The following is a 56721-nucleotide window of genomic DNA, read 5'->3' as shown; positions in this document are numbered from 1 at the left end:
GATAGCACGCGCTCGCCGGCGCCGGCACGATCCTGCAGGGAGCGTCGGCCGCGGACGTCAGGATCGCGGCATCGCCGCGCGTGAGCGTCACCACGCCTTGCGGCGCGAGGAGACTGACCTCGCTAATCGCCGCCACGATCGCGCCAATTTGATGGTCGCCGAAATCGCAGGTCGTGACGGCGCTGACGCGCTGCAGCCGGTGCTCGAACCGGCCGCGCCGCGTCATCACGTTGAGATCAGTAATCGGGCCGGCCAAGAGGCGCGCCGAAGTCGGCGTGTCGCCGGCAAACTGGACGGGCTCAGAGGCTCCATCGAGCACGACGTCGGCGGCATCGCCGATCGTCAGCGCCAGTCCGCTGCCGGTCGTCACGGCAAGGCTTCGGTCGATGCCGACGAATTCGGAAAACGGTCCGTCGGAGGCAACGCGGGCCATGCTGATGCGCCAGTCGAAATCGTCGAGCGAAGCGCTGCCGGGGGAAACCGCGATCTCGGTCGTTTCGCCGCCGCCATTCTTCCAAGGGGTGGTACGACAATCAGCGGCGCGAATGATCTTCACGGCAAATTCATCCTCAGCCGAGGCTCGGAAGGTCGAGATGATTGGCGCGCGCGCAGTCGATCGCGAGCTCGTAGCCGGCGTCGGCATGGCGCATCACTCCACTGGCGGGATCGTTCCATAGCACGCGCGAAACGCGCTGGGCGGCCTCTGGCGTGCCATCGCAAACGATCACCATGCCCGCGTGCTGGGAATAGCCGATCCCGACGCCCCCGCCATGATGCAGTGAAACCCAAGTTGCCCCTCCGGCGCAGTTCAGCAGCGCATTGAGCATCGGCCAGTCCGACACGGCGTCGGAGCCGTCGCGCATCGCCTCAGTCTCGCGATTGGGCGAAGCGACCGATCCTGAGTCGAGATGGTCCCGGCCGATCACGATCGGCGCCTTCAATTCGCCGCGCGCAACCATTTCGTTGAAGGCGAGGCCGAGCCGGTGGCGATCGCCGAGGCCCACCCAGCATATGCGGGCCGGCAGGCCCTGGAACGCAATTCGCTCGCGCGCCATGTCGAGCCAATGATGCAGCGAGGCGTCATCGGGCATTAGCTCCTTTACCTTGGCATCGGTGCGATAGATGTCCTCCGGGTCTCCCGACAGCGCCGCCCAGCGGAATGGGCCGATGCCGCGGCAGAACAGCGGGCGGATATAGGCCGGAACGAATCCGGGGAAGTCGAAGGCGTCCTTGACGCCTTCCTCGAGCGCCATCTGGCGGATGTTGTTGCCGTAGTCGACGACAGGGATGCCCATGCGATGAAAATCGAGCATGGCGCGGACGTGCTCGGCCATCGAGGCGCGCGCGGCGCGATCGACCGCTTTCGGATCACTTTCGCGGCGCGATTGCCAATCGTTGATGGTCCAGCCTTTCGGCAGGTAACCGTTGACGGGATCGTGGGCGGAGGTCTGATCGGTGACGGCGTCGGGCTGCACCCCGCGCCGGACCAACTCGGGGAATATCTCCGCCGCGTTGCCAAGCAGCCCGACCGAGACCGGCTTTCGCGTTCTTCTCGCTTCCTCGATGATGGCGAGCGCCTCGTCGAGATCCTTTGCCTGCCGGTCCAGATACCTCGTGCGCAGCCGCATCTCGATGCGCGAGGGCTGGCATTCGACGGCAAGGCATGACGCACCTGCCATGACCGCCGCGAGCGGCTGCGCGCCCCCCATGCCGCCGAGCCCCGCGGTGAGAATCCATTTGCCAGCAAGGCTGCCGCCGTAATGCCGGCGCCCGAGTTCGGCAAAGGTCTCATACGTGCCCTGAACGATGCCTTGGCTGCCGATATAGATCCAGGAGCCGGCCGTCATCTGGCCGTACATCATCAGCCCCTTGCGGTCGAGCAGGTTGAAATGCTCCCACGTCGCCCAATGCGGCACCAGGTTGGAATTGGCGATCAGGACGCGCGGCGCATCGGCATGAGTGCGGAACACGCCGACCGGCTTGCCGGACTGCACGGCCAGCGTCTGGTCGCCATCGAGGCGGCGCAGCGTCGCGACGATCCGGTCGAAGCTTTCCCAGTCGCGCGCGGCGCGTCCGATGCCGCCATAGACGACAAGCTCGCCCGGCCGTTCCGCTACATCGGGATCGAGATTGTTCATCAGCATCCGCAGCGGCGCCTCGGTCAGCCAGCTCTTAGCCGAAAGCTCGGTGCCGCGCGGTGCACGGATGATGCGGGCATTGTCGATGCGTGTCATGGCAGTACGTCCGGTAAGAGAGGAAACGCGGTGATCATGTCTGGCCTCGCCAGACCCGCGCGTGCAACGGGTTGAAGCCCATCCTGTAGACCAGCTCGGCTGGGCGCTCGATGTTCCAGATCGCAAGATCGCAGCGCTTGCCGGCATCGAGGCTGCCGGTCTCGTTCAACAGCCCGAGTGCACGGGCGGCTTCGCGGGTGACCGCCGCGAGGCATTCCTCGACCGTGAGGCGGAACAGCGTCGCTCCCATGTTCATGGTCAGTAGCAGCGAGGTCAGCGGCGACGAGCCGGGATTGCTGTCGGTCGCAAGCGCAATCGGGACGCCGTGCCTGCGCATCAGCTCAATCGGTGGCGCCTGCCGCTCGCGCAGAAAGTAAAAGGCGCCAGGAAGCACGACCGCGACCGTGCCCGCGCGCGCCATTGCTGCGACACCATCCTCATCGGCATATTCCAGATGGTCCGCCGACAGCGCGCCTGACCGCGCGGCAAGCGCGGCGCCCCCGAGATTGGACAATTGATCGGCATGCAGCTTGACCGGAAGATTGTGCCGGCGCGCACAAGAAAAGACCTGCGCGGTCTCCTCGACCGAGAAGGCGATCGTCTCACAGAAGGCGTCAACGGCGTCGACCAGGCCTTCGGCCGCGAGTAGCGGAATCATCTCGCAGACCTCGGCGATGTAATCCGCGGAATGGCCGGTCCGTTCCGGCGGCAGCGCATGGGCGCCGAGGAACGTGGTTCGCACCGTGACCGGATTGGTTTGTGCCAAGCTGCGGACGGCGCGGAGCTGCCTCCGCTCGGTTGCAAGCTCCAGTCCGTAGCCCGATTTGATCTCGATGGTGGTGACGCCCTCGGCGAGCAGGGTATCGAGGCGGCGTTGCGCGCTGGAGACGAGATCATCCTCGCCGGCAGCGCGCGTCGCCTTCACCGTCGACACGATCCCGCCGCCCCGCCGGGCAATCTCCTCATAGCCGGCGCCCGCGAGTCTCAACTCGAATTCCTCGGCGCGAGTGCCGCCATAAACGAGATGGGTGTGGCAATCGATCAGGCCCGGCGTGATCCACCGGCCGTCGCAGTCGATGCTCTCGGCGGCCATGAGGCCGCTCGGCGCGTCTGCCCTCGAACCGGCGTAGACAATGATCCCGTCCCTTGCGGCGATCACGCCGTCCTCAACAATACCGAGGCCCGCGCGCCTGGGAGAAAGCGTGGCAAGCCGGCAGTGATGCCAGATCCGATCAGCTATTGTCATGATGCTGGAAGCCCGTCATCGCTTCGTCGGCCGCTTGGCAGGGAGGTGTTATTTGTCTATACATATTACACCGAGACGGGTGTTGTCCAGCGGCGCCGACAACGGAGGGTCAATTGCCCAAGCTGCATTTCAAGCAGGCCCTATTGCCTGACGGATGGTCGCGCGACGTGCTGGTGTCGATCGAAGGCGGGAAGATCGCCCGTGTCATGGCCGGTGTCGCGCCCGACGACGCCGATGAGCGCCACTCGGTCGGATTGCCGGGGTTGCCTAATCTGCACAGTCACGGCTTTCAGCGAGGCATGGCCGGGCTCACCGAGTTCCGCGGGGCCTCGTCTGACAGTTTCTGGACCTGGCGCGAACTGATGTACCGGTTCGTCGACCGCATGACGCCCGACGACGTCGAGGCGATCACGACGCAGGCCTATGCTGAGATGCTCGAGGCCGGCTTCACGCGGGTCGGCGAGTTTCATTATGTCCATCACGATCGCTCCGGCACGCCCTATGATGACATCGCCGAGCTGGCCGGGCGCATCGCCGCGGCCGCTCAAACGAGTGGCATCGGCCTGACTTTGCTGCCGGTTTTCTATGCCCATGGCGGATTTGGCGGCCGCTCGGCCGATCCGGGGCAGCGGCGCTTCCTCAACAACGTCGATCGGTTCGCCCGGCTGGTGGAGGGCGCTCGCCGCGCCGTTGGCGGATGCGACTCCGCCAATATCGGCATCGCGCCGCACTCGCTGCGTGCGATCACGCCCGACCAGCTGGCTGCGCTGGTGCCGCTTGGCGCCGGAGGACCGATTCATATCCACATCGCGGAGCAGACCAAAGAGGTGGACGATTGCGTCGCCTGGAGCGGGGCGCGACCTGTCGAGTGGTTGCTCGATCACGCCCCGGTCGACGGCAGCTGGTGCCTGGTCCACGCCACGCACATCACGGACCAGGAGAGCCGCGCCATGGCCAAGACGGGCGCGGTCGCCGGGCTTTGTCCGGTTACCGAAGCCAATCTCGGCGATGGCATCTTCGACGGGCCCGGGTTTTGCGCAGCCGGCGGCCGGTTCGGCGTCGGATCGGACTGCAACGTCCTGATCGACGCGGCCGACGAGCTGCGCCAGCTGGAATACTCGCAGCGCCTGGCGCGGCGCGCGCGCAACGTGATGGCCACGCCGCAAACCGCGTCGAGCGGCCGCGCGCTGTTCGATGGCGCCCTAACGGGTGGAGCTCAGGCGCTCGGCATCGGCGGCGGCATTGCGCCCGGACTTGCCGCCGATATCGTCAGCCTCGACGCAGCGAGCCTCTTGCTGGCCGGCCGGTCCGGCGATGCGATCCTCGATGGCTGGATCTTCGCCAGCGCGCGGCCGGTTGTGGACTGTGTCTGGACATCGGGCCGCAAGGTTGTGACAAAGGGCAGGCATCATCAGGCGGAATCGGTCGCGGCCGCCTTCCGCCGGCGGCTTGAGGGCTTGCTCAAACAATGACATCGCCATCGAAACTGAGAGCGTCCACAGCCGGCACGCTCCATCAACGCATCCGAAATGACATAGAGGGCCGCATTCTCTCAGGCGAATGGCCGCCTGGCTACCGTCTGCCGTTTGAACACGAGCTGATGAACACATATTCCTGCGCGCGGATGACCGCAAACAAGGTCCTTTCGGCGCTGGCGGCCTCCGGCCTCGTCGAACGCCGGCGCCGCGCCGGCAGCTTCGTCGCGCGCCCGAAGGTGCATTCCGCCGTGCTGCAGATTCCCGATCTCAAGGCGGAGGTCGAGAACCGCGGCGAGCAATACGGCTACGAACTGCTGGAACGCCAGCAGCGTGGCGCAACGCGGGACGACAGGAGCCGGCTCGAGGTTCACCTCCGCGAACCCGTCATCGCGTTGCGGTGCCGTCACGATGCTGCGGGCCAACCGTTTGCGCTGGAGGACAGGCTGCTGAATCTCAGCGCGGTGCCGGATGCCGCGACGCAGGATTTTTCGCAGGTTTCGCCGAGCACCTGGCTGGTCGACCATGTGCCGTGGACCGAAGCCGAGCACCGCATTTCGGCGCGCAATGCCGACGAGACGATTGCCGCCGAACTCTCCGTCGAGGTCGGGGCAGCTTGCCTCGTCATCGAGCGATGGACCTGGCGCAGCGGCGAGCCGATCACGGCGGTGCGCTTCACGCATCCCGCCGATCTCTACGATCTGGTCGCGCGATTCACGCCGAGTGGTCGGGCTTAGGCGCGCTATATCCTTCGATTACTTCGCCTTAGCGGCATCGACGTAACGATTGGTCCACAGATCGTCCTCGGACGCCTTGGCATCGAATTCCTTGCCAAAATTGGTGCCGACTTCCTTCGCGAAAGTCAGCGCGTTCTGCATGCCCTTAACGTCGATCCTGCCGCCGTCGGCGACGCCGCTGCTCATGGCTTTCACCGCGGCCGCAATCGCCTGCGGATCTGCCTTGGCGAAGAATTGCTTGTGGATCGCCTCGGCGGTCTCGTCCGGCTTGCTGACCGTCGCGGCGCTGGCCTGCTGCAGGGCCTTGGCCGTTTTGGTGATGAGGTCGGCGGTCGCAGCGCTGATCGGCTTCTTGGCGACGAGCACGAGATAGGGCTGGTTGGCGAGCAGCGGAAAGTCGTCGCCGAGCGACACCAGCACGATGCCGGTGCCTGCCTTTTCGGCCAGAAAACCTTCAGGCGGCGATAGCAGGAACGCGTCGATCCGCTTTGCTTCCATTGCGGCCTGGATGGCGGTCGGATTTCCAACCTGTGCGACCTTGAGATCCGCCTTCGGGTCCAGTCCGCCTTTGCCGGCCAGCCAGCGCGCTGCGATCTCCTGCACGCCGGCCAGCGCGGTAGCGCCCACCAGGCCGCCTTTGAGAGCCGCGATCCGCTTCTCGAGCGGATCGGTCGGCTTCACGCCGGTGCGTTCCACCAGGCCCTTCGAGACGGTTAGCTGAAGCGTGACTTTCGACATCAGCGAATAGACCATCTCGAACGGCTGGCCCTTCGCCACGGCGCGCAGCGTCGCGTCGGGGCCGACCGCGGCAAGCTCGATGTCGCCGGCATCGAGCGCCGCCAGCGCCGACGGATCGCCGCCGGGAAGCGCAACCACGGTGGCGTTCAGCCCTTGCGACTTGAAAGTATCGAGCGCCCGCGCCGACCAGATCGGCAGGAAGCTCAAGGTTGGCGCGCGAGACCGATCCGCACGGCCTGCTGCGCCGACGCCGCCCCCGGGGTCAGCGCCAATGCGGCGCCGATGACTGCCAGCCTCGCCAAATTCATGGTCTTGCGCATGATGGTCTCCCGTAGTGTTCAGATGTCGGCGGGACCGGCGCCCGACAGCGCGCGCCAACGCAGCAGCCGACGCTCCAGGCGGCCCGCAAGAATGTTAGCGATCGTGACGAAAGCAAGCAGGATGACGATGCCCGCGAACACGCCGGCCGGATCATAGGTCGACGAGGCCTCGTGGATGAACAAGCCGAGACCCTGCGCGGACGAGGTGAACTCGCCGACGATCACGCCGATCACGCTGTACGGGATGGCAAGCCGCATGCCGAGCATCACATACGGCGCGGCGGCCGGCAGGAACACGTGCCAGGTGAGCTGACGCTGGTTCGCGCCCATGATTAGCGTGAGGTTGACGAGCTCGCGATCGACGCTGCGCACGCCGGCGAAAACGTTGTAGAAGACCAAGAAGAACACCATGATCGCGGCGAGCGCGATCTTCGATCCCATCCCGATGCCGAACCAGATGATGAAGAGCGGCGCCAGCGCTATCTTGGGAATGCCGTAGAACGCCATCACATAGGGTTCGAAGATGCGCGAAAGGCGCGGCGAGCGGCCGAGCGCGTAGCCGCCGATGACCCCGCCGGCCACGCCGATGACGTACCCGAACACGAGCTCCTGACCGGTCGTCCATAGATGCGGATAGATCTCGCCGGATGCAAACAGCTCATAAAGACGCTCAGCGACGGCTGTCGGCTTGCTGACGTAGATCTCCTTGATCAGCCGGCCGGATGCCCACTGCCAGAACAGCAGCAACGCAATCCCCGGTAAAAGCTTCAGCAGCCATTGCAGCGGTCTTGCTACGATCTCGGCAAGGCCTCGGCGCGCAGGAGTGTCGCCGGCAGGGGCGCCATACGCCGTGTCGGTCATCGGCTTACCCTCCTTCAATGAACTCGTCCGGTATCGAGCTGCGAGCGGAACTCGGTCCAGACTGCGTCGTAGGCGGCCTCGAAGCCTGAATTGCGGAATGGTTCGAACATGTTGCGCGGCCGCGGCAGATCGATCGGGATATTGGCGAGCAGGCGCGACGGCCGTTGGCTCAGCACCACGACATGGTCGGCCAGTAGAACCGCCTCGGTGATGTCGTGGGTCACGAAAATCACGGTTGCGCCAGCCTCCATCGACAGCGTCTGCAAATCGCTCTGCATCACCATGCGAGTTTGCGCGTCGAGCGCTCCGAACGGCTCGTCCATCAGAATAATGTCCGGACGATAAACCAGCGTGCGCGCGATCGAGCCGCGCTTCTGCATGCCGCCCGAGAGCTGGCTCGGGTAATGTTGCTCAAAACCCTTGAGGCCGACCGAGTTGAGCGCGCCGGCGACGCGCTCGCGCCGTTCGTCGGCCGCGACGCCGCGCAGCAGCAGCGGCAGTTCGATGTTCTCGGCAAGGGTCTTCCAAGGAAACAGCTGAGCCTGTTGCGGCACGAAGCCGACTTCGGTGTTGATCGATCCGATCTTGCGGCCGCGGTGACGAACCGCGCCGCGGGTCGGCATCAAGAGACCGGCGGCCATCTGCAGCAGCGTGCTCTTGCCGCAGCCGCTAGGACCGATCACGGCGACGAACTTGCCGCGGTCGACGTCGAAACTGATGCCGTCGAGCACGCGGACCTTGTTCCGCTGCCCTGGCGATGGAAAGTCCTGTCCGATCCCATCGAAGACGAGTGCCCGGTCATTCATGCAGACGATCCTCCTCCGAACATGTCTATACATAATTGAAGCCGCCAGGATGGGCAAGCCGGGATCGCTGCCGAGATTTTCACCTCGCCTGCCCAGCGCCGCGGCAGGAAACACCCGCACCCCATTGCCGCGATTTGCGGGGCTGGCAGCGTTTGGTTCTTCTTCGAGGGTTCGGCTGATCCAGATTGGTCGCGGCCGCGTTCGACTAACGTCGTTAGAGCCGAGATTCCGATCAAAGACGATGACTAGGCGCGACTGTCTCGGTGGCCTTCATTTCGATGCGAAGCAGGGAGCGGTGTCGCGTGTGCGCACAATCCGTTGAGACATCGTTTGGCCGTTCGGATTTTGGGCCAATGGCTGGATATTACGTTGATCTTCGTAATGGGAACGCCGTGATGCGCAACGACGATGACCTGGATTGGCCATCGACGCGATGCAGGTGGAAGCCGCGCGGTCCTTGAGCGATCGTTCGTTGCCGATATTGAGTACCGCGACATTACGTCTGATGGGCCGCTGCGGGCCAGCCCGTTCACGGGGCTGTCCAAGGAATAGGAACGCTGGAAGTCGCTATCCGTTGAATTATCAGGAGAAGTCCGATGAATGAGCGGATTGATGAAGCAGTCGCGGCGCGCGCCTATCTACTCTGGGAGAAGGCTGGCAAGCCGGAAGGGCGGGACGAGGAGTTCTGGCACCTGGCCGAGCAGGAACTGATCAACGAAGATAAGGGCTCACCTTTGCGTACCCCCGACACCCTGTGACTAAACTCAACTGTCCCGTCTGTCACGGACTCGGCTGGGTCTGCGAAAACCACCCAAACCTCGCCTGGACTGAAGATCCGCGCGGCTGCACGTGCGGCGCCGGTATGCCCTGTGAATGCAATAGGTCAGGTGATAGCGATGCAGGCATCGACGAGCCTGATGTGAGCGGCGTGCTCAGTGAGACGCCGCCCATAAAGTATAAGCATCCATGGCATGGCAACGCTACACTTTTGAACAGCTCTACACTCAATGTCGTGCGCTAGTCAGTGATCGCCGACTATCAGTTTCGCATCGGTTGAAGAAGAGTTCGCGCTTGACCTTGCTTCGACAAAATTCGCAAGGGCTAAACCAGAACCGCGATCTTCCGGGTGGAAAATTCGAGAAAGATCACCTCGATGCGCCGTCGAGGTTGGCGGTCTTCGCTCCGGCGGCGCCCATCGCGCTATATCCCTTGATAGTTTCCGGTGTCAGTCTGGCAAGACTTCCCACCCCGGCGACAACCTGATGGCGGTACTTATTCCAATCCATCATGTACATGGCGTTCTCCTTTCCTTTCTCTAGTGAGCGCCACTTGCTGTAGCGCCGGCCTTCAATTTCCTAGTCAGGAGTATCGCGACGGCGGACAGCAGTAATACTACGCCGAGCACCATGAAAGTGTCGCCATATCCCAGGACCAGCGCCTGGCGCTTGACGGTATTGCCAAGCGCGACGATCGCCTGATGTTGCGCCGCAGCCTGATCGGTCACGCCGTGGCTAAGAAAGTAACTAGTTAAGTCGGCGATCCGGTTGCGTACTTCTCCGCGGCCGAGGTCGACCCACTGGCCGATGATGTTGGAATGAAACTGCTCACGCTTGGTGACGATAGTCGCAAGCACCGCGGTGCCGACCGCTCCGCCAAGATTGCGCATCATGTTGGAGATGCCGGAAGCGGCCGCAGCGTCCTGCGGCCCGATGCTGCCGAGCGACACGTTGCTGAGCGGTACCAACGTCAGTGCTTGGCCGATGGCGCGCACGATATTGGGAATCCAGAACTGGTCGCCGGAGTAGTCTAGTGACATTGCTGTGTTCATGAAGGAACTGTAGGCAAACAGCAGGAGGCCGAATGCGGCAAGATAGCGCGCATCGATCCGTTGCATCAGCTTCGGTACCAGCGGGATCAGGATGAGCTGCGGGAGGCCGGTCCAGGCCAGCACGTTTCCGATCTGCTCGGCATTGTAGTGTTGCACCTGACCGAGATAGGCGGGCAGGAGATAGATCGAGCCGAACAAGCCGAAGCCTAGGAACACCGCGGCGATCGTTCCCAATCCAAAGTTTCGGCTGGTCAACAGGCGCAGCCGAAGCAGCGGCTTCTCCACGATCAGTTCATTGACGATGAAGAGCGACAGGCTGATCGTGGCAGTGACGGCGAGCTTGACGATGAAGGGAGAGCCAAACCAGTCGTCCTTGTTGCCTTCTTCCAGCACAGCCTGCAGCGCGGAGAGGCCGATCGCCATGGTGGCGATGCCGAACCAGTCGCCCTCGCGCAACAGGCCGAGCTGCATTGGGTGCCGCTCCAGCGTGAAGAACAGTGTCGTGACCATGACCGTGGTCGGGATCACGTTGACGAAGAAAATGGTTTGCCAGCCGTAATTTTCGGTGAGATAGCCGCCGATGGTCGGGCCGATCGCGGGCGCAAAGGTCACCGCAAGCGAGAACATGGCAAGCCCGATCGGCTGTTGGCCCTTCGGCAGCTTGGTGAAAACCAGCGTGAACGCCATCGGGATCAGGACGCCTCCGAAGAAACCCTGCAGGCCGCGCATCGCGATCATCGAGGGCAGATCGTGGGTGAAGGCACAGGCGACTGAGAACACCGCGAACAGGGTAGCATGCACCAGCATGATCTTGCGAAACGAGAACACCCGGCTGAGATAGTCGGTGAGCGGAATGACGACGATCTCGCCGATCAGATAGGAGGTCGAGATCCAGGAACCGTTGTCAACGCCGGTGCCGATACCGCCTTCGATGTTGAGCAGGGACGCATTGGTGATCTGAATATTCAGGATTGCCATGAAGGCGCCGATCATCGCAGCGACAAGGGAAACCCAAACGATCGGGGCGGCGCGGTCGGGGCTTTGCGAAGCGGACTGAGTCGGAAGTGTTGAGGATGAACGAAGGGACATGGCCATGGCATCACCGTTGAGTTGCACCGATTGCCTTCACGGCGTCCTGTCCTCTCGCTGATCGAGCTTCAGCCTGCGTCTGGATCGTCGGGATGACCGACATGCCGGCCCGCAGGTCGATCGGTGCCTCACCGTCGAGCTCGATCCTGACAGGGATACGTTGCACCACCTTGGTGAAGTTGCCCGTAGCGTTGTCCGGAGGCAGCAACGCGAATTCCTGCCCGCTGGCAGGTGCAATGCTGTCGACGTGTCCGTGAACAACCTTGCCGGGGAATGTATCGACTGCGATCGTGACAGCCTGGCCTTCGCGCACATCGGTAAGCTGGGTTTCCGTGAAGTTCGCGACGATGTAGGTGGCTTGTAGCGGCACCAGCGACATCAGTTGCGTGCCTGCCTGTACGTACTGACCAACGCGTAGACTCCGATTTCCGACGACGCCATCGATCGGCGCGATAATCGTGATGTAGCTGAGGTTGAGGCCGGCCTGTTCCCCCGCGGCGACCGCGTGGGCGTGCAGAGCGTTTGCCTGCGCGATATCGGCCTTCAGCAGATCGATTTGCTTGAGGGCGGACGCCAGATTTGCGGTATCGCGCTGCGTCGCCGCCCGTGCCGCGGCGAAGCGTGCTTGAGCCTGTCGCGCGTTTTGTACGTTGCCGTAGCCGGAGACGGCGAGATCCGTGTAGCGTTTATTTTCCTGGGCGGCGAACATGACGCTCGCATTATCGACCTCGATAGTTGCCTTTGAAGCGTCGACAATGGCTTGCTGTACGTCCAACTGCGCCTGCTTGCTGGCGATGGCGGCATTCGCGGCGACGACGTCGGCCTCAGCCTGATCTAGCGCAACCTTGAAATCGCGATCATCGATCCGTGCCAGGACCTGGTTGGTCTTGACGTGCTGATTGTCACCAACGAGTACATCTTGAAGATATCCCGAAATCCGTGGTGCAACCGTGGTATTGTCGGCTCGCACATAAGCGTCGTCGGTCGATACCAGATATCTGCCGACAGTCCAGTAATCCCAGCCGTACCATCCGGCTGCGCCCAGCGCTCCGAGCGCGGCTCCGGTGATGACTAGCTTTCGAGGACTGAGGGGCGTCCGCGAAAGCGTAGCCGAAACGATCTCCGTAGGGAGGGGCGAGCTCGGGAGTAGATCGTTCACTTCGCTCACCGAAACGCGGCGTTCTACCTCGATCGTCTGGGGATGCTGGGTCATTGCGCTCGCTCCTGTTGGCCGCATCCTGAATCGGGTAAGGCTACCCGCGATACGGCGTCGTCTGCAGAACGCATACTGCGGCCTTCCGGCGTTACTTGGCTTGTTAGGTATTGTTAGATGGTGGGAGAGTGCGTTCGGACGAGGTCGTAGTCGATGGCTCTAGTCGAAAGTGGCGTCGAAGATTTCCACTTCCAGAAGCGCGGGGCTCCTGACCACCGTTCCGTCAGTTTTGAGCGCGAGCGACCTTCGGAGCGTCGGAATAACGACGCGGCCGAACGCCTGATGCGCCCACGAATAATGGGCGACCTGGGTGTCCAGGAGGGCGTGATCTACGCGCCGCTGCAGGCCGGACGCGTCGAAATAGAACGTTTGGACGGGCGAATGCGTAGTGACACCAGGGGGAAACGTGACCTTGAGGCGTCGCCAGAGTTGGTTTGCCTCCTGCCATGGGGGCAATTCTTCGACTGTCGTGTCCGGATGCGACAGGATGAACGGCGTCATCAGATAGTTCCAGACGGAGAAGCCGCAAAGAAAGATGAAATGTAGTTCGTCCCAGGTCGTACTTTCAGCTTGATCCCTCAGCGCCCTGTGCGGCTCGCGCCAAGTCCGCAGGACATTCCCGCTCGCGTCTTCGATGGTGACGCTATCGGGTTGATACAGGCCGCTTTCGCCTGGTTCCGCGAATCCGCTGAACCGAACCAATTGGCTGCGGGTCGATCCTTCCGCGACGATATTTTTGAAACGCTTCGCGTGTCCCGCACGGGAAAGCAGCGCCCCCTGGATCGAAAGCTGCAGGGAGAAGCGTTTCAGGCCCGTCCAATGCGCCAAGCCGCCACTGGCTTCGATTGCTTCGTCCAGGAGTGCCATGCTGTGCCCGCTCCGCCATGAGGTGGGATCAACATGGCGGCGTCTCGTGGGCTTGGCTTGTTAGGAGTTGTTAGTCATTGCGAGTCTTGCACCCTAGCGACGAAGATCCCGTCAATTCAAGGCGTTGAGAAAATGTCTCGCGGCCACGAGGTCGGCGCTGTCGAGGCCCTCCTTGTACCTACCGTAGAGCGGCTCGACGAGCGCTCGCGCGTCTTCCGGGCGCCCGCTTCCGTGCCAAAGTCGGCCAAGAGTAACCGCAGCGCGCAATTCCCAGCCGAGGGCTTGCTGCTTCCGTGCCAGTTCAAGAGACTGGCGGAGGCAGGACTCGGCCTCCGCTAGTCGGCCAGAAGATGCGAAAGCGTGTCCCTTGATCCTCAGTATCTCCGGCATATCGAAGGATTCGCCGTGGTCTCCGATCTGGGCCATGGCTTCTTCGACCAAGCGTAACGCTTCTTCTGGTTGTCCCTGTTGCGCCCGGGCTTCGGCCAACACGGTTGCGAACACGGTCGTCATCAATCGATATCGGATTGCGTAGAGCTTGGCCTGACTCCGCTCCAGATGTTCGATGCCACCGGCGGTGTCCCCGCGGCGAATCAGCAACTCGCCTCTAAAGCCGTTTGCGACGGCAAGATGTGGGACGAGAGAGTGCCTCGATGTATGATCAATGAACCTGTGGATCATGCTTTCGGCTTCCTCCCAATCGCCCGTCCAGAGAAAGACCGGGATTGTAAAGAGTAACGCGAGACTCAGGCTCAGCGGCTGTTCGAGCCGCTCGGCTTCGCCGATCGTATACCTCGCCGCCTCGAGTGCACGGTCTGGCCGCCCCGTGAGCCACAGCCCTCGCGCCAACGCGACCAAAGCGAGGATCCGGTCATCGAATCCAAGATGAAGTATCTTTGGCCGTTGAGAGATTGGATTCCGCGCCATTGCGCTCTCGCAAAGGTCGACGGCCTTTCGTTGATTACCGATCAGATGGTGTGCGCCGCCGAGCATCCATTCGACGTTTAACGTGCTAGACGGGTCGGCCAGCACCTTGGCAACGGCTTCTCCTTGCTGGCTGGCGCGCTGCGTGCCCTGAAAATCTCCGATCCGGGTGTAGTAGATGTGCAGAACCCGCAGCAGCCAAAACTGCCAATTCCGATCTCCAAGCTGTTCGGCCAGGTGCAGGCTGCGTGTAAAGGCAGTCCGGACAGCTTCCGTGTTGCCTTGCGTGAACATCGCAGACGTGCCGAGCGCCGCCTGGAGCTCCATTTCCTGACGACCGCCTTTCGACGCCCCTTGCAGGGCCTGTATCGCTTTCTGGGTCCAGTCGTAGCACTCTGTCAGCAACGAGAGTTCCAGAAAGAACTGCGCAGCCGTAGCAGCAAGGTCTATGCCCGTGGCTCGATCGCCACGGTCGGAGAAACTCCAATTCAGCGCGGCTCGCACGTTGGGCACTTGGTCGGCATGGGCGAGAAAGCCGCCGTCGCTTTGCTGTCCAGTCGACTTGGCAGAGATCTCGTTGAGAAGGTTACGGAAGTACTCGGCGTGGGCGCGCGCCGCTCTATCTGCGCCGCCACTTTCCGCCAGCTTCTCCACGACAAAGGCCCGGGTCGTATCGAGTAGGCGGAATTTTGAAGGCCGCTCCGAAAGCGTCGCCAGGAGGGACTTGGACAGCAGGCTTGCGATCGCCTCGACCACCTCCGATTCGTTGAGTTCGTCGGTCGGAACGACCGCTCGGGCGGCCGCAAGCGTGAACGGTCCGACGAAGACCGATAACCCACGCAACGTGGCGCTCTCGGCGGGAGACAGAAGGTCGTAGCTCCAGCCGAGCGCGGCGCTGAGGGTCTGATGTCTCGGGATTGCCGTCCGCCGCCCGCGCCACAAAAGCGAAAAGCGGCTGTTGAGGAGGGAGGCGGTGCCCATGATGCCGTAGGTTTGCACTCGTCCTGCGGCAAGTTCGATCGCAAGGGCAATGCCTTCCAGACGCTGGCAGATTTCGGCGACGAGGGGAGCTTCCTCTTCGGCAAGCCGGAATTCCCCGAGAGTCGCGGCGACGCGTTCGACGAAAAGCTGGGCGGCGGGATAGGCAAGCAAGTCAGCGACCCTGATGCTGTCTTGCGGCGGCGGACAGACCAATGGAAAAAGCCGGTAAATCCGTTCGTTTTCGGCCCGAAAGGACTCCCGGGTGGTGGCAAGAACATGGAGATCCGGCAATTCTCCAATCATGCGTTCTGCCAAGGGCGTCAACGTGTCGACGACGTGCTCGCAGCTGTCGAAGATCAGAAGGATGCGGCGACCCTGCAGGAATGCGAGCAAGCCCGGCAGCGGATCCTCCGAGCTTACCTTCAGTCCGAGCGTTGATGCGATGGCGCTGGGGACAAGACTGGCGTCCCGAAGTGCACCGAAGTCGATGAAAAAGACTTGCCCTTTGAACGCTTGGAGTTGGCCATGGGCGACGGCGATGGCGACAGAAGTCTTGCCGATTCCGCCGGGACCAACGATGCTCACGAAACGATGAAGAGAAAGGTCTGCCGAAATTTTTTCGATCGCATCGGTCCGTCCCACCATCTTGGCGGGCGGAGCCGGTAAGGGATGGACTGGCTTCACAACGTCGACAGGAAGCGCGTGCGAAGACTTGACGTGTGAAAGGGATGGCGTGAAGCAGTAACCGCGCCCTGGAACGTTCACGACATATCTCGTACCGTCGGCACCGTCGCCGATTGCCTTCCGCAGCGTGGTTATATGGAAGCGAAGGCTACCCTCGTCGACGTTCACATCGGCCCAGACCTGCTTGAGCAACTCCCGCTTGTCCACGACGACACCCGGACGCTCCGCCAGGTAAGTCAGAATATCGAGCGCCCGGCCACCGATCGAAATGGGAGTGCCGTCCTTTTCCAATCGCCGTGCGTTCGGAAAGAGCCGAAACTGACCGAAGGAGATAGCCGGGTGATGAGCGTCGTCGTCTGGCACGCGTCGTTGCCCCTTGGGAGCAGGATGTCTGGAGCTGCTTCCAGCTTACCAGAACGACACTTCGGCGACACAGCCGTCATGAGGTCGCCTGCGCTTGCCTCCCTGCACGATGCTATTTCGTCGTAAGATCAAAGCGTTATGAGCGCTGGGCCGCAAGGGGGAAGCCCTGAATGGTCCGGACGCGTGCGGGGCGCTGCGGCAGCGCGAGATAGCAGAAACTCGCAATGTCTAACGGGCGGTACGGGCGCGCCTGGTCCAATATGCTGTGGTTGGCCGGCACGATCTCATTCAATGTGGAAGTCAAGATGCTCGACGTTGGCTCAAGACCGGGTGACGGCGTCCCGCAATCGCTCCAAGCGAAGGACGCCGGAGCACGGGCGGATGACTGGAACCTCATGGTACGAGAGACCCATCACCGGATGCAGAATACTCTGAGTTGGGAGCATCCGTTCGCCGGGTCTTGATGAGGTCCGGGATGGATGGGCTCGAGCTCGCGCTCGACAGGTTCGAACGGCGTATCGTCACTTCGGACGCCTCTACCAATTGTTGTCGGACGGCGAGGGTGCGGAGACGGTCTCGGTCGGACCGTTCTTCGAAGCCTTGAGCGCAGCGTTGTCGGAAGCAATCCTCGAGCCCGCCGGAATACGCTGCGAAGCGGTGATCGAGGACGGAGTGTTCTCTGCGGTGCATCGTCATCGGCGCGGCCTTATGGTGGCAGAACTGATGACCATCGCGGCAAAGCACGCCTTCCCGGACGACGCCGCGGGTCTGATCCGGATCGAGGCCCGGCCTCGCAGCGGCCGTGGCTGTTACGTCGTGGCGGACAACGGCATCGGGACGGTCGGGCCCCTGCGGGGCACGGGAGGACGAATTCTCGAGGGTCTCGCCCGAAGCATCGGCGCACAGATCTGCGGAGAAGCAGGTCGAAAGGGCACCACGGTCACAGTCCCCTCCGGATACTAGCGGGCGGCAAGTCCTCGAGGGGTCGGCCCGAAGGCGACGGTCTCGGATTCGCTTTCCCAGTAATTTTCCGTGTAAAATGCCCCCTTGGAAGGCCGGGATGTGTGACAGATGACGACACGCAACGGATTGGGCCCGACCATGGACGCCGAGCCGGTTTCTGAAGAGCTTTCCTTCGGGCCATTCCGCATTTTTCCGAGAGCGCGCCTTTTGGAACGCGATGGCGCGCCGCTCTCTCTCGGAAGTCGCGCTTTCGATCTTCTCCATATCCTCGTTAGCCGCGCCGGCGAAGTCGTCAGCAAAGGCGAACTCATAGCGGGTGCCTGGCCCGGTCTGACCGTCGACGAGACCAACCTGCGCTTCCATATCACTCAGTTGAGGCGTGCCTTGGGCGAAAGCCGGGACGGCGAGCCCTATATCGCGAACGTCACCGGGCGCGGCTACAGCTTCGTGGCGCCGGTCGGGCGCGGTGTCTCGCCATCGAAGCAGGTGCAGTCGAGCGAGACGCCTCCAAGCTCTCATCTTCCGCCCCGCCCCCTCCGCATCATCGGACGGGAAGCGGATATCGTCGCACTCGCGGAACTCTTGGCCGCGCGCAGGTTCGTGACCCTTCGCGGGCCAGGAGGAATCGGCAAGACGACGCTTGCGACCGCCTCGGCACACGCGCTCCGCGGCCGGTTCACGGACGGCGTCCGATTCCTCGACCTCGGCAGCCTGAGAGATCCGCAGCACGTGGTGATCGCCCTTGCATCCGCCCTGGGCATGCTCGTTCCGGTGGGAGATCCCAGCCCTCGGTTGATGGACTCCCTGCGCGACCGGGAGATGCTGCTTGTGTTCGATAGCTGCGAACACGTGGTCGACGCGGTCGCACGTCTTGCCGAGCAAATCTACCAGCAAGCCCCGGGCGTTTCACTCCTGACCACCAGCAGAGAGTCCCTCGAGGTCGCCGGCGAAGTCGTGTTCGCGCTCGCGCCGCTGGAAAATCCGCCCGAGAGCCTGAGCGGTGAAACGGATCTCGGCAAATACTCCTCTACGCGCCTCTTCATGGAGTGCGCCGTAGCGGCCGGTTGCAGTCCGTCTCTGTCCGGCGCCGAGTCGGAAATGGTGGCCCGAATCTGTCGCAAGCTCGATGGGGTGCCGCTTGCGATCGAATTGGTCGCCAGCCGACTTTCCGCACATGCGTTGATCGAGATCGACGAACTGATCGAGGGACGGCTCCGCTTGGCATGGCGTGGACGCCGGACCGCTCCGCTGCGCCACCAGTCGTTGAGTGCGGCCCTGGACTGGAGCTACGAACTCATCTCTCCGGCCGAGCGCATCCTGCTCGAATATCTCAGCGTATTTCCCGGACCGTTCACGATCGAGGGGGCTGTGGCGGTTGCGTGCGAGTCCGGAGAGCCTGGGGTGTCGACCGATGGGTTCGAGCAGTTGATCGCCAAGTCGCTGGTCTCGAGCCGCCCGGAGGCCGGTCGGTTGCGCTTTCGTTTGTTGGACACGACGCGGGCGTACGCGACGGAAAAGCTGGCGGCCTCGGGATCGGCGAACGCGGCGGGCCTGAGGCACGCCCGATACGTGCTGCAGGCGTTGAGGCCCCGCAGCTACGAGCCGGGAGGAGAATCTCCGGGCGGATGGAACTGTCGCGCCGAATTGCTCTCCGATGCCCGGGTCGCGCTGGCCTGGGCATTTTCCGGCGAGGCAGACCGGGAACTTCGAACCTCCCTCGCGGCCGTGTGCACGCGACTGTTCGTGGAATTGAATCTGCTCGAGGAATGCAGGGGCTGGGCGGCCCGCGCGCTTGCTGGTCCGGACGACGCCGACGGGGATCCGGCCGCCAAAGTTGAACTGCTTTGGGCCTTCGGACATGCGGCAATGTTCACCGAGCGGACTGGCCAGGAGTGCGAGGCGGCTTTCTGGCAAGGACTGAAGCTGGCGCAGCAACTCGGCGATCTTCAGAACCAGTTCCGGCTGCTCAGCCGATTGCACGCCTTGTATCGCCGCACCGATCAAAGAAAACTTCTGCTTCAGGTCGCTTCCCTGGCGCAAGGAGTCGCGGACAGGGCAGCCGACCCTGCTGCGCTGGCACGCGCGCATACTTTCGTGGGTATCGCGCTTCATCTAACCGGTGACCAACGCCTCGCCCGGGAGCGGCTTCAAGCCGGGGAGGACGGAGACGCAGCGATCCCTAATCTGCCGGTCGATCACTTTGCGAGCCCTCGCGGTACCCACATCCTGTCGTGCACCAATCTTTGGCTTCTCGGTCTGCCGGACCAAGCTGTGGGAATCGCAGAACGCCTGATGCGGCCAAACGCAAATCCAGACCTGGTCATGTATTGCGCAGGTGTCTGCTACGCCGCCCGGGTGTACCGCTGGACCGGTGATTTGGGCGCGCTCGAAGCCGCAATTGATCTATTGGAAGGCTACTCGCGCAAGCACGGTTTTGGACCGATGCTTACGGTCTCGTTCGCGCTGAGAGGTGAACTGCATATAGCGCGTGGCGACGTAGAGGAAGGCGTGAAGCTGCTGCAGTCGGCCTTACCCCGGATGATTGCGGACCGCTTCGAGACCCACAGCGGCGCGTTAACCATCGCGTTGGTCCAGGGGTTGGCGGCTTTGGGAAGACTCGAGGAAGCGCTCGCCTCGATGGATGCGCGGATAGACGCCGTCGCGGCGAGGGGCGACAGTTGGGACACGCCAGAGCTTCTGCGCGTCCGGGCGGAATTGCGGTCGCGCAGCGGTGACCATTCCGGAGCGGATCACGAACTACTCGCTGCGATGGATTTGGCCGAACGGCAATCCGCATTGTCCTGGCTGCTGCGGGCCGCTTCCAGCAGGGTCCGCCTTTCAGGTTCTGGCGATGGCGTCGCCCTCGCTCAGCTTCGCGAGATCCATGGACGATTCAGCGAAGGGTTTGACACCGCGGATCTACGCGCGGCCCGCGACATTCTGCAGCGCGCCTCTTCGTAGAAGAAACAGCATCCGAGATCGGCTTGACGCACTTTACCGGCATTTAGCGTAGGACGAGATGGCACCCGCTCGATATCTGACGGCTTCGGTGATGGTCCTCGTCGGTTTGATCGCGAATGTGGTCAAGGCCGAGGAGAAGCATTTCCCCGGCGTGACGAAGGATGAGATCAAGATCGGCAATATCATGCCGTATAGCGGCCCTGCTTCCTCGTGGGGCGTCATCGGAGAGGCCGAAGCGGCTTATTTCGAGAAGATCAACGCAGAGGGCGGGATACACGGACGCAAGATCAAGTTCATTTCCTACGACGACGGCTACAGCCCGCCGAAAACGGTGGAGCAGGCGCGTAGGCTCGTCGAAGACGACGAGGTTCTGCTCATCTTTAGCAGTCTCGGAACGGCGACCAACGGCGCGATCCAAAGATACATGAACACGAGGAAGGTCCCGCTGCTTTTCGTCGTGTCCGGCGCAACCCGTTTCAACGATCCCGCAAATTCCCCTTGGGTGATGCCGATCCTGCCGAGTTATGAGGGCGAGGGACGGATCTACGCCAGATATCTATTGCAGAATCAGCGAAGCAGCAAGATTGCGATCCTGTACCAGAACGACGATTTCGGAAAGGATGTCGTCAAGGGCTTCAAGGACGGGCTGAACGGCAAGATCCCCATCGTCGCTGAAAAGTCCTTCGATATTTCGGACACGACCGTCGATTCCCAGATTGTCGCGCTAAAGTCATCCGGCGCCGACGTCCTGTTGAATATCGCCTCGCCGAAGTTCGCCGCGCAGACGATCAGGAAAGTGAACGAGATCGGCTGGAAGCCGGTGTATTTGCTGAATAGCTCGGCATCTTCCATCGGGGGCGTCTTGCAACCCGCTGGGTTGGAGAACTCGATCGGGATACTATCCGCGGCTTACATGAAGGACCAAACCGATCCGATCTGGCATAACGATGCGGATTACCGGGAATGGCTTGCATTCGTGCAAGGTTTCTATCCGGACGGCGATCGAGCCAACGTCTCGACGGTCTCGGCTCAGATCTTCGCACAGACTTTGGTACACGTGCTGCAGCAATGCGGCGACGACCTGTCGCGCGAAAATGTCATGAGGCAGGCAACAAATCTCAGAAATCTGCAATTGGGAATGCTGCTGCCCGGAATCACCATCAATACAGAACCTGGGGACTTCGCGGCATTGAACCAGATGCGAATGCGGCGCTTCACCGGACAGCACTGGCAGCCGTTCGGCCCGGTGATCAGTGGCGCCGCGGGAAAGAGCTAAGGGTCTCGACCTCGCCCACACGATCCGAACGGTCAACAGAACTGACCGTAGTTCGATTGCTGTCGAGCGGCACTCGCACCGTCTAACGGCGTCTCACAACCACTAACAGGCGGTTTCCCTGCTTCTGCGCGATTGTCGTCTGGGCGACGTCCCAGCGAGCCCGCGCGGTTCGATGAAGCGAGGGAGACACAAGATGTCCAGACCAGCAGGTTTCGAGTTTTCCAATCCGGATCGGCGCCAGCTTTTGGGCACAGCCATGGGAATTGCTGCTGCGAGCCTGCTGTCCGTCCATCCGGCGCTGGCGGCCGCGACCGACGCCGTCCGACCATTCCGTATTCGTTTCCCGGAAGCGGAGCTGATGGATCTTCGCACGCGTCTCGCAGCGACCATTTGGCCCGACAAGGAAACCGTAGCGGACGATTCCCAAGGCGTGCCCCTCGCGGTCATGCAGGAACTCGCCCGCTACTGGCAGAAGGATTACGACTGGCGGAAGATCGAGACGCGGCTCAACGCTCTGCCGCAATTCATCACCGAGATCGACGGGCTGGACATCCACTTCATCCATGTTAGTTCGAAACACGAAAACGCATTGCCGCTCATCGTAACGCACGGATGGCCCGGCTCGATCATCGAGCAGCTCAAGATCATCGATCCGCTGACGAATCCCACCGCCCACGGCGGCAGCGCATCCGACGCTTTCCATGTCGTGATCCCGTCGATGCCGGGCTACGGCTTTTCGGCCAAGCCCACGACGACCGGCTGGGATCCGGAGCGGATCGCGCGAGCCTGGGTGGTACTGATGAAGCGCCTTGGTTACGCGCAATTCGTCGCGCAGGGGGGCGACTGGGGTGGGGTGGTCGCCAACGTGATGGCCCAACAGGCGCCGCCGGAATTGCTCGGCATTCACGTCAACTTTCCGGAGACGATCCCTCCCGAGATCGGCATGGCGCTGCAGGCCGGTGGCCCGCCGCCAGCCGGTCTCGCGCCCGACGAAAAGCGCGCGTTCGAGCAGTTGGTCGCACAGCGCACCAAGCACCTCGCCTACACGCTCGAAATGGGGACGCGCCCGCAGACGCTCTATGCCATGGCGGATTCGCCCGTGGGTCTTGCCGCGTGGCTGCTAGACCACGGAGACAACTACGCTCAGCCGGCGGCTGCGATCACGTCCGCCGTTCTGGGTCGCACCGTCAATGGTCATTCGGCCGGCGCCGTCACCAGGGACGACGTCCTGGACAACGTAACGCTCTATTGGCTGACGAATACGGCGGTCTCTTCAGCGCGTCTGTACTGGGAGAACAAACGGCGGCTCTTGAGCGCGGTCAATGTCTCGATCCCGGCGGCCGTGACGGTGTTTCCCGGCGAAATCTACCAGGCGCCGCGAAGCTGGACTGAGCGGGCCTATCACAACCTGATCTATTTCAACGAAGCCGGCCAGGGCGGCCACTTTGCCGCCTGGGAACAGCCCGAGCTTTTCAGCGCAGAGCTGCGCGCTGCGTTCAAGTCACTGCGTAGCTGAAATATTCCAACCAGCAGGAGATTTCACGATGGGCGCGTCGTCAGTTCTGAATGTTGCTGCTCCCCATCCAATGGCGGCGAGCGAGGCCATCCGCCCGTTCCGAATTCATGTCGCAGAAAAAGCTCTGGTCGACATGCGCCGACGCATCAACGAGACAAGGTGGCCTGACCGGGAAGCGGTCGCGGATGAATCGCAAGGCGTCCAGCTTGCGGCGATCCAGCAGATCGCGCGTTACTGGGGAACGGAATATGATTGGCGAAAGATCGAGGCGCGGCTCAACGCGCTTCCGCAATTTATCACCGAGATCGACGGGCTGGACATTCACTTTATCCATATTCGCTCGAAACACTCAAATGCATTGCCGCTCATCGTCACCCATGGGTGGCCCGGTTCGGTCATCGAGCAGCTGAAGATCATCGATCCGCTGACCAATCCTACCGCGCATGGTGGCACGGCGGCTGACGCGTTCCATTTGGTGATTCCGTCGATCCCGGGCTACGGGTTTTCAGCCAGGCCGACCACCGGAGGATGGGAAACGGGTCGTACCGCCCGCGCCTGGGTCGTGCTGATGAAGCGCCTTGGTTACACGCGGTTTGCCGCGCAAGGCGGCGATCTCGGCGGAGGTGTCGTCACCGCCATGGGCAAACAGGCGCCTCCGGAATTGCTTGGCATTCACACCAACTTCCCGGCGACTGTTCCGCTCGATATAGCGAAGGCGCTGCAGGCCGGCCATCCGCCGCCAGCGGACCTCGCGGCCGACGAAAAGCGGGCCTATGAGCAGCTCACCATTCTGTTCGCGAAGAAACGCGCCTACGCCGCGCTGATGGCCACGCGTCCACAAACGCTGTACGGATTGGCGGATTCGCCTGTCGGCCTCGCGAGTTGGCTGCTTGATCATGGCGACGGCTATGGCCAGCCGGCTGCGGCGATCATGTCAGCCGTTCTCGGGCGTACGATCAACGGGCACCCTGCGGATGGCCTTACCCGGGACGACGTGCTGGACGACATCACGCTCTACTGGTTGACCAATACGGCGGTCTCTTCGGCGCGTTTCTATTGGGAAAACAAGCTCAATCTCTACAACTTCGCCGACGTCTCGGTACCGGCCGCCGTGAGTGTCTTTCCCGGCGAGAACTATCCGGCCCCGCGGAGCTGGACCGAGCGCGCGTATCACAAACTCATCTATTTTAATGAGGTCATGAAAGGCGGGCACTACGCCGCCTGGGAACAGCCTCAGCTCTTCAGCGCAGAGCTACGAGCCGCCTTCAGATCGCTGCGTCAGGCGACTTGAGAGAATCACGGCGTCTAGTGTGCGCGTCGTTCCTCGCAGAGCGGTATCGCCTGCATCCGCAAACCTCACCTGAAAGTGAGCACGTGAAAGCCGCTGCCGTCCCGATTAGCCCGACGCCCCTGCGACGACTTCCAACAGCTAACGCCATCTAGCAACCACTAACGAGCCATTTGCTGAGCTTTGCGCGAATATCACGGCACATCAAGTGGACTAGCCAAACCTCATATCTGTCGTGGAAAGGAAATTACGATGAAAAGTCTTGTTCGAGTCGCCGTCGCGGCCATCGCATTGTCGACGGGCTTGGCTTGCGGGAACGCCAACGGTGCACAAAAGCCAACCATAGCTCTTGTTCACGGAGCGTGGGAAGAATCCAATGTGTGGGGCAATGTTAGGCCAAAACTCGAGGCCGATGGCTACAAGGTCGTCGTGATCTCGATGCCGGGCCGGCCGAGCGATCCTTTCCCGCTCAACAATGTCAGTCTCGACCTCTATCGCGACACCATTCTCAAGTCCATTCATAAGGAGCGGCGTCCGGTCGTGCTCCTTGGACACAGTTTCGCCGGCATGACCATTTCTGCGGTAGCCGAGGCCGCTCCGTCAAAGATCAAGACGCTCGTTTACCTGGCCGCCTACTTGCCGAAGGATGGCCAGTCTCTCCTTGATCTCGGCAATTCCGACAAGGACAGCAAGATCGGCCCATTCCTGAAGATCGTGAAGGACCAGGGTATCGCCGTTATCGATCAATCCGGTCGGGCGGATCTGTTCTGCAACATCTGTTCACCACAATTGCGTGCCGCGGTTCCAAATCTCATCGTCGACGAGCCGCTGGTACCGCTCGTGACACCCGTGCACCTGACGGCGGATCGGTTCGGTAAAGTCGATAAAGTGTACATCCACACTGCGCAGGACGTCGTTGTCAGTCCCAGTCTCCAGGCGTCGATGGTGGCGGCTACTCCCGTGCGTCTCGAACTAACACTCGACACCGGCCACACGCCGTTTCTTACTGATCCTGACGGTCTCGTTGCCGCCATCGAAAGGGCAGTCAAGCAGGTCGACGTAGGATCGAGCGCGAACTAGGGGCAGCCGACCCGCAAGGGTGATGGAGGAGGTACGCATGACATCCAGAGTCCCAAACGAGGTTCATTCGAAAAGCATGGGCGTTTCTCGCAGAGGTTTCCTCGGGAACGCTTCGGCGGGCATCGCTGGCTCTCTCGTCGTTGGACCAGCTGTGGCGGAAACACTTGCGGACGTGCCGCCCCGCGAGGACGGTGCCGATCTCAGCGGGCGCAGCGAGCGATCGAAATATGTGAAGATCGCACGGATTCCCGAAGCCGGTCCGGGCAAGCGTAACGTCGATCCCAGCGATGCCATCAATTCGAAAGCGCCGCTCGACAAGCTGTTTGGCAGCATCACGCCGGCCGACCTGCATTATGAACGCAGCCATTCGGGCGCGCCCGATCTCGATCCGGCACTGCACCGGCTCCTGATCCACGGCATGGTGCAAAACGCGCTGGTCTTCAGCGTCGCCGATCTCAAGGCGATGCCATCGATCTCGCGCTTGGCGTTCATCGAATGCACCGGCAATGGCTGGGAGAACTGGAAGAAGGCAGACGAGAATCTTACCGTTCAGAACACGCACGGCCTGGTCAGCACCAATGAGTGGACTGGCGCCCCCTTGAAATTGCTCGTCGATCTCGTCGGGAAGGACAGCGGGTCGAACTGGATGCTTGCCGAAGGCGGCGATGCCGCAGGGGTCGCCCGCAGCATTCCACTCACCGATGAGATCCTCAACGAAGCCTTTGTTGCTTATGGCCAGAATGGCGAGCCATTGCGACCCGCGCACGGCTTTCCGATGCGACTAGTGATGCCGGGCTTCGAAGGTAACCTCAACATCAAATGGCTGCGCCGGTTGAAGTTCGGTGACCAGCCCTGGATGACGCGCTGGGAAACGGCGCGATACACCCAGCTCCAGGCCAACGGAAAGGCAACGCAATTCCAGCTCCGGATGGAAACCAATTCAGTGATCACCTCGCCCTCCGGTACGATGGTGATCAAGCCCGGCTATCAGCGCATCACCGGGCTTTCATGGAGCGGCCACGGCAAAATCGCCAAGGTCGAGATCTCTACTGACGGCGCGAAAAGCTGGAAACAAGCACAGCTCAACCACCCGGTGTTGCCGAAGGCGCAGGCCCGCTTTCAGATGGATTGGACCTGGGATGGCAAGCCGACCAAGATCGTCAGCCGCTCGACCGACGAGAAGGGCAACGTTCAACCCGCCCGAAAATCCTTCATCGCCGCGATGGGGACCAACGCTCTGTTTCACTACAACGCACAACAGACCTGGGGCATCGATGAGACCGGGAGGGTTCGCAATGTCCTCGATTAGCGAGACGCTGCTCGTGGGCGCGACTGCTCTCGCCTTTGCTTCACCCGTGCTTGCGTATGATTTCGGCCGTCCGGCGACGCCCGACGAGATCGCGCTATGGGACATCGACGTTCGGCCGGATGGCAAGGGATTGCCGGCGGGCAGCGGCACGGTGGTGCAAGGCAAGCAGGTATTCGCTGACAACTGCGCCGCGTGCCATGGCGACAACGGCGTGGGAGGAATCAAGGATCGCTTGGTCGGCGCACAGGGCACGCTGGCTTCCGACGCTCCCGTGAAAACGGTCGGCAGCTACTGGCCATACGCCACAACGCTGTTCGATTACATTCACAGGGCGATGCCCTATCAGGCGCCGGGGTCGCTGAGCAACGACGACACCTACGCCGTCGCCGCCTACATCCTGGGCCTGAACGGCATATTGCCGGCGGACGGAAAGCTGGATCGCGACAGCCTGCCGAAGGTCAGGATGCCCAACCGCGACGGCTTCGTGCCCGAGCCGGAGTTCGATCCAGCCAAGCTGTTTCGAAAAAAATGAAGTTGGATTTGCAACTGCTTTAGCGCTGGTCGCAGTGATTTGGTTATGTGGAGTGCATGCAATGGCCGCCGGTGGATTGATCACGCAACGCAGTAACTTTGGACCCAAAGAGACGATGAATCGTCTCGAGGCAGAGGTCCTCGTCAGGGGCATGACCGTTTTTGCTCATGTCGACCATGCCGCCGGTGCCGCAGCCGTAGGCCTGCTGCTGCGGCCGACGGATCTCCTGATCTTCGGTGCAGCGAGGGGCGGCACGCCACTGATGCAGTCGGTGCAAACGATTGGCATCGACCTGCCGTTGAAGGCGCTGGTCTGGCAGGATGAAGCTGGTGCTACCTTTCTCTCCTACAACGATCCCGCCTTTCTCGCCCACCGGCACGGCCTCGGCGAAGAGGCTAAGTCTGTGGTCGAGGCCATGTCGGGCGCGCTCAAGGTGATCGCAGCCAAGGCAACCACGCCTCCATGAAATGGGCCCGAACAAACAATCAGCGGCTTTTCACGCGTCTGGTCTATCAGGGTGTCTGACAGGCTTGGCAACGCAACCCGATGCAAATGGCTACGATCACGACTTCACGGCAAAATGGTACCTAACCCCCGCGCATCAAGCGAGCGGCCGGCCAAGTTCAATCTGTTCACCAATGTTGCTTGGCGTCGAAATTCCGTCGGCGCTCCCTGCGACCGCCAATCAGGCGGTCGAATGAAACGGCGTCGATTCCTCGGCCGGCGGCAGCAGCGTTCGCGGGCCTTCCATTTGCGGCGCATGCGCAAGAGAGCGAGCGCGTTCGGCGCATCGCCATGCTGTCGGAATTTTCCGAACCGCAGATGCAGCCGCTGGCAGCCGCGTATCGCGATCAATTGCAGCGGATGGGCTGGAAGCCGGACGCGTTCCCGCGCAAAGATGTTCACGGCACGCTTTATAACTCCTACACACGCTCATTCCAACAGGATGCCCGTAAGCGTCATATCCACGAACTCTTTGCAGTTTCTATTTTATTTTTGTGTGACTGCGGATAGGGCGGCCTGTTGCCGATCTGACCCTAGTAGGAAGCGCTAGGATTCATGAGCAGAGCTCGCATGGACGCTGACGTTGCGGGATAGCCCTGACCTACGGTGGCGAAGCCATACTCTCGAAGCGCCTAACAGCGCTGGAAGAGGCCTAGGGGGCCGAGACGATTGGTGCGCGAGCCATGTTCGATGCAACGGGAATACAACTTCTCGCAATGGACTAACGCTTCCTAACAGCACATAACGAGCAATTTTTCTCCTCCCGTGCAAACTGGCACAATGCCAAGAGGAGGAAACAAATGACCATCTGCTCCGAAACTCTAAGACACGGCAGAGCCACGCGATGCGCAGTCTGCGACGGCAAGTTTGGTCTCGTCCGGCACTACTCGTGGCGAACCCCGCTCTGTTCCAAGAAGTGCGTCGATCGCTTCAGAGCTCGCAGGGAAAGTGACCGCGATTGGGTAGGCTGGCTCCAGATCAGCTTCAATCAACTGCAGAGAACCGTGTGAGGGCTTCATGAAATTTCAGATCTCACGGCGAGGCAAACAGCATCTGGAAACAGCAAAGACCTTGCTCCGCATTGCCAAGACCATGACTGACCAGGCAGTTGCGGATCAGCTTCAGGCCCTTGCCGACAACTACGAGCGGCGAGCGGAAAAAGCTTCGCATATCGATGCAGCCAAGGCATTGGCTCGCCCGGCTGCTAACGCCGAAAATGAAGCGGCGCTCGGGGGAGGCTGGACATGACCCACGTGTATTTCCACTGCTCCAACAGCAAGGAGATGTTGATCGATCAATGCGGCGCCGTTGTGGACGACCTCGCTGAGGCTCGTGATCACGCGGCTTGCGTGGTTCGATCCCTGATGAGGACGCGTAGCCTCGAAGATTGGCGCCGTTGGATCTTGCGCGTCAACGATGATCTCGGTGACGAGCTATTCGTCATCCCCTTCGCCTTTGTCCTCGGCAAACCCCATTAGGATCGGGCGTGTTCGCGGTTCAATTAGGCATGCCTGGTCGCGTCAGCCCGGATGCCGCACAGCGGCCGTGCATGGCGAGCACGAAAAACAGGTCAGCATGATGCCAGGTAGCTGGAGTGGTACGTCGACTACGTCTTTTCGGGAGCAGATCGGCCAGTGAATGCTGGCATCTCGGGGCCGCGCCGTCGCTGCTACCAACAGACGAGAACGTATTGTGATGGCCGGCCCGGTGATTACGGGCTCCGCACGAGCCTCTTCTCAAGAGCCTCGTGCTTCTTTTCAGCTTCGCGAGGCCTTCCGGCCGGCAAAGGCTGGAAAAGCGGATCTAGAGTTGCTCCTTTTGGAGACGTGCGGCCAGGAATTCGATGAATATCTGTGTCCGTGCCGGCAAAACTCTCGTCGCCGGCCATACCGCATGTATAGGTATGGCCGGAGGTTCGAAGCGCCTGAGCAACAGCTCGACATCGCCACGGTCGATCAGTGATCGGACTTGCCACAGTGGCCCGACAGCAATGCCGAGCCCCAGTGCGGCCGCAGCGTTCGCCGTGTCCGCTCCGGTGGTTCGAACCCGGCCAGTGACATTGATGATCTTCGTCCGTCCCCTCACCTTGAAAGGCCAGTTGTTGCCAAAGCGGGTCGTGGTGCGGACGATGCACTGGTGACGCTTGAGGTCCTCGGGACTTCGCGGCCGGCCATGTCTGGCGAGATAGCTTGGAGCGGCAAAGACAACGCGCCGGGAATCCGCCAACCGTTTGGCTTTCAGACCTGAGTCTGGCAACTCGCCAATTCTGATCGCGAGGTCAAATCCTTCACCGACGAGATCGACAAAGCCATCAGACAATTCGAGCTCTATTTCGATCCCGGGATAGCTTTCAAGAAATTCCGGTAGCGCCGGCACGATGTGAAGTGGCGCAAAGCCCCCCGAGCCGGAAATGCGCAAGAGCCCGGTTGGCTCGGTCCCGCGGTTCGAGGTCTCAAGCTTGGCAGCTTCGATTTCGGAAAGCGCCGCGCTCAGCCTTCTATAGAACAAAAGCCCGGCGTCGGTCGGATTCAATCGACGCGTCGTGCGGCGGATAAGCTCGACACCGACCTCCCGCTCCAGAGTAGCCAGGGAGCGGCTCACCGATTGCAGCGAACGCCCGAGATGACGGGCGGCGCCGGTGAGGCTCCGCTTTTCCATGATCGCTGTGAACGCCTGGTAATCCTCGATCCGGTTCATCAACATTCTCCCGTCTTCCGGAAGAGTATATCACATTTGCTGCCCATTATCACGGTGCGATGAGCTGCTATCTGAACCTTGCCGCAGCTCACAACGGCTAACGGCTCCTAACATCGCATAACTGGGATTTGTCCGATTTCTACGCGAACATCAGCCGTGGCGAGCGCCGGTCCGGTCAGTCACATCGAGCCTGAAGTCGACACGTCAAGCGAGGAAATGCCATGAGCACCATCGTCAAAGCCGCTGCCGTCCAGATCAGTCCCGTGCTGTATAGCCGCGAAGGGACCATCGAAACGGTCGTGCGGAAGATTCATGAGTTGGGCGAGAAGGGCGTCCAGTTCGCCACCTTCCCCGAGACCGTGGTGCCGTATTATCCGTACTTCTCTGCCGTCCAGACCCCGATGGCGCAACTGTTCGGCGAGGAGTATCTGAGGCTGCTTGATCAGGCCGTCACGGTGCCATCCGCCGCTACAGACGCGATCGGCGAGGCTGCCCGGAAGGCCGGCATGGTGGTGTCGATCGGCGTCAACGAGCGTGATGGCGGCACCATCTACAACACGCAGCTGCTTTTCGATGCCGATGGCACCTTGATCCAGCGTCGCCGCAAGATCACGCCTACACATTTCGAGCGCATGATCTGGGGCCAGGGCGACGGGTCCGGCCTGCGCGCCGTTGACAGCAAGGTTGGCCGCATTGGCCAGCTGGCATGCTTTGAGCATAACAACCCTCTGGCGCGCTACGCGCTGATGGCAGATGGCGAGCAGATCCATTCGGCTATGTACCCGGGCTCGGCCTTCGGCGACGGGTTTGCCATGAGGATGGAAATCAACATCCGCCAGCATGCCCTGGAGTCTGGCGCCTTCGTCGTGAACGCGACCGCCTGGCTGGACGCCGATCAGCAGGCACAGATTATGAAGGACACGGGCTGCCAGATTGGTCCGATCTCGGGTGGTTGCTTCACCGCCATCGTCGCACCCGACGGCACGCTACTAGGGGAACCACTCCGGTCGGGCGAGGGCGAGGTCATTGCCCACCTCGATTTCAAGCTGATCTACAAGCGCAAGCAGCAAATGGACTCGCGCGGCCACTACGCCCGTCCGGAGTTGCTCAGCCTCATGATCGACCGCACACCCATGGCGCATCTCCACGAGCGCGGAGCGCATCCGGCCATCGATGCCGTACGTGGCACTGAACTTCTGTAACCATGCCCGTTCCTCAAGGAGGTAACCATGAGCGTCTCGAACGAAACCCCTATCCTTGTCACTGGCGCGGCCGGCGCAATCGGCTCTATTGGCCGCCATCTTACCGCGATGCTGGTCGCCAAGGGCCACAAAGTGCGCGCAATGGTGCGCCGCGAGGACGAGCGCGCCGAGGCCCTGCGTCTGCTCGGTGCCGAAATCGTCGTTGGTGACCTCACCGACCTCCAGTCGGTGCATCGCGCAATCGAGGGATGCAAGCGCATCTACTTCAGCATGTCGCTGTCGCCGGCCTATCTGGAAGCGACCGTGAATGTTGCTGCGGTCGCGCGTCACCACGGCGTCGAAGCCTTCGTGAACATGTCGCAGATGACTGTCACGGGGATGAGCATCACCGAGACCACGGACAGTCCACAGCACAAGCTGCATTGGCTCGCTGAGCAAGCCGTGGCATGGTCAGGCCTGCCAGTCGTTACGATGCGTCCCACCGGATTTATCGAGACTTTCTTCTTGCGCATTGCCGCTAATGGCGTCCGCGAGAACGACGAACTGGTGCTGCCGCTCGGCAACGCCAAGACCTCGCCCATAGCGGCGGTGGATGTGGCTCGAGTCGTGGCGAATATCCTCGACAATCCAGCCCCGCATATCGGCCAGATCTACAACCTGACCGGCCCCGAGGCGGCCGATCTGCATCAGTACGCCCGCGCCTTCTCCGAAGTGCTCGGCCGCACAATCCGCTACCGCAGCGTGCCCATCTCGGCGTGGTCCGAAAAGCTTCGCCAAACTGGTTTGCCGGAACACGTGATCAAGCATCTTGCGGTGTTGGCTCAGCTTCATGAAGAGGGCCGATTCGACCGCATGACCGACGACGTATTCAACCTCACAGGCCAAAGGCCAATGAGCATGAGCGAGTTCGTGAAGGAGCATGCCACCGAGTTCACACGGAGCTGACGCTATGATTTAGCGGCGCTCTGACAAGAAGCCGCTAAATCACTCCATCAATCTGGCCTGGAGTTGAACCATGAAATTCACTGAGACCGCGCCAACGTTGCCGCGTCCCAATGGACCACCATTGTGGCTTGGAAAACTGACCCAAGATGCCACGCTCGAAGGTGCCGTTCTGAAACGCGCAGTGCATGGCAAGGAGAACATTCTTGCGCTCATCTCGCATGCCCGCACGTTGTACGAGTTCCAAGACTATACCTACTACGGCAACTTGGGCGACGACTTCTTCGTGGAATCTTATCGCTCAAGCGTTCAAGGCACTCCTATCGAATGCTCACTCCTTGTTCATATGGACGATTCCTGCCAAGCAGACTCGGTGTTGATCCACCACTATCCCCTTGACGCAGCGTTACTCTTCTCGCGCTTGATGTGGCAGAAATTCGGAGATCGATTTGGTGAATTGTATCTAACCGCCGCGCAAGCGAACGGCATAGCTAGGGCATCAGACAAGTAATGGCCCGGATATCCGGTCAGCCAGAATGATCGCGCTATCAGGTTAGCTAGATTGGAATGGACGATGCCAATGAAATTCGTTCCTGCCGCCGCATTGGCACTCATTGGCTGCCTTGTCGGCTTCAATTCCGCAAACGCACAAGGAGCCGCCATGAAAACGACGCCGACGACCAAAATTCTCGCCATCGGGACCATCAATCCCGGTTTTGAACAAACGCAGGTGTTTGCCGTCCTACCGGAGGAAGTTCGGGAAACCGTTGACCTCTACCTCGATGGCAAGATCGAGCAATGGTACTCGCTGCAGGGAAAGCGGGGCGTGGCGTTCATCATCAACGCCACCGATCCGGCCGTCGCTCACGAAATGCTCGAGAAGCTGCCTTTGGGTAAAGCACATATGATGAGCTTCGAACTGATACCCATCGGCCCGCTAAACCCGCTTCGTTTTTTGCAGGGCATGCAGCCGAAACCTTGAGTTCCGCAAGACGTGAGGCGCATCAGCGATGATCCAGCAAGTCGAGAGCCTCGAGATCACCGTCCTGGTGGACAACGGCACTGACAGCTTGTCGACCAATCCTGGGGTTTGTTGAAACCGAGATGGCCGGCGCTTGGCGGCGGGGGATGAAATGGCTGAGCGGACGGTGCCTTTGCTGTGCCGCCCATGGCCTGTCCTGCCTGATCACCACCCGGACCCCGTCGTCACAACACACGCTTCTGTTCGACACGGGTCCGGACGAGTCCATCTTCGAGCGCAACGTCATCAGACTCGGCGTCGATATGGACGGCGTCAACGCGATGATGCTCTCGCATGGCCACTGGGACCACGCGGGAGCGATGCCGCGCGCGCTGCAGATGATGACCCTGGCGAACGGGGGCCGGCGCGTGCCGACCTACATGCACCCCGACATGTTCGCCTCGCGTGCGGTGAAGGCCAAGGATGGCCGCCCGATGCGCATGGAGGACATTCGCAGCCAGCATGTCCTGGCAGCGAATGGGGCTGATCTCATCATCACCCGTGACGAGCAGTCGGTCCTATCGAACACCGTCTTCATCAGCGGCGAGATCCCGCGGATGACGTCCTTCGAAAAGGGCATGCCGGGCCAGCACAGGCTGGACGCCGCCGGCGAGTGGACCCACGATGAGCTCCTGGCGGATGAGCGGTTCGTCGCCGTCCACTTGGCGAACAAGGGCCTGTTCGTCTTCACGGCCTGTTCGCACGCCGGCCTGATCAATGTTCTCACGCACGGGGCGGAGCGGTTTCCCGGCATTCCCCTCTTTGGCGTCTTGGGCGGTCTCCGCCTGGCTGGCCCGACGGAGGCGATGATTCCGGAGACCGTTGATGCGCTAGAGGCCTTCGATCTTCAGGTGATCGCCGCGGCGCACTGCACCGGCTGGAGCCGGACAGCGGCACCACGAGCATCCGCAACACGAAGAGCAGCCACTGGAAGTCGTGGCTGGGTCCGGAGCATCGCTGCCTAGTGCCATTCACCAGTTTCAGCGAGTACGACACGATCGAGGGCAAGAAGGTCCCTGTCTGGTTCGCTCCGGACGAGAGCCGGCCGCTGCTCGCGTTCGGCGGCATCTGGACCAATTGGACGTCGGTGCGGAAGGCGAAGGAAGGCGAAGTCACAGCCGACGTGTTCGGCTTCCTCACCTGCGAACCGAACGCGGAAGTGAAACGCATCCACCCCAAAGTCATGCCGGTGATCCTGACGACGACGGAGGAGTACGACGCGTGGCTCCGCGCCCCTTGGCACGAAGCCAAGACGGTGCAGCGTCCGCTACCGGACGCTCAAGATCGTGGCGACCGGCGAGAAGGAAGATCCCGCGTTGGCGGCGTGAGGCAATACGGCAGGACGCTGCTGCCGAAATGGCGCAGCGCCGTTTTGCACAGGCCAGCGTTGGAAAGCTCCGAGCGTTGGAAAACTAACGTGTTTTGTGCCGCGTGTCGAATAACCATGTGCATTTACTGCAGTGCATGAGTCCGTTGTTGGCCCTCTCCGGAAGTGCCCCTCTGACTATCAAAGGTCCGGTGCCGGGGGTGAAGCGGACGTTGCGGTTGCGCGTTCCGACTTCCGAGTTTGACCCGAAGGCGACATTGCATCACTTCGCAATCACGCGCGCGCAGGGAGCGAGGTCCCATTCTCATAGGCTCGGGTACGTGCAATGATGGTGAATTGCCCTGAAAACGAGATGTTCCGAATTATCCCTTCGGACGAATGGGCAGTTGGCGAGAGAATTGCGAGGGAATCGACCATGCGCATGAAGAAAATCGTTTTCACGGCCATTGCAGCTTTTGGCCTCGTCGTTGTTTGTAGCGCGTCGCAAGCGCAGCAGGCGGATAAGGTATACCGAGTTGGCATGCTCTCCAACTGGGGGCCGGGTCCGGTCTTCGACGCACTTAAAGGCGAGCTTGCGCGGCTCGGCTATGTCGAGGGCAAGAATATCATTTTCGAAGCTCGCTTTCCTGAAGGGCAGCTCGATCGCCTACCAGGATTTGCTGTCGAACTCGTCAATCTGGGCGTCGATGTGATCGCCACCTACGGCGGGCCATCGACGAATGCCGCCTGGAAAGCCAGCAAGACGGTTCCGATTGTGGCCGCTATCGTCGCCGATCCGGTGGCTGTTGGCTTCGCTGCCACGCTGGAGCGCCCAGGTGGGAATATCACCGGAATCACCAGCGACGACCCATCACTGGGCAGTCGGCAATTAGAGATACTCAAGCAGTTGATTCCGAACCTCGCGCGTGTCGCAATCCTGAGCGATTCAGATATTCCAGGCGCCGACGCCAGCGGTTTGGCTCCTGTTGAGCGCAATAAAGTAGCCGCAGCCCGGGCTGCAGGCGTCACTCCACAAGTGCTGAAAGTACACGGTCCAACGCCAGATCTTGACGCGGCATTCAAGGCCATGGCCAGCGAGGGAGCCGAAGCGCTGATAGTTCTGGAGGTGCCCGTTACAATCCCCGTGCGCAAGCGAATCGCGGAATTGGCAGCGGCGCATCGCATGCCGGCGATTTTTTGGGGGGGCGCGTCGGACGCGGGGGGCCTCATCACATACGGCACAAGCTTCACCGATACCTTTGCCGGCGTGCCGAGTGTAGTCGATAAGATCCTCAAAGGCGCCAAGCCGGCAGATGTACCCTTCGAACTCATCACGCGTCGCGAATTTGTAGTCAACCTCAAGACTGCGCAAGCCCTCGGCTTGACAATTCCAGTCGACCTTTTGAAGCGCGCCGACCACGTCATCGAGTAACGGCTCGCAGGTAGCACGATGTCGCCTTCTGGCCCTTCGCGTCCGTTGGCGCGGTGCTGCGACATGTCCGTAGCCGGGGGTAAACCGGAAGTCCCGTGATCAGGTGCAGACGGGCGCGATTGACCCGCAGCCGACTTCCCGCAACGCAACGATCATCCTAGCCGCGGACGCCGGGCCACTGCTCTGAGCCTCGACCGAAGCTCGAAGCCTTTGCCCGTCGTCGGGCGGTAGCGCGGGTCGCCAAATGCAAGCTGTGACAGATAGGCGCTCCCGCGATTACCGCCCACGAGTGCGCAACAAAATGCTAAACTGTTCTTCGTCCCTCCGGCGTGGTTAGTCTGGCGGTTTAGAGGGTGCCGTGACCGAGCAGCGGGTTCAAAGGCGATTAGCGGCGATCTTGGCCGCTGACGTGGTTGGCTATTCCGCGCTCATGGAGCGCGATGAGGAAGCCACCTATGCCAAGTTCGAGCGGCTCAAGCGAGAATTGATCGAGCCCAGCCTCGCCCGCCACGAAGGGCGACTTATTAAGACAACGGGCGATGGCGCGCATGCGGAGTTTGCCAGTCCTTTAGCTGCCATGAGATGCGCGGTTGAGATACAGGATCATCTCGCCACGGCAGGCGGTCCCCTAAGGTTGCGCGTCGGGCTCAACCTTGGTGACGTTATCGTGGGGCCGGACGGTGACCTCTATGGCGACGGGATCAACATTGCAGTCCGCCTGGAGGGCATCGCCGATCCGGGCGGCATCCTGATTTCTGAAAAGGTGTACAGCGAAGTCGAAGGCAAGTTGGACGTAGGCTTCGAGGATCGGGGCGAGCAGCGGCTCAAGAATATCTCCAAGCCGGTCCGCGCCTACGCCGTCCGCGCGGGAACTCATAGCGGGCTGACTGAGAGGCTAACTGCGTCCCCTCCAATCCTTGGCAAGCCATCGATCGTTGTCTTGCCGTTCCAGAATATGAGCGGCGATGCCGAGCAAGAATACTTTGCCGATGGGATGGTCGAGGAGATCATCACCGCGCTGTCGCGGTTCAGATCTCTATTCGTGATCGCGCGCAATTCCAGTTTTACTTACAAGGGCAAAGCAGTCGATATCAAGCAGGTCGGACGCGAACTCGGCGTCCGCTACGTGCTTGAGGGAAGCGTGCGTAAGGCGGCCGGAAAAGTCCGCATCATCGGCCAATTGATTGATGCCACGACTGGGGTGCACCTTTGGGCTGATCGATTTGAAGGTGACTTGAGCGATATCTTCACTCTACAGGACCGGATGACCGAGAGCGTTGTCTCTGCCATTGAACCAAAAGTGTTTCAGACGGAAATCGATTTGGCCGCGCGTCGGCCGAACAGTCTAAGCGCCTACGACCTTTGCCTCCGAGCAATACCGCACCTCTATTCATTTACCCGAGGCGGATCGGCTGAGGCTCTTCGGCTCGTTTCTCGCGCATTGGAGATTGACCCTCGGTATGGCTTTGCTGCAACCCTTGCGGGGAGCTGCCACATCCAAAATGTAACTCAGGGATGGGCGGCTGATCCGAAGTCGGAATTTGCAGAAGGATTGCGGCTTCTCCAGCTAGTACTCAGTATCGATGGAAACGATCACTTAGCCTTGAGCATGCTAGGCTACGCAGCGGCCTGGTCCGGTGATTTCGACACAGCAAGGGAGATGGTGGATCGTGCGATCGCGTCTAATCCGAATGCAGCCTTCGCATGGAGCACACGAGGTTGGACCTACCAAGTAGCGGGGAACCCCAAAGAGGCAATCCGGAGCTTTGAGCGCGCCGTCCTGCTAAGCCCGTTTGACCCATTGCTATTCGTAACGTTTACAGAAATGGGGGTTGCATTCATCGGTCTTGGCCGTTTCGATGAGGCGGTTGCCGCGGCCAAGAGGGCTCTCAGCCAGAACCAGATTTTTATGCCGTCCTATTGCTGCCTCACGACGGCCTTGGCTCATCTGGGACGCGAAGCCGAAGCGAGGGACGCGGCGGCCCGCCTGCTCGAACTCAAACCCGATTTTCGCATTTCTGAATGGGTAACCCGGAGAGGCCCACGGACCCACCAAATGTTTATCGACGGTCTTCGCAAAGCTGGGCTTCCGGAATGACGCCGTCCCGTCTCGCGGTGCCAGCGACGTGATCGAGGGGGCCGCGACCGCCACTTCCAATATTGGGCCCTAAGCCGATGATGGCACTGACCATCGGCACGTCTGCTCTTCCGGGGTAGACCGGACATCGCCCAGCTCGGCTCTGATTGCCGGTTTTGACCCATTTCGGACGTCAGCTCGGTGAGTCCGCTCATCAGGTCCGACGGGAAGCCATCGCGGCAGGACTAAACCGACGCGATTGACCATAACGGTCGTTCTGACGCGATTGGTGTTTCAAGTTGTGCTTGCCCCCGAATGACCGCGTCTGTTCCTCATAATGCATTAACACGGTTGAGGATGAGAACCATGCTCAGGACCTCTGCGATCTCCTCGGCATCGATCTACTAATCTCATACTGGCAGGGAGGGGCGGGCGCCGCGTCGGCTGAGTTCGCCGCCGCCCTCGCTGGTCACGCGCGGGCTTCACGCCGTAACTCTCGCGGAGGCTGTCCGAACCGGCGTATGAAGGCCCGGCGCATCCGGTTACGGTCACCAAAGCCTACTTCCCGCGCAATGACGTCGATCGAATGCCGGCCGTCTTCCACCATCACCCTCGCTGTCTCGATGCGCATGTTCTCAACTACCTTGGCCGGCGACTGGCCCGTTGCCTCCTGAAAGGCGCGACTGAACTGACGTGGGCTGAGATGCGCGGCTTCGGCAAGCCGCTCGACCGTCAACGTGGTATGGAGATTTCGCCGGGCGTAATCCAACGCGCTCTGGATACGGTCCGACTTGGGTTCGAGCTCGAGCAGGGCGGAATATTGAGACTGGCCGCCCGCCCGCCGGTGGTAAACGACCAGATCTTTTGCCACCAATCGAGCCAGCTCCCTTCCGGCATCTTTCTCCACCATGGCCAGCGCCAGGTCGACACAGGCGGTGCACCCCGCCGAGGACCAGACCGAGTCATCAATGATGAAGATGCGATCTTCCTCGACCTTCACCGTCGGAAAGCGTTCCTGAAGATCACGGGCATAGGCCCAGTGAGTTGTGACGCGGCGGCCGTCCAGCAGACCCGCTTCCGCGAGGACCAGCGCGCCCGTGCAGATCGACGCAATCCTGCGAGCCTTTGTCGGAGCATTCCTGACGTATTCGAGTAGGCCCGGTGAAAATGTCGGCTTGGCGACGAGCGTCCCAAGCACGATCAACGTGTCGAAGTCGGTCTGGTCAAATGCCTCCGTCTCCAGGGTCACTCCACTGGAGGTTCGGATGGGCCCTCCCGTCTCGGAAAGGACATGCAAATCGTACGGCGGCTCTCGAGCAAGCATGTTCGCGCACTCGAAGACCGAAAGCGTGCTCAGGCTCAGCACTTGAAAATCTGGGAACGCGATGAAGCCGATACGACGCATGATGAATCCTCCAACGAGCCGTGCTTTTGGCCGCGAGCCAAGACGGAATGTTGCCGGAACATAAGTCGGATTCATTCGCTCAACCTCCCTTATCTTGTCGGGACAAATTGTCAATCCGACAGGACCACCGGCCGGTGTGGCAAGCCTGTCCGGTGTTCCGATGCGGACCGCGAGCACGTCGGCCGACACGTCACGAACGGGACTCGGCTGCAGGGGGGAGTGAGCAGCCATCTCCAGCGACAATGCCATGGCCGGAAACGACGCATCTACGACATTTTGGCCACAGTCCGGCGGCGTTAGTCTCGCTGCAGAGCCGACGCACCTGCCGTGATCCATCGAATCCCATCGACCCAAGGGAGGCAAAAATGATGAAATCCGGGACGGCCTTTGCGTTAAGCGCGTGCGTTTCAACCACCCTCCCGTTCGATGCAGCGGCGCAAGTAGCGCAATCCGGATATGCACTGCCGCTTACGCTCGCTGTGGATGCGGCAACCACCGCGATTGATGCCTGTGAGGCCAACGGATGGCCGGTCTCGGCGTTCGTAGTGGACAGCTCCGGCGTCGTCAGAGTGCATCTCAAAGGCGACCACAGCACCATCCACACCAAGGATTCCGCCTTCCGCAAGGCCTACACGGTGGTGACCATGGGGCCGATCTTCGGTTTCGACCGAACGAGCGTCTTTGCCGAAACCGTCAGCAAAAATCCAGCTGGCGCCAACTCGGCGCTTTTCAACCTCCCCGACATCATTGCCCTTGCTGGAGGGGTGGCGATCAAGCGCGGCAACGAGATCGTAGCCGGGCTCGGTGTCGGCGGAGCACCAGGCGGCGATCGGGACGAGGTGTGCGCGCAAGAAGGCGTGGCCAAGATCGCCCCACGGGTGAGCGCCAATCGCTAAGGTCGCCAAAATCCCCACGGAGATCGACCATGCTGTTCAAAAACATCACTATCGACGGTCTCAACATCTTCTATCGCGAGGCGGGCAACGAAGCCGCGCCGAAGCTTGTCCTCCTGCACGGCTTTCCGGCGTCGTCGCACCAGTATCGTAATCTGATCACGGCGCTCGCCGACCGGTTTCATGTGATCGCGCCGGACTATCCCGGATTTGGCAACTCAGACATGCCCAATCCGGCGACGTTTATCTACACCTTCGACAAGATATCCGAGATCATCGAAGCGCTCCTCGCCAAGGCCGGCTTTACCCGCTTCGGACTATACGCCCAGGACTATGGAGGCCCGGTCGGCTTCCGCATCGTCACAAGGCGGCCAGACTGGCTGGAATGGCTGATCATTCAGAACACCAACGCCTACGAAGCCGGCTTTACCGCCGCGTGGGATGGTATGCGCGGCGCGTATTGGAAGGGTCGCACGCCCGAGAACGAAAAGCCGCTTGAAGCCTTCCTGCAGGCCGATACGGTCAAGCTCGTCTACACCCACGGCCATCGCAGACCGGAGCTGATCAGCCCGGACAACTGGAACATGGATCTGCACTACCTCGATCGGCCGCATGCGCGGCGGGTCCAACTTGATCTCTTCTACGACTACCAAACGAACGTCGAACTCTACGCGCAGTGGCAGACGTTCCTAAGAAAACATCAGCCGAAGACCATCATTTTCTGGGGGCAGGACGACATCTTCTTCACGCGGGATGGCGGCGAGCTCTACCTCAAGGATCTTCCCAATGCCGAAATGCATCGATTGAATTCCGGTCACTTCGCCCTCGAGGATTCCTTGGCCTACATCGCCGAGAAAATGAAGGCGTTCTATGACGGAGTGAGACCGGGAGACTTCGTGAACGTTGCATGAAAAAAACAGCAGAGCGGCCATAGCGAAGCCACCCCTTGAGACCAGGGGAAAGGTCACGAAACTCTCGAACAAGATCGTCGCCCTTACCGGCGGAATCTCCGGTATCGGACTTGAAGCCGCGAAGTTGTTTCGAGAGGAAGGGTGCAACGGGTCATCATCGTCGGGCAAAATCCGACCCGGTTGCAATCCGCAGCAAGCCTGCTCGGTAATCGCGTCACCGCGCTCCGAGGCGACGTGAGGAAGCCCGCCGAGATTGAAAACAATGAATCAAGCAGATCAGCGAAAAGTTCGGCCGTATCGACGTGTTGTTCGCCAGATCCCGCTCCATCGCTTCGGCGGAGGCCGGGGAAATCGCCTAGGCAGAGCTGTTTCTCGCGAGCGACGATTCGGCGTTCATGACCGGATCGGAGTTGGCCGTCGATGGCGGCATATCGCAGCTTTGATTTTGTCGATGCGATACGCCCTGCGCCATCAGGATCGAGGGCCCGGTACTTGAAAAGATGCAAGGCGTCGTTAGCGTCTCGCACCAGAAAGCAGGAACCCGCTGTGGGTCGAGCCATCAAACCCAACATCGTTCTAGTGCACGGCGCCTGGGGCGACGCTTCACATTGGCGGCATGTCATTCCCCGCCTGCATGAAAAGGGATACCGCGTCTTCGCAGCGCAAATCCCCCTCACCTCGTTGGCCGACGATATCGACCGCACGAGCAAGCTAGTCGCAGCGCAGGATGCTCCCACTCTATTAGTCGGGCATGCCTATGGTTGCGCAGTCATCACGGGGGCCGGCCGGGCACCAAATGTCGTCGGCCTGGTTTATTTGGCAGGGCCCGCTCTCGACGAAGGCGAGAGCCTGAATGATCTCCTAGCGCGGCGAGCACTGCCTGAGGGAGCGGCCAACATCCGTCAGGACAATTATGGGTTTCTATGGATCGCGCCCGAGAAGTTTCGCGAAACCTTCTGCCACGATTTAGACGACGAAACGGAATCGCTGGTATGGGCCCTCACGCAGAAGCCGACGGCGGAGCGTTGTTTCGAAGAGAAGTCGGGACCACCGGCGTGGAAAGTGAAGCCGAGCTGGTACCAGATCTCGGCCGACGACCGGCTGATTCCCGTCGAGACCGAGAAATGGATGGCGCAACGAATCGAGGCAAGGGCGACCATTTCGTTGCAGACGAGTCACGCTTCGGTTGCAACTCGCCCCAATGAGATCGTTATGCTGATCGAGGAAGCGAGCAATGCGGCGGCTGGGAAGGCCGACCATGAAGTCGCCGGGGATTTGCAGCGCAACGATCCAGATCGTTATGGAGAACCTGGAGATCAAGCCGGCTGAGGCGTCGGCAAAATCAGCCGACACTATCGAATGGGTCAATAAGGGTGTCTTTGCCCATACTGCAACGTGCTGGACGCCACGCACCGCGCGTTGGTGGCGGCCTTCCAGATTCCCGAACGCGATCGCTACCAGATCGTGAACGAGCATCCGCCGTGCCATCTTGTCGTCGAAGACATTTGACTTGGAATCGAGCGCACGAAGAATCGCGTCGTGCTGCAGATTGTGACCCGCCCTCGGGAGAGACTGGCCAAGGAAGTTTTCTATCATTGTGCGAGAGCCTGCAGGAGGAGTGTGACATCGAGCCGTCCGACGTCGTCGAGTCGATAGTCACCAACTCGGATGAGGATTGGTCGTTCGGCAATGGGCGAGCCCAGTTTATGACGGGTGAGCTCGGGGCGACGTCGTCGGAGCGCTCCAAAGAGCGATCTGTTCCAATCAACGGGTAACCATGGGTTGCGCGTCCGAAGCGTGCGTCACTGTTCGGCAAATCTGAGGAGTTCACCATGAATCCCAGGGAAGTGACCTTGTCCAACCAGCAGATATGGCTTGAACGCTGTCTGCCGACGTACTGGCGTGTGACGTTTGATCATCCGCCACTCAACATCTTCGGGCCGGACGCCATTCCGCAATTGAACGAGGTCGTCTCAGCGTTGGAAAGCGATCCGCAAGTGAGGGTCGTCGTGTTCGACAGCGCGGTCGAGGGCTTCTTCTTGACCCACTATGATTTCTTCGCGCCGCTCGAGGCATCGACGAGCCTGCCGCCGGGAAAGACGGGCCTGCAAGCGCTTCCCGACATTCTGGCCCGTCTCAGCCGGGCTCCGGTTGCGTCCATTGCTATGATCCGGGGCCGCGCGACAGGTGTTGGAAGCGAATTGGCGCTGGCAAGCGACATGCGTTTCGCCAGCCGCGAGAAGGCCCTGCTATCGCAGTGGGAGCTTGGTGCCGGCCTGGTGCCTGGTGGCGGACCGCTTGCACGGTTGCCCCGCCTGATCGGCCGCGGTCGTGCGCTAGAGGTGCTGCTCGGAGCCGACGATATCAACGGCGACCTCGCAGAGCGCTACGGTTATGTCAATCGCGCGCTGCCTGACGCGGAGCTCGGCGGCTTTGTCGATGCTCTGGCGAGGCGAATTGCCTCATTCGACAAGCAGGGAATCGCCGACATCAAGCGGCTGGTCAATCTGGCGAGCTTGCCGGCAGATGCAGACATCGCGCCCGAATGGGACGCCTTCCTTGCATCTGTTCAACGTCCCGCCAGCCAAAACCGGATCAAGAAGCTGCTGGAGCGCGGCTTCCATCAACCGGGCGATGTTGAGAACCGGCTCGGATATCACATCGGTCACCTTGGTGGCTGACAGCCGATGGTGATGCGTGGAAACGCAGCCATCTAATCTCAATCTCGCGAGATGTCGCGGGAAGGGCAAGCGGAAGGGAGGGAGTGGCATCATGGCCTTTACCATCAAAGTCAACGGAAACTCCCACAATCTCGACGTCGACGGCGACACGCCGCTGCTATGGGTGTTGCGCGACGTCCTCGGCATGACGGGAACGAAATTCGGCTGCGGCATGGCGCTGTGCGGCGCGTGCACCGTGCATATCAACGGCGTCGCCACGCGCTCTTGTCAGACGCCGATCGACGGCATCGGCAAGTCGGAGGTGACGACCATCGAAGCAATTGGTGGGACGGTTGCCGGCGCGAAGATCCAAAAGGCCTGGCTCGACCATGAGGTCGCGCAATGCGGCTACTGCCAGTCCGGGCAGATCATGTCCGCGTCGGCGCTATTGGCAAGCAAGCCGAAGCCGACGGACGCCGATATCGATGAAGCGATGAGCGGCAACATTTGCCGCTGCGGGACCTATGTGCGTATCCGCGAGGCGATCAAGCTCGCTGCGCAAGCCAGCGGGAAGGAAGGTTAGCCATGATCCTCGGTCGCAGCACTTCCCGCATTGAAGGCGACAAGCTGTCGCGCCGGAGCTTCCTGGTCTCGAGTGCCGCCGTCGGCGGCGGCCTGATGGGGCTGAGCCTGAGCTTGCCGTTTGGGTCTGGCAAAGCCGCACAATCCGGCGGGTTCGCGCCAAATGCGTTCATCCGTATTGGCAGCGACGGTGAGATCGTCCTGACCATGCCTTACGTGGAAATGGGACAGGGCACCTATACCTCGATCTCCATGCTGATCGCCGAAGAACTCCAGGTGAGCCTGAAACAGGTTCGTCTAGAGCACGCGCCACCAGACGAAAGGCTCTATGCGAACCCGATGCTAGGCGTGCAGGCGACCGGCAATTCGAACGCAATGCGCGGCGCCTGGAAGCCGCTGCGCGAGGCCGGAGCCACAGCGAGGATGATGTTGATCGAGGCCGCTGCCAAGCGCTGGGGTGCCGATGTGACATCCTGCCGTGCTGAGGACGGAGAGGTCATTCATGCGTCGACCGGGCGGCGTCTCAAGTATGGGGAGCTGGTCGACGCGGCCGCGAACATGCCCGTCCCCGCTGGCGTTGCACTCAAGGCGCCTGACGAATTCAAACTGATCGGCAAGCCGGTCAAGCGGCTCGATGCACCTGACAAGGTCAACGGAACAGCGGCCTATGGTATCGATGCGCGCCCGCCCGGGGTGAAGATTGCGACCCTCGCGCAATCGCCCGTTTTCGGTGGCCGCTTGAAGAGTGTCGACGATGCCGCGGCGAAGGCCGTCAACGGGGTACGCCAGGTTGTTCGGCTCGCCGACGCCGTTGCAGTCGTGGCCGATCATATGGGGGCGGCGAAAAAGGGCCTGGCTGCGCTGAAGCTCGAATGGGATGAGGGGCCGCACGCCGGACTCACAACGGACGACATCGCGCGCGAACTCGAGCAGGCAACGGTCAAATCTGGCGCTGTGGCCCAGAATATCGGCGACGTCGACAAGGCCATGGCGAGCGCCGCCACTAGGGTGGAAGCAACCTATCAAGTGCCGTTCCTTGCACACGCCACGATGGAGCCTATGAACTGCACGGTGCATTTCCGCAAGAACGAGTGCGAAATCTGGATCGGTAGCCAGGCGGTTGCGCGCGTCCAGGCGATGGCCGCGAAAGCGGCTGGCCTTCCGCCGGAGAAGGTCATTGTCAATAATCATCTCATCGGCGGAGGCTTCGGCCGGCGACTGGAAGCCGATGGTGCAGTCCGCGCCGTCGAGATCGCCAAGCACGTCGACGGCCCGGTCAAGGTGGTCTGGACCCGCGAAGAGGACACCCAGCACGGCATGTATCGGCCCTATTGGTACGACCGGATCGCAGCGGGTCTCGACGCACAAGGCGCGCCTGTGGCCTGGAGCAATCGCTATGCTGGCTCCTCGGTGATCGCGCGTTGGCTGCCTCCGGCGTACAAGGGCGGCCTGGATCCCGACTCGACCGAAGGTGCGATCGATCTGGTCTACGATTTCCCGAATTTCCATGTGGAATTCGTGCGCGTCGAGCCGCCGGGCGTTCCGACCGGGTTCTGGCGCAGCGTCGGCCCCTCGCACAATGTGTTCGTGACCGAAAGCTTTATCGACGAGATGGCGGCAGCGGCAAAGCAGGACCCGGTCGCATATCGCCGGGCGCTGCTCGACAAATCACCGCGCGCCAGGGCGGTCCTCGACCTTGCCGCTGAAAAGGCCGGCTGGGGAAAAACCCTACCCAAGCGAAGCGGCCTCGGCGTCTCGCTCCAGAATGTGTTCGGCAGCTACATGGCGCTGGTGGCAGAAGTCGAGGTCTCGAAAACGGGAACGGTCCGCGTGCGGCGCGTGGTCTGCGCTGCCGACATTGGCACGGTCGTTAATCCCGACACGGTGCAGGCGCAGATCCAGGGCGGTATCACCTTCGGCGCCACAGCGGCGTTGTATGGCGAAATCACGCTCAGGAACGGACGGGTGCAACAATCGAACTTTGATAGTTACCAGATGCTTCGCATCGACGATGCGCCGGCCATCGAGGTGCACATTGTCAAGAGTTCAGAGCCACCAGGCGGCATGGGCGAGACCGGGACATCGGCAATCGTCCCCGCTATCGCCAATGCGGTCTTTGCCGCGACCGGCAAGCGCCTGCGCAAGATGCCGATCGACGCCGCCACGTTGAAGCAGCCGGTCTAGATGCAGGCACCACTCGGAGAGCGTTCACATGCGGTCTCTGATATGGTACCGGGAGCGAGCTTTCCTGACTACGAGCTTTCTGACCACACGGCGAAGCATCGGAAACTCTCAAAGCTGCAAGGCCAGGACCCGATGATTGTGGTCCTGAGCCGTGGCAGCTTCTGCCCGAAGGATCGCAGGCAGGCTGAGGGACTGCTGCAGCTTTATCGCGAGATGGAGGTTGGATACTGCCGGCTGGTCACCATCAGCACCGACAACATCACCGAGACCAGCGAATATCGCAGCGGCGTCGGCGCGCATTGGCCGTTGTCGGGTCCTGTGGGATGTCTGTGACCGGAAGAGCTCTCGATTGCGGTCATTTCTTGCAGGAAGAACGCCCTCAGAATCTCATCGCCTAACTGCGCCAGTTGTTGAGTTGAGGCCGCCCGTTGATGTCGCTTATTGGCCCATCGCTGCCGCCTACGCGGTAGCGCCACACGTCCGGTCGCAGGGACGGACCGGAAGTTTTCAGCCGGGCGCTACGCCGACGCTTTTTGGACCCAAGGCGGTCATAAGCCCGATCGAAATCTCGCACTGCAGCAGCCAGCGGTCACGTCGTGATGTGCTATCATTATTCGGGCACCGACCGCCTGGGCCATTGACTGCCTTACTTGCAGCGTTGCTTGTCGGTTTAGCCGGTCTGGCACTACCGCACGCGGGGGAAGCCATGTCGTCAGCCTTTCGCATATCAATCATCTCACATGGGGCAGCGATAGCGGTCGGCGCCGTTGCCGCGACAGCATATCTGACTGTCCATTCGGTCAGCCGGCAATCGCTCGCTGACTACTTCTCAGCGATCTGCGCGAACACATTTGGTTCCGCGTCTACCGCGGAGGCTCCGTACCTCGCCGAAAATGTCAGCGCGATGACAAAGATGATGATCGACATGGGTATTAGGCCGTCAGGCGATGTCGACGCCGATTTTGTGGCGATGATGGTGCCGCACCATCAGGGTGCCATCGAGATGGCGCAGGCTGAATTGCGTTACGGACGTAATGAACCGCTCCGGCGTATGGCTCAGGAAATCATAGTCACCCAGCTGCAGGAGATCACTGCAATGCGGCTGTCGCTTGGTCAAGCCTTGCCACCCTCCGTACCATCGCCTGATCATTTTCCGCCTGCGGCAATGAACGATTCGAAACTTGATAATGCAACCTTGGTGAAGGAGCCGTGATATGCGACGCAAGGTCATACTGGCCGTTCTGCTGGTTGCGATAGGTCTTGTCGGTGTCCGCCATGCCTTCGCAGGACAGGCTCCCGCGGCCGCATCCGACCCCGATATTCCGATCGGCCATCAAGATCGCGTCTACTCCGCCGAACAGTACTCGAACACTGTCTCGGTCACTGATCCCGTCGACAACAGGCTTGTTGGCACCATCCGCCTTGGCGATTCGTTGCCTGCCAATCTCAGTCCGCTCTACAAAGGTCAGTTGTTGGTGCACGGCATGGGGTTTTCCCCTGATCATCGCACCATCGCGGTTGTCGCAGTTGGCTCGAATGCCGTGAACTTCATCGATACGGCGACCAATAGCGTGAAGCACGTTACCTATCTTGGACGCTCCCCACACGAAGCGTTCTATACAATGGATGGCAAGGAAGTGTGGGTCACCGTCCGCGGCGAGAACTACGTTTCTGTACTCGACGGCACGACTTACGAGGAAAAGGGGAGGATCGTCGTTCCCAACGGTCCGGGTATGACGAGTTTCTCGCCCGACGGCAAATACGGCTACGTCTGCTCCTCGTTTACACCGGAGACCGAGGTCGTCACCGTCGCCGATCACAGAATTGTCGGCAGGGTTCCGCAGGCAAGCCCGTTCTGTCCCAACATCGCCGCGACGCCGGACAGCAAGCAGGTCTGGTTTACCCTGAAGGACACAGGCAAGACCCAGGTGTTCGACGCGCAACCGCCGTTCACGCTCCTGAAGACCCTCGACACCGGTCCGATCACCAACCACGTCAATATCGTGCGTAACGCCAAAGGCATGTTTGCCTACGTCACGATCGGCGGCCTCAACGAGATTAAAGTGTTTCGTACCGACGATTTCGAGCAGGTCGCGACCATTCCTGTCGGCAAGTTGCCACACGGAATCTGGCCGTCCGGGGACGGCACGCGAGTCTATGTTGGGCTTGAAAATGAGGACAAAGTAGCCGTAATTGACACACTGACGAACCAGGTCATCGCGACGAGTCCCGTCGGCCAAGCTCCGCAAGCCCTCGTCTACGTGCCGGATGCCGTACCCGCGATGAGCGGCGGCCTCAACGAAGCGATGACGAGGATGACGGTCGCGCCCGAAGGTCTTGGAACCAATAATCTGCAGCCGCTCGGCATCGCCGGTCAGTCGACGGAACTGTCGCTGGTGCCACCCGGCGCAAACAAGGAGGCAAAAGCGCCAACCAGCGTTTCGCTATCCGACCAGGGCTTGGTGCAGATCCTGGAGGCCGCCGTCACTGGTCTCGAACCGGGAAAGCCATATCTGCTTGCGCTTGCGAGTGAGCCGTCGGGCACTGGCGTTCTCGAACCACTGCAAGGCTTCATGACCAACCCTGCGGGCGCAGCCGTCGTGAATGCAATCGGACCAATCCGCCAGTTAGTGCGCAGCGAGGACAAGGCCCCGCGTCGCTACCTTGTGATCCTTCCCGGCACTCCCGGGACCCACGGAACTCCCGTTCAAATCCAAAAGGAATGAGTCGTGGCACGTCGACGTATGGCTGCAGCGCGTGAGTTTGCCCTTGGCCCCAAAGCCGATACCGTCCCAACAATGAAGGTGACCTTACATCTGGAAAACGGAGAGTAACGCTCTCTCCGCGTGGCTCGCATGGCGCTCCTTATGTTTTAGGACGAAAAACGAGCGCGTCGGCAGCTCGACCTTGACGCGATAAAGTGCCCCTGCAGCCAGCGACCGTGCTACGACCAAATCCGAAATTGCCGCCGCGCAGTCTCCGGACTCCACAGCCGAACATACAGCTTCGTTCGACGGCAACTCGAGCTGGACATTGAGATCTGATAATTTGAGCCCCAATTTCTTGAGCGCGGCCTCGAACATTGACCTGGTGCCCGAGCCTGGCTCACGCAAAATCCACCTTGCTTCTGTGAAGAGCTTTGGTGCAATGCGTGCCTTGCCGATCCACGGATGGCCCGGTCCGACGACCACGGCCAACGAGTCGCCTTTCATTTTCTGGACAGCCAGCGCGGGATCATCAACCTCGCCTTCAACAAAGCCAAGGTCCGCGTCTCCTCGATACACCGCTTGGGCAACGTTCTCGGTATTTGCCATCGTCACATGCAGATCGATGCCCGGATAAGCCTTCCGAAAAGTTTCGGCGCGTGGTGGAAGCCAATAGTTTGCAATGGTCTGGCTCGCAGCCAGGCTCAACGAGCCACGCTTGAGGCCAGCCAAATCGTCCAGGACCTGCGCAGCGGCCTTGGCGCGCGTCATGACCCCGCGTGCTTCATTGAGGAAATCCCGGCCGGTCTGGGTCAGTACGATCCCGCGGCCGACACGGTCGAACAGCTTGATTCCGTACCGCGCCTCGAGTGCTGCGATCGCGGCGCTCGTTGCTGATTGAGTCAAATTGAGTCCGCTCGCCGCTTGAGTCACGTGCTGCTTCTCCGCGACTGCGATGAAAATGCGAAGCTGTTCTAAGGTCATTGCCCGTCACCCCGGAAGTTTGATCAGCGTGACACAAGTCATTATCGATAACCGGTTTGATTAAGTGATTATATCGATTGAAACGACATAAACAATAAGTTTGATAGGTTGATTGGACGGCTCTAGCCTGGTGGCGTCGGAATCGAAAAGGAGAAGCTCAATGACTACAATCAAACTCTTGTCGGCGGGACTGATCGCGATCGCCATGCTCACGACGTCCGCCGTGGCACACGAGAATTCCATGGCCGGACGACACGTCGCACTGAAAGGCAATGCGAGTGCCTACTCCACCACTGGCCACTTGATTTACGGCCATACCCGCATCGCCTGGGAATCCAGTACAGCCCGTCAACATCAGCCCGGCGGCGTTTGCGACTACGCCGATAATCCGGCGATATGCTGAGCCAAGGACATCGGCGTCTGCCAAGGCCGCCCTCTCGATCCAGGTGCGGAGCATCGAATTTGGAGACTTTTCATGGATAAGATCAGAACATCTCAAGGCATCGACCATCGTCGCCGCCACTTTGTAGGTGCCGCTGCCTTAGCCGTCGCCGCCGCCCAGCTCGGCATGATCGGCGCGGTAGGCGCGCAGCCTGCCAAGGTAAAATTGCCCTCGGTCAAGCCTGAATCGCGCACTTCGTTCGGTCCGCTGAAGCAGGTCGATGCCGGTCTGCTCAATGTCGGCTACGCCGAAGCCGGCCCCGCCGATGGTCCGCCAGTGCTGCTTTTGCACGGCTGGCCCTACGACATTCACAGCTTTGTCGATGTCGCACCCTTGCTGGCGCAGGCCGGCTATCGGGTGATCGTACCCTATCTGCGCGGCTATGGTCCGACGCGCTTTCTTTCAAGTGAAACGCTCCGGAATGGCCAGCAAGCGGCCGTGGCGCTCGATATCATCGCGCTCATGGATTCGCTCAAGATCAAGAGGGCGACCCTCGCCGGCTTTGATTGGGGCGCGCGGACGGCCAACATCATCGGGGCGGTCTGGCCGGAGCGCTGCAAGGCCATGGTCTCCGTGAGTGGTTATTTGATCGGCAGCCCTAGCATGGCGCCATTGCCGCCAAGGGCTGAGCTCGCATGGTGGTACCAATATTACTTCGCCACGGAAAACGGCCGGGCCGGCTACGACAAATACCGACACGATTTTGCAAAGCTCATCTGGAAGCTCGCTTCGCCAAAATGGGACTTCGACGATGCCACGTTTGATCGCTCGGCAGCGTCCCTGGACAATCCGGACCAGGTCGCCATCGCGATCCACAATTATCGCTGGCGAATCGGCTTGGCCAAGGGCGAGCCGCAATACGAAGATCTGGACAAGCGACTTGCGGAATCTCCGGTCATCACGGTGCCTACCATCACCATGGAGGGCGATGCCAATGGTGCGCCACACCCGGAGCCGAGTTCCTACGCCAAGAAATTCTCGGGCAAGTATGAGCACCGGACTATCAAGGGGGGCATCGGGCACAATCTGCCGCAGGAAGCCCCGCAAGCCTTCGCCGAAGCGGTCGTGGACGTCACTTCTGAAAGCTGATCGGCGTTACGGACGTGCGGACCGGTGCAATCGCGGTCCGCAGGTTGCCTCGCATTGAGGGTCCCACTGATTCTGCTCGGCTCGCGCCGGCGAGTTGATCGAATAGGCCCATTTTGCTGTTCTTGGTGTCGTCAAAATCAGGGAGTATTTCCTCGTCTTCTCGCTGGTTTCCCTTGAGATCGTAGAAGTGCTTGAATGCGTTCCAGTACTTATTTCTGAGGCGGCGAATCTTAATTTGGTCTAGGTGTGGCTGGGTTTGCAAAATGTGGGTAGAGAAAGGCTCCCTGCCGCTCGCCTGTGCAAGCCCCTCGATCAGTTCGCCACCACCGCAAGCCAAACTGTGCACGCCGATCGGATCTTTATCTCTCAAGAATAGATCCATGGCAGTTAGCAATTGAGCTCGCGCAACGCCAATCTTGTCGATCATTTACCAGTTCCCATTCCCGCCTGCGGAAACTGCGGCCTAACATCGGCGCCCCGGCGACCGCAAGTTTTGCAGGTGAAGCGGCCCTCGAGGTCGGAGAGGCGGACGCTATCGGGCCACCAGTATTCCAAGATGCTGCAGCCGCGCTTACTTCTCCGCCTTCAGTCCGACCTGCCGGCGGATGGCCTCCGGACATGCTAGCATGCCAACAGGGACGATCAAAAACAGGAAGCCTAAAAGCGCCTTGGTCCCGATCGCCTCAGGCTTTCTACGCTGGAAGGGCATGCCTAGACCAGTCGGAGTACAAGCTGCTTCTGGTCCCGGCCCATATGGCGATCAATGAAATCCCGCAGATGTGCTGGCACATCGGTCAGCTGCAGGTCACAGCGTCGCTGGATCTCGCGTGCGACGTCCTCCGAGACGTCGTCAGACCACCGCTCTGACGTATTGAAGGCGGCGACCCTGATTGGGTTTGCATACTCGCCGGCCATCAGGTCCTGAATGACCGTCTCGAGGTCCGCAGTCTCAAGATCGGCCTCCCGCCAGGCGCGACCTATCCGGCCGAAGTCGTCTGCGACGAGGTAAACCGTTTGGTCATCACTCGGGACAATCGAAGGCGTCCAATTCGATTTACGCATAAAACAACTCCACGCAACAGAACCGGGATTTCAAGCGACCGCAGCACGATTCGTTCCGGGCGCAGTAGAGCCTGCGAGGAACCCGCGGATCGTACTTGGCGTTTGGCCTCCGTTGGAATTGGGAGACTTCAATGGCAAAGAAAGCAACGAATGGCGCCCGCGGGCGTAAGCAGGATCGAGCCCGCGTCGCCGGAGGACAAGATTACGAGGTGCGCTACGAAGCGAGTAAAAGCGGGAAGTCGGCAGCGACGGTGAAAAAGGCCATAAAAAAGGTCGGCAATAACCGGAAGCGAGTTGAGGGTCGGCTCGGGTCAGCAATCAAGAAGTCGTTGGGAACGACACCCTCGACAAAACGGTAGGCCCCGCGCTCGAGAAAGCGATCAGTTCTGCGGTCTTCGGAACGGGACCACATCCCCATCGGCCGCGCGGATCACCACCCTGGTCATCTCCATCACGTCAAAGCCTAGGTCGGCCACGGCATCCGCAACGCCCTGACGATCCAGTTCGCGGACGATTGCCTCAGCTACCTTCATGAGCCGCGCCGTTTCGGCGGTGGTATCGGTCATAGATTTATGGTCCAGCTTTCTCGACGGGGGTCTACTTCTTCGACTTGACCTAAGGAGGCATCGCGCCCGCATGAAGGCCTGAAACCACACAATTTCACCGCTCTCCTGGCCACCACGTCGACGGCGGGTTCATGGCCGAGATCTTATTGGATCGGCGTCCACTTCGGCCGCCGCACGATGTCCAGCGCGACCGTCTGGTGGGTCTCGCAGCCGAGGCACTTCACCTCGAGGTAGCGATAGCCGGCGTTGAGCGCGTCGCCGAGCGCAGGGGAGGGCTGGGCCGGTCCCTGGAAGGCGAGCATGCGGGCGTTCCAAGCTTGGCAGGCGACGGCGTCGGCCTCCAGCCGGGCTTCCTTGGCCCGCTCGGCCAGGTGCCGGACCGTCGCGCCGAACATATACTCGCGAGACTTGGATCCCATTGTCCATGATCGCGCCGATCCGCGGGGGTGGGAAGCCGCTAGAGCTATCGGGCAAGCCCGCACCCGCCTATAACGACTTGGTCAATGGTCGCCCGACTATGACGGTGGGGCGGAGAAAGAGTCCACCAGGATAATATAGCAGTAGCTGGCGGAGGGGACGGGCGATCCGCGGCGGCCCTACGCAAAGAATGGCCCCAGCGAGCGGGAAACACGCCGAGGCCGAGAGTCGTCATGAAGCATGCCCATTATATATTCCGCTCGAAAGCTCGCATCAAAATATGAAGGTCAGCCAGTTTGGCCTATTTCCGCGCTGAACCCCGTTGGGCGACAGAGTAAAGCCGTGGTTTTACGGAGCAAAAAGCAACCTGCGCGAAGGGGGCACGGGGCTCAACCCCTGCTAGATTAGATTGATTTAGGGGGCATTCCAATGCATGACGGTGGCGGCTCTGCATTTCTGGGTCTCATAATTATCGGGATGATAATCGCTGCCTATTTCATACCCAGCTTTGTGGCTTCCGGCCGAGGGCACCAAAACACCGCGGCGATAGTAGTCATGAACATTTTCTTGGGCTGGACCTTCTGGGGATGGGTTGCCGCGTTGGTCTGGGCGTTCACGGAGGTGCGGCCGAAAGCAGCAACCCGCCCCTAGCCGCTAGGGCAAAACGCACCGAGCAGCGGCCTTCAGCGAAAACTGAAAGGGGACGCTGCCTGGGCGATCTTCGAGCTAGCCCTTCGTTACGATCGGAGCAGGAGCTTTTCCAACCGGGTATTTTCCGACTGGGTACTTGCCAACCGGATATTTGCCAATTGGCATCTTGCCAATCGGAGCCTGTTCGGTGACCGGCTGCGGACGAGGGAGGTCGGCCGCACTGGCAGCAGCCACGAAACCGAAAGTAGCAACTCCAACAACCAGAAACTTCAACATCGTGATCTCCGAGATGGGTAGCTGAGCACGAACACCCTTACCCTCTGACGGCTACAGGGCAATTATCGCTGGTGCTCGTGCGGTCGTTTCTTTGCCAAATGTGACAAAAGCGACACGGGGCGATTACTTTGCGTGGTGCTGGATAAGGACGGGCGAGACCGACCTCGTACTGTCGGCTCAGAAGGTGGCACTTGAAGGACGCTCCGCCCGAGACGCCCTTGGCGAAATTGATCACCTCACCCCAGTCGAGCCGCGTGTCGACCAGCCGACCTGGCCGCACGCGGTGCATTGAGGTGTGCCGAGATATCGTACCAGGCTGCGTTGCCAACCCGTCCCAGCCGTTGCGGCATGGTAGTGAGCTAAATTGAAGGGCTCATTGATCCGCAGGTCTCTTGGGTTTTCTTGAGCGCGTGCGCACGCCAATGTTTGAACACGTACCCCTGCCCACAGTGATGGTGCTTCTGGGTATAGCTAAGCGAACCGATCACAATCAAAGCCACTACGACAAGTCCGGCGACGATGTTCTGCACCATGGTTGTCACTCCCTGGGACCGCACCGCCCCAAACGGGGATGATGGACACCGGAATTCTTCGGGGCGATGGATATTTGGGATTAGGTTTCCCTGCAGGGCATCGATAGCACCCGATACCCCATTCCGCCGATCGGTTCCTTGGCGTCCCAATTGAAGTTTGGCGGACGTCGGCGCCGCGCTTGCCCGTAAGCAAGGGGCTTGGGCGGCTCAATCCGCCTGGGGCTCCGCTGGCTTTCTACGTCGGCTGTCTCGTGGCCTGGAGCCAAGAAGGTCCGGGAGCGGTGACAATTCGGGGCGCGGCTCGGTGGCTGGTTCGTCTCGGATATCGGCCCGACGCCTGCGGCTGATCACAAGGCCAATGAGGCCGACGACTACCAGCACGGCTCCCGCGATGATGAGCCAGTGCGCCATCCCATCGCGGGCTTGATCATGTCCGCCTATTCATCACCTTCAGCCCGATCTCGACCAACCCTCGGATGGGTCTCTGGGCGGCAAGTATTAAATATTGGCGCCGCTCAATAAGTCAGCAGGAACGTTTGCGCAGGCTATCGTCGACACCGTCCGGGAACCTCTTCTCGTACTCGACAAGGACCTTCGCGTACTCGCTGCTAATCGCTCATTCTATTCGACGTTCCAGGTCATTCCGAGCATTACTCAAGGCCAGTTGCTCTATAGATTGGGCGACGGTCAATGGGACATTCCCGGACTCAGGATACTGCTGGAAAGGATCGTTCCAGAACACGGCGTGATGGACGACTACGAGGTAGAACATCAGTTTCCTGGGATCGGGAAGCGTACGATGCTGCTGAATGCCCGCAAGGTGTTCTACGAAGGCAATTCTCACACAACTCTTCTGTTGGACATTGAAGATGTCACCACGCGACGTGCG

At 60.8% G+C, this 56721-nt stretch carries 54 protein-coding genes and 5 pseudogenes (1 of these 59 only partly in view); 39 read left to right on the top strand and 20 right to left on the bottom strand.

All coding sequences use genetic code 11. From position 1 onward, the window contains the following. The 3 genes in view from H8B02_RS07370 to hutI are tightly spaced (at most 34 nt apart) and all read right to left on the bottom strand, a layout consistent with a single transcriptional unit that may run on beyond the window. Positions 1-556 carry the 5' portion of a HutD/Ves family protein gene (locus H8B02_RS07370; RefSeq protein WP_229165630.1) on the bottom strand. It extends 44 nt beyond the left edge of the window, so the window shows 556 of its 600 coding nt (coding positions 1-556); it begins with the start codon at positions 554-556; its stop codon lies off the left edge, out of view. Positions 557-569: 13 nt separating this feature from the next. Continuing rightward, positions 570-2234, bottom strand: coding sequence for a urocanate hydratase (hutU, locus tag H8B02_RS07365; RefSeq protein WP_229165629.1), 1665 nt, complete (start codon positions 2232-2234; stop codon positions 570-572). Between the two features lie 34 nt (positions 2235-2268). Then, complete coding sequence (gene hutI, locus H8B02_RS07360; RefSeq protein ID WP_229165628.1) at positions 2269-3480, bottom strand: imidazolonepropionase; 1212 nt, start codon at positions 3478-3480, stop codon at positions 2269-2271. A gap of 113 nt (positions 3481-3593) precedes the next feature. Between hutI and H8B02_RS07355 the strand changes: the two genes are divergently transcribed. Together H8B02_RS07355 and hutC are read left to right on the top strand one after the other, a co-directional pair. Further along, complete coding sequence (locus tag H8B02_RS07355; RefSeq protein ID WP_229165627.1) at positions 3594-4952, top strand: formimidoylglutamate deiminase; 1359 nt, start codon at positions 3594-3596, stop codon at positions 4950-4952. Next, a complete protein-coding gene (hutC, locus tag H8B02_RS07350) occupies positions 4949-5692 on the top strand; it encodes a histidine utilization transcriptional repressor HutC (protein ID WP_229165626.1) in 744 nt (247 codons plus the stop codon). Before H8B02_RS07355 ends, hutC begins: the two co-directional genes overlap by 4 nt. An 18-nt stretch (positions 5693-5710) precedes the next feature. On the opposite strand, the gene H8B02_RS07345 is transcribed toward hutC, so the two are convergent. From H8B02_RS07345 to H8B02_RS07335, 3 genes are all read right to left on the bottom strand, one after another. After that, positions 5711-6637, bottom strand: coding sequence for an ABC transporter substrate-binding protein (locus H8B02_RS07345; RefSeq protein WP_229165625.1), 927 nt, complete (start codon positions 6635-6637; stop codon positions 5711-5713). Positions 6638-6768: 131 nt separating this feature from the next. Next, complete coding sequence (locus tag H8B02_RS07340; protein ID WP_229165624.1) at positions 6769-7611, bottom strand: ABC transporter permease; 843 nt, start codon at positions 7609-7611, stop codon at positions 6769-6771. A 14-nt stretch (positions 7612-7625) separates the two neighbouring features. Next, positions 7626-8417 carry an ABC transporter ATP-binding protein gene (locus H8B02_RS07335; protein ID WP_229165623.1) on the bottom strand — a complete coding sequence of 264 codons (792 nt, stop codon included), beginning with the start codon at positions 8415-8417 and terminating at the stop codon, positions 7626-7628. Between the two features lie 596 nt (positions 8418-9013). Between H8B02_RS07335 and H8B02_RS07330 the strand changes: the two genes are divergently transcribed. Continuing rightward, positions 9014-9175 carry a DUF2934 domain-containing protein gene (locus tag H8B02_RS07330; protein WP_229165622.1) on the top strand — a complete coding sequence of 54 codons (162 nt, stop codon included), beginning with the start codon at positions 9014-9016 and terminating at the stop codon, positions 9173-9175. 387 nt (positions 9176-9562) lie between these two features. Here the strand turns inward: H8B02_RS07330 and H8B02_RS07325 are convergent, their stop codons facing one another. The 5 genes from H8B02_RS07325 to H8B02_RS07305 form a co-directional block, all read right to left on the bottom strand. After that, entirely contained in the window at positions 9563-9712 is a 150-nt protein-coding gene (locus H8B02_RS07325) for a hypothetical protein (RefSeq protein WP_229165621.1), read from the bottom strand. Positions 9713-9732: 20 nt separating this feature from the next. Further along, positions 9733-11334, bottom strand: a complete 1602-nt coding sequence (locus tag H8B02_RS07320) for a DHA2 family efflux MFS transporter permease subunit (RefSeq protein ID WP_376711612.1) — start codon at positions 11332-11334, stop codon at positions 9733-9735. Between the two features lie 10 nt (positions 11335-11344). Next, positions 11345-12547, bottom strand: coding sequence for an HlyD family secretion protein (locus H8B02_RS07315; protein ID WP_229165619.1), 1203 nt, complete (start codon positions 12545-12547; stop codon positions 11345-11347). Positions 12548-12706: 159 nt separating this feature from the next. Further along, entirely contained in the window at positions 12707-13414 is a 708-nt protein-coding gene (locus tag H8B02_RS07310; protein WP_229165618.1) for a hypothetical protein, read from the bottom strand. Positions 13415-13525: 111 nt separating this feature from the next. Beyond that, entirely contained in the window at positions 13526-16366 is a 2841-nt protein-coding gene (locus H8B02_RS07305; RefSeq protein ID WP_229165617.1) for an ATP-binding protein, read from the bottom strand. A gap of 546 nt (positions 16367-16912) precedes the next feature. Here H8B02_RS07305 and H8B02_RS48435 point away from each other — a divergent pair. The 12 genes from H8B02_RS48435 to H8B02_RS07245 all read left to right on the top strand — a co-directional run bounded on the left by H8B02_RS48435 (position 16913) and on the right by H8B02_RS07245 (position 29273). Continuing rightward, positions 16913-17329 carry a sensor histidine kinase family protein gene (locus tag H8B02_RS48435; RefSeq protein WP_312000687.1) on the top strand — a complete coding sequence of 139 codons (417 nt, stop codon included), beginning with the start codon at positions 16913-16915 and terminating at the stop codon, positions 17327-17329. Positions 17330-17437: 108 nt separating this feature from the next. Then, entirely contained in the window at positions 17438-20290 is a 2853-nt protein-coding gene (locus tag H8B02_RS07295) for an ATP-binding protein (RefSeq protein WP_229165616.1), read from the top strand. Between the two features lie 58 nt (positions 20291-20348). Continuing rightward, on the top strand, positions 20349-21566 hold the full coding sequence (locus H8B02_RS07290; RefSeq protein ID WP_376711611.1) for an ABC transporter substrate-binding protein: 1218 nt from the start codon (positions 20349-20351) through the stop codon (positions 21564-21566). Between the two features lie 193 nt (positions 21567-21759). After that, positions 21760-23082, top strand: coding sequence for an epoxide hydrolase family protein (locus H8B02_RS07285; protein WP_229165615.1), 1323 nt, complete (start codon positions 21760-21762; stop codon positions 23080-23082). A 28-nt stretch (positions 23083-23110) separates the two neighbouring features. Continuing rightward, the gene (locus H8B02_RS07280) at positions 23111-24373 is read left to right on the top strand and encodes an epoxide hydrolase family protein (RefSeq protein ID WP_229165614.1); all 1263 of its coding nucleotides are present in this window, start codon (positions 23111-23113) and stop codon (positions 24371-24373) included. 249 nt (positions 24374-24622) lie between these two features. Continuing rightward, positions 24623-25450, top strand: a complete 828-nt coding sequence (locus tag H8B02_RS07275) for an alpha/beta fold hydrolase (RefSeq protein ID WP_229165613.1) — start codon at positions 24623-24625, stop codon at positions 25448-25450. A 22-nt stretch (positions 25451-25472) separates the two neighbouring features. After that, complete coding sequence (gene soxC, locus H8B02_RS07270; protein WP_229165612.1) at positions 25473-26759, top strand: sulfite dehydrogenase; 1287 nt, start codon at positions 25473-25475, stop codon at positions 26757-26759. Further along, positions 26746-27291: a c-type cytochrome gene (locus H8B02_RS07265; RefSeq protein WP_229165611.1), complete on the top strand. Its 546-nt coding sequence runs from the start codon at positions 26746-26748 to the stop codon at positions 27289-27291. Before soxC ends, H8B02_RS07265 begins: the two co-directional genes overlap by 14 nt. A gap of 61 nt (positions 27292-27352) precedes the next feature. Next, positions 27353-27757, top strand: coding sequence for a DUF302 domain-containing protein (locus H8B02_RS07260; RefSeq protein ID WP_229165610.1), 405 nt, complete (start codon positions 27353-27355; stop codon positions 27755-27757). Positions 27758-28086: 329 nt separating this feature from the next. Beyond that, positions 28087-28305 (top strand): hypothetical protein, encoded by a 219-nt coding sequence (locus tag H8B02_RS07255; protein WP_229165609.1) that lies wholly within the window; start codon positions 28087-28089, stop codon positions 28303-28305. Between the two features lie 507 nt (positions 28306-28812). Next, positions 28813-29043, top strand: coding sequence for a hypothetical protein (locus H8B02_RS07250; protein ID WP_229165608.1), 231 nt, complete (start codon positions 28813-28815; stop codon positions 29041-29043). Next, on the top strand, positions 29040-29273 hold the full coding sequence (locus H8B02_RS07245; RefSeq protein ID WP_229165607.1) for a DUF6894 family protein: 234 nt from the start codon (positions 29040-29042) through the stop codon (positions 29271-29273). The genes H8B02_RS07250 and H8B02_RS07245 overlap by 4 nt, the downstream gene beginning before the upstream one ends. Positions 29274-29598: 325 nt before the next feature. Here the strand turns inward: H8B02_RS07245 and H8B02_RS07240 are convergent, their stop codons facing one another. Next, a complete protein-coding gene (locus H8B02_RS07240; protein ID WP_229165606.1) occupies positions 29599-30492 on the bottom strand; it encodes a LysR family transcriptional regulator in 894 nt (297 codons plus the stop codon). Between the two features lie 221 nt (positions 30493-30713). On the opposite strand from H8B02_RS07240, the gene H8B02_RS07235 reads away from it, so the two are divergent. The 8 genes and pseudogenes from H8B02_RS07235 (at position 30714) to H8B02_RS07200 (ending at position 38493) form a co-directional block, all read left to right on the top strand. Continuing rightward, the gene (locus H8B02_RS07235) at positions 30714-31694 is read left to right on the top strand and encodes a carbon-nitrogen hydrolase family protein (protein WP_229165605.1); all 981 of its coding nucleotides are present in this window, start codon (positions 30714-30716) and stop codon (positions 31692-31694) included. Between the two features lie 27 nt (positions 31695-31721). Further along, the gene (locus tag H8B02_RS07230) at positions 31722-32639 is read left to right on the top strand and encodes an NmrA family NAD(P)-binding protein (RefSeq protein ID WP_229165604.1); all 918 of its coding nucleotides are present in this window, start codon (positions 31722-31724) and stop codon (positions 32637-32639) included. Positions 32640-32709: 70 nt separating this feature from the next. Continuing rightward, on the top strand, positions 32710-33147 hold the full coding sequence (locus H8B02_RS07225) for a hypothetical protein (protein WP_229165603.1): 438 nt from the start codon (positions 32710-32712) through the stop codon (positions 33145-33147). 69 nt (positions 33148-33216) lie between these two features. After that, positions 33217-33618, top strand: a complete 402-nt coding sequence (locus H8B02_RS07220) for a hypothetical protein (protein WP_229165602.1) — start codon at positions 33217-33219, stop codon at positions 33616-33618. 122 nt (positions 33619-33740) lie between these two features. Further along, on the top strand, positions 33741-34622 hold the full coding sequence (locus H8B02_RS07215) for an MBL fold metallo-hydrolase (RefSeq protein ID WP_312000684.1): 882 nt from the start codon (positions 33741-33743) through the stop codon (positions 34620-34622). Continuing rightward, positions 34526-34985: pseudogene (locus H8B02_RS07210) on the top strand (SOS response-associated peptidase family protein); the annotation flags it as partial. The gene H8B02_RS07215 and the pseudogene H8B02_RS07210, both read left to right, overlap by 97 nt. A 414-nt stretch (positions 34986-35399) precedes the next feature. Beyond that, positions 35400-36395 carry an ABC transporter substrate-binding protein gene (locus H8B02_RS07205; RefSeq protein WP_229165600.1) on the top strand — a complete coding sequence of 332 codons (996 nt, stop codon included), beginning with the start codon at positions 35400-35402 and terminating at the stop codon, positions 36393-36395. Positions 36396-36792: 397 nt separating this feature from the next. Then, positions 36793-38493 carry an adenylate/guanylate cyclase domain-containing protein gene (locus H8B02_RS07200; RefSeq protein ID WP_229165599.1) on the top strand — a complete coding sequence of 567 codons (1701 nt, stop codon included), beginning with the start codon at positions 36793-36795 and terminating at the stop codon, positions 38491-38493. Positions 38494-38941: 448 nt separating this feature from the next. On the opposite strand, the gene H8B02_RS07195 is transcribed toward H8B02_RS07200, so the two are convergent. Beyond that, complete coding sequence (locus tag H8B02_RS07195; protein WP_229165640.1) at positions 38942-39877, bottom strand: GlxA family transcriptional regulator; 936 nt, start codon at positions 39875-39877, stop codon at positions 38942-38944. Between the two features lie 365 nt (positions 39878-40242). Between H8B02_RS07195 and H8B02_RS07190 the strand changes: the two genes are divergently transcribed. From H8B02_RS07190 to H8B02_RS07140, 11 genes and pseudogenes are all read left to right on the top strand, one after another. Further along, positions 40243-40773 (top strand): GlcG/HbpS family heme-binding protein, encoded by a 531-nt coding sequence (locus tag H8B02_RS07190; protein WP_229165598.1) that lies wholly within the window; start codon positions 40243-40245, stop codon positions 40771-40773. A 29-nt stretch (positions 40774-40802) separates the two neighbouring features. Continuing rightward, a complete protein-coding gene (locus H8B02_RS07185; protein ID WP_229165597.1) occupies positions 40803-41681 on the top strand; it encodes an alpha/beta fold hydrolase in 879 nt (292 codons plus the stop codon). A gap of 546 nt (positions 41682-42227) precedes the next feature. Beyond that, positions 42228-43010, top strand: a complete 783-nt coding sequence (locus H8B02_RS07180; protein WP_229165596.1) for an alpha/beta hydrolase — start codon at positions 42228-42230, stop codon at positions 43008-43010. Beyond that, positions 42982-43077: pseudogene (locus H8B02_RS07175) on the top strand (cupredoxin domain-containing protein); the annotation flags it as partial. The gene H8B02_RS07180 and the pseudogene H8B02_RS07175, both read left to right, overlap by 29 nt. Further along, a pseudogene (locus tag H8B02_RS07170) lies at positions 43077-43456 on the top strand (tautomerase family protein). The pseudogenes H8B02_RS07175 and H8B02_RS07170, both read left to right, overlap by 1 nt. 57 nt (positions 43457-43513) lie before the next feature. After that, the gene (locus H8B02_RS07165; RefSeq protein WP_229165595.1) at positions 43514-44362 is read left to right on the top strand and encodes an enoyl-CoA hydratase/isomerase family protein; all 849 of its coding nucleotides are present in this window, start codon (positions 43514-43516) and stop codon (positions 44360-44362) included. Between the two features lie 91 nt (positions 44363-44453). Further along, complete coding sequence (locus H8B02_RS07160; protein ID WP_229165594.1) at positions 44454-44924, top strand: (2Fe-2S)-binding protein; 471 nt, start codon at positions 44454-44456, stop codon at positions 44922-44924. Between the two features lie 2 nt (positions 44925-44926). Continuing rightward, positions 44927-47107: a xanthine dehydrogenase family protein molybdopterin-binding subunit gene (locus H8B02_RS07155; RefSeq protein WP_229165593.1), complete on the top strand. Its 2181-nt coding sequence runs from the start codon at positions 44927-44929 to the stop codon at positions 47105-47107. Positions 47108-47149: 42 nt separating this feature from the next. After that, a pseudogene (locus H8B02_RS07150) lies at positions 47150-47413 on the top strand (redoxin domain-containing protein); the annotation flags it as partial. 400 nt (positions 47414-47813) lie between these two features. Further along, positions 47814-48320 (top strand): DUF305 domain-containing protein, encoded by a 507-nt coding sequence (locus H8B02_RS07145; RefSeq protein ID WP_229165592.1) that lies wholly within the window; start codon positions 47814-47816, stop codon positions 48318-48320. Between the two features lies 1 nt (position 48321). Then, entirely contained in the window at positions 48322-49833 is a 1512-nt protein-coding gene (locus H8B02_RS07140; RefSeq protein ID WP_229165591.1) for a YncE family protein, read from the top strand. 84 nt (positions 49834-49917) lie between these two features. Here the strand turns inward: H8B02_RS07140 and H8B02_RS07135 are convergent, their stop codons facing one another. Continuing rightward, positions 49918-50796 carry a LysR family transcriptional regulator gene (locus H8B02_RS07135; protein WP_229165590.1) on the bottom strand — a complete coding sequence of 293 codons (879 nt, stop codon included), beginning with the start codon at positions 50794-50796 and terminating at the stop codon, positions 49918-49920. A 160-nt stretch (positions 50797-50956) separates the two neighbouring features. Here H8B02_RS07135 and H8B02_RS07130 point away from each other — a divergent pair, with 160 nt between their 5' ends. Both H8B02_RS07130 and H8B02_RS07125 read left to right on the top strand, forming a co-directional pair. After that, positions 50957-51199 (top strand): hypothetical protein, encoded by a 243-nt coding sequence (locus tag H8B02_RS07130; RefSeq protein ID WP_229165589.1) that lies wholly within the window; start codon positions 50957-50959, stop codon positions 51197-51199. A 72-nt stretch (positions 51200-51271) separates the two neighbouring features. After that, positions 51272-52327, top strand: a complete 1056-nt coding sequence (locus H8B02_RS07125; protein ID WP_229165588.1) for an alpha/beta fold hydrolase — start codon at positions 51272-51274, stop codon at positions 52325-52327. On the opposite strand, the gene H8B02_RS07120 is transcribed toward H8B02_RS07125, so the two are convergent. Continuing rightward, on the bottom strand, positions 52311-52754 hold the full coding sequence (locus H8B02_RS07120) for a hypothetical protein (RefSeq protein WP_229165587.1): 444 nt from the start codon (positions 52752-52754) through the stop codon (positions 52311-52313). The two genes, H8B02_RS07125 and H8B02_RS07120, sit on opposite strands and share 17 nt — an antisense overlap. 284 nt (positions 52755-53038) lie before the next feature. Then, on the bottom strand, positions 53039-53389 hold the full coding sequence (locus tag H8B02_RS07115; RefSeq protein WP_229165586.1) for a hypothetical protein: 351 nt from the start codon (positions 53387-53389) through the stop codon (positions 53039-53041). Between the two features lie 131 nt (positions 53390-53520). On the opposite strand from H8B02_RS07115, the gene H8B02_RS07110 reads away from it, so the two are divergent. After that, the gene (locus H8B02_RS07110) at positions 53521-53748 is read left to right on the top strand and encodes a DUF3606 domain-containing protein (protein WP_229165585.1); all 228 of its coding nucleotides are present in this window, start codon (positions 53521-53523) and stop codon (positions 53746-53748) included. A gap of 21 nt (positions 53749-53769) precedes the next feature. Here the strand turns inward: H8B02_RS07110 and H8B02_RS07105 are convergent, their stop codons facing one another. After that, the gene (locus H8B02_RS07105) at positions 53770-53955 is read right to left on the bottom strand and encodes a hypothetical protein (RefSeq protein WP_229165584.1); all 186 of its coding nucleotides are present in this window, start codon (positions 53953-53955) and stop codon (positions 53770-53772) included. A 143-nt stretch (positions 53956-54098) separates the two neighbouring features. After that, positions 54099-54374: a hypothetical protein gene (locus tag H8B02_RS07100; protein ID WP_376711610.1), complete on the bottom strand. Its 276-nt coding sequence runs from the start codon at positions 54372-54374 to the stop codon at positions 54099-54101. 427 nt (positions 54375-54801) lie between these two features. On the opposite strand from H8B02_RS07100, the gene H8B02_RS47955 reads away from it, so the two are divergent. Next, positions 54802-55023, top strand: coding sequence for a superinfection immunity protein (locus H8B02_RS47955; protein ID WP_312000682.1), 222 nt, complete (start codon positions 54802-54804; stop codon positions 55021-55023). A gap of 75 nt (positions 55024-55098) precedes the next feature. On the opposite strand, the gene H8B02_RS07090 is transcribed toward H8B02_RS47955, so the two are convergent. Further along, positions 55099-55299: a hypothetical protein gene (locus H8B02_RS07090; protein ID WP_229165582.1), complete on the bottom strand. Its 201-nt coding sequence runs from the start codon at positions 55297-55299 to the stop codon at positions 55099-55101. 359 nt (positions 55300-55658) lie between these two features. Further along, on the bottom strand, positions 55659-55832 hold the full coding sequence (locus tag H8B02_RS07085; protein WP_229165581.1) for a hypothetical protein: 174 nt from the start codon (positions 55830-55832) through the stop codon (positions 55659-55661). A 505-nt stretch (positions 55833-56337) separates the two neighbouring features. On the opposite strand from H8B02_RS07085, the pseudogene H8B02_RS07080 reads away from it, so the two are divergent. Further along, positions 56338-56721 (top strand): annotated as a pseudogene (locus H8B02_RS07080) (histidine kinase); the annotation flags it as partial.

It is taken from the genome of Bradyrhizobium altum (assembly GCF_020889705.1).
Taxonomy (GTDB): domain Bacteria; phylum Pseudomonadota; class Alphaproteobacteria; order Rhizobiales; family Xanthobacteraceae; genus Bradyrhizobium; species Bradyrhizobium altum.
Note: the sequence above shows the minus strand (reverse complement) of the source record. Positions and strands in the feature narration are given on the sequence as shown.

Bases quoted from the DNA above. Each gene is read 5' to 3' on its own strand.
- hutU (WP_229165629.1), bottom strand. From the start codon at position 2,234: ATGACACGCATCGACAATGCCCGCATCATCCGTGCACCGCGCGGCACC.
- hutI (WP_229165628.1), bottom strand. From the start codon at position 3,480: ATGACAATAGCTGATCGGATCTGGCATCACTGCCGGCTTGCCACGCTT.
- hutC (WP_229165626.1), top strand. From the start codon at position 4,949: ATGACATCGCCATCGAAACTGAGAGCGTCCACAGCCGGCACGCTCCAT.
- H8B02_RS07340 (WP_229165624.1), bottom strand. From the start codon at position 7,611: ATGACCGACACGGCGTATGGCGCCCCTGCCGGCGACACTCCTGCGCGC.
- H8B02_RS07335 (WP_229165623.1), bottom strand. From the start codon at position 8,417: ATGAATGACCGGGCACTCGTCTTCGATGGGATCGGACAGGACTTTCCA.
- H8B02_RS07330 (WP_229165622.1), top strand. From the start codon at position 9,014: ATGAATGAGCGGATTGATGAAGCAGTCGCGGCGCGCGCCTATCTACTC.
- H8B02_RS07325 (WP_229165621.1), bottom strand. From the start codon at position 9,712: ATGTACATGATGGATTGGAATAAGTACCGCCATCAGGTTGTCGCCGGG.
- H8B02_RS07320 (WP_376711612.1), bottom strand. From the start codon at position 11,334: ATGTCCCTTCGTTCATCCTCAACACTTCCGACTCAGTCCGCTTCGCAA.
- H8B02_RS07315 (WP_229165619.1), bottom strand. From the start codon at position 12,547: ATGACCCAGCATCCCCAGACGATCGAGGTAGAACGCCGCGTTTCGGTG.
- H8B02_RS07310 (WP_229165618.1), bottom strand. From the start codon at position 13,414: ATGGCACTCCTGGACGAAGCAATCGAAGCCAGTGGCGGCTTGGCGCAT.
- H8B02_RS07295 (WP_229165616.1), top strand. From the start codon at position 17,438: ATGACGACACGCAACGGATTGGGCCCGACCATGGACGCCGAGCCGGTT.
- H8B02_RS07290 (WP_376711611.1), top strand. From the start codon at position 20,349: ATGGCACCCGCTCGATATCTGACGGCTTCGGTGATGGTCCTCGTCGGT.
- H8B02_RS07285 (WP_229165615.1), top strand. From the start codon at position 21,760: ATGTCCAGACCAGCAGGTTTCGAGTTTTCCAATCCGGATCGGCGCCAG.
- H8B02_RS07280 (WP_229165614.1), top strand. From the start codon at position 23,111: ATGGGCGCGTCGTCAGTTCTGAATGTTGCTGCTCCCCATCCAATGGCG.
- H8B02_RS07275 (WP_229165613.1), top strand. From the start codon at position 24,623: ATGAAAAGTCTTGTTCGAGTCGCCGTCGCGGCCATCGCATTGTCGACG.
- soxC (WP_229165612.1), top strand. From the start codon at position 25,473: ATGGAGGAGGTACGCATGACATCCAGAGTCCCAAACGAGGTTCATTCG.
- H8B02_RS07265 (WP_229165611.1), top strand. From the start codon at position 26,746: ATGTCCTCGATTAGCGAGACGCTGCTCGTGGGCGCGACTGCTCTCGCC.
- H8B02_RS07260 (WP_229165610.1), top strand. From the start codon at position 27,353: ATGGCCGCCGGTGGATTGATCACGCAACGCAGTAACTTTGGACCCAAA.
- H8B02_RS07255 (WP_229165609.1), top strand. From the start codon at position 28,087: ATGCTGTCGGAATTTTCCGAACCGCAGATGCAGCCGCTGGCAGCCGCG.
- H8B02_RS07250 (WP_229165608.1), top strand. From the start codon at position 28,813: ATGAAATTTCAGATCTCACGGCGAGGCAAACAGCATCTGGAAACAGCA.
- H8B02_RS07245 (WP_229165607.1), top strand. From the start codon at position 29,040: ATGACCCACGTGTATTTCCACTGCTCCAACAGCAAGGAGATGTTGATC.
- H8B02_RS07240 (WP_229165606.1), bottom strand. From the start codon at position 30,492: ATGAACCGGATCGAGGATTACCAGGCGTTCACAGCGATCATGGAAAAG.
- H8B02_RS07235 (WP_229165605.1), top strand. From the start codon at position 30,714: ATGAGCACCATCGTCAAAGCCGCTGCCGTCCAGATCAGTCCCGTGCTG.
- H8B02_RS07230 (WP_229165604.1), top strand. From the start codon at position 31,722: ATGAGCGTCTCGAACGAAACCCCTATCCTTGTCACTGGCGCGGCCGGC.
- H8B02_RS07225 (WP_229165603.1), top strand. From the start codon at position 32,710: ATGAAATTCACTGAGACCGCGCCAACGTTGCCGCGTCCCAATGGACCA.
- H8B02_RS07220 (WP_229165602.1), top strand. From the start codon at position 33,217: ATGAAATTCGTTCCTGCCGCCGCATTGGCACTCATTGGCTGCCTTGTC.
- H8B02_RS07215 (WP_312000684.1), top strand. From the start codon at position 33,741: ATGGCCGGCGCTTGGCGGCGGGGGATGAAATGGCTGAGCGGACGGTGC.
- H8B02_RS07205 (WP_229165600.1), top strand. From the start codon at position 35,400: ATGCGCATGAAGAAAATCGTTTTCACGGCCATTGCAGCTTTTGGCCTC.
- H8B02_RS07195 (WP_229165640.1), bottom strand. From the start codon at position 39,877: ATGCGTCGTATCGGCTTCATCGCGTTCCCAGATTTTCAAGTGCTGAGC.
- H8B02_RS07190 (WP_229165598.1), top strand. From the start codon at position 40,243: ATGATGAAATCCGGGACGGCCTTTGCGTTAAGCGCGTGCGTTTCAACC.
- H8B02_RS07185 (WP_229165597.1), top strand. From the start codon at position 40,803: ATGCTGTTCAAAAACATCACTATCGACGGTCTCAACATCTTCTATCGC.
- H8B02_RS07165 (WP_229165595.1), top strand. From the start codon at position 43,514: ATGAATCCCAGGGAAGTGACCTTGTCCAACCAGCAGATATGGCTTGAA.
- H8B02_RS07160 (WP_229165594.1), top strand. From the start codon at position 44,454: ATGGCCTTTACCATCAAAGTCAACGGAAACTCCCACAATCTCGACGTC.
- H8B02_RS07155 (WP_229165593.1), top strand. From the start codon at position 44,927: ATGATCCTCGGTCGCAGCACTTCCCGCATTGAAGGCGACAAGCTGTCG.
- H8B02_RS07145 (WP_229165592.1), top strand. From the start codon at position 47,814: ATGTCGTCAGCCTTTCGCATATCAATCATCTCACATGGGGCAGCGATA.
- H8B02_RS07140 (WP_229165591.1), top strand. From the start codon at position 48,322: ATGCGACGCAAGGTCATACTGGCCGTTCTGCTGGTTGCGATAGGTCTT.
- H8B02_RS07135 (WP_229165590.1), bottom strand. From the start codon at position 50,796: ATGACCTTAGAACAGCTTCGCATTTTCATCGCAGTCGCGGAGAAGCAG.
- H8B02_RS07130 (WP_229165589.1), top strand. From the start codon at position 50,957: ATGACTACAATCAAACTCTTGTCGGCGGGACTGATCGCGATCGCCATG.
- H8B02_RS07125 (WP_229165588.1), top strand. From the start codon at position 51,272: ATGGATAAGATCAGAACATCTCAAGGCATCGACCATCGTCGCCGCCAC.
- H8B02_RS07120 (WP_229165587.1), bottom strand. From the start codon at position 52,754: ATGATCGACAAGATTGGCGTTGCGCGAGCTCAATTGCTAACTGCCATG.
- H8B02_RS07115 (WP_229165586.1), bottom strand. From the start codon at position 53,389: ATGCGTAAATCGAATTGGACGCCTTCGATTGTCCCGAGTGATGACCAA.
- H8B02_RS07110 (WP_229165585.1), top strand. From the start codon at position 53,521: ATGGCAAAGAAAGCAACGAATGGCGCCCGCGGGCGTAAGCAGGATCGA.
- H8B02_RS07105 (WP_229165584.1), bottom strand. From the start codon at position 53,955: ATGACCGATACCACCGCCGAAACGGCGCGGCTCATGAAGGTAGCTGAG.
- H8B02_RS07100 (WP_376711610.1), bottom strand. From the start codon at position 54,374: ATGGGATCCAAGTCTCGCGAGTATATGTTCGGCGCGACGGTCCGGCAC.
- H8B02_RS47955 (WP_312000682.1), top strand. From the start codon at position 54,802: ATGCATGACGGTGGCGGCTCTGCATTTCTGGGTCTCATAATTATCGGG.
- H8B02_RS07090 (WP_229165582.1), bottom strand. From the start codon at position 55,299: ATGTTGAAGTTTCTGGTTGTTGGAGTTGCTACTTTCGGTTTCGTGGCT.
- H8B02_RS07085 (WP_229165581.1), bottom strand. From the start codon at position 55,832: ATGGTGCAGAACATCGTCGCCGGACTTGTCGTAGTGGCTTTGATTGTG.